This window comes from Micromonospora sp. DT15 (genome assembly GCF_049841475.1).
In the GTDB taxonomy this organism is placed as follows: domain Bacteria; phylum Actinomycetota; class Actinomycetes; order Mycobacteriales; family Micromonosporaceae; genus Micromonospora.
The window spans coordinates 1-55,683 of the sequence record NZ_JBNCKJ010000010.1 but is presented as its reverse complement, the minus strand read 5'-3'; the positions used below and the strand labels follow the sequence as shown (position 1 = coordinate 55,683).

Below are 55,683 nucleotides of genomic sequence, written 5' to 3'. Positions count from 1 at the left end.
GAGCTTCAGCGGATCCTGGACGGCGCGCTCGGCGCGCACCGGATCGCCCTGCTCGGGCTGGACGACATCGAGCAGTACGCGGAGCTGCCGGAGACCGGCCTGACCTTCGGCGAGAACGCGCTGATCAAGGCGCGGGAGGGCTGCCGGCAGAGTGGCCTGCCGACCATCGCCGACGACTCCGGGCTCGCTGTCGACGCGCTCAACGGGATGCCGGGTGTGTTCAGCGCCCGCTGGTCCGGCAAGCACGGCGACGACCGGGCCAACCTTCAGCTGGTGCTGGACCAGATCGGCGACGTGCCCGACGAGCAGCGGGCCGCCTCGTTCGTCTGCACCGTCGCGTTGGTGTTGCCGGGCGGCAAGGAGCATCTCGTCGACGGCCGGCAGTCCGGTCGGGTGTTGCGCGCGCCGCGCGGTGACGGTGGGTTCGGCTACGACCCGATCTTCCTGGGCGACGGGCAGGACCGGACCAACGCCGAGCTGACCCCGGCGGAGAAGGACGCGATCAGTCACCGGGGCAAGGCGTTGCGCGAGCTGGCCAAGCTGGTCGCCAAGGTGCTGCCGCCCGCCGCCTGACCCGCGGCGGACGACAGCGACCCGCCGGAGATCAGCCCAGCGGGCCGACCTCCCGTTCGATGGCGGCGCGCAACTCCGGCCCGGCGACGACGGCACGGGCCGCCTCCATCACCGGGGCGAGGAACACGTCCGGGCCGGGCTGGCCGGCTGCCGTACCGAGCGCGGCGACGGCCGCCCGGCCGGCCGGGGACGGCTCCAGTGGGGCGCGCAGTTGGAGGCCGCGTACGCCGGCCAGCAGCTCCACCGCGAGCAGGCTGGTCAGGTTGTCCAGGACGGTGCGCAGCTTCTTCGCGGCGGCCCAGCCCATCGAGACGTGGTCCTCCTGCATTCCGCTGGTGGGCAGCGAGTCCACCGAGGCGGGGGCGGCCAGTCGACGGTTCTCGGCGACGATCCCCGCCGCCGTGTACTGGGCGATCATCAGCCCGGAGTTGACCCCGGCGTCGGGGGAGAGGAACGCCGGCAGTTCCCGGGAGCGGGTCACGTCGAGCAGCCGGTCGACCCGCCGCTCGGCGATCGCGCCCACCTCGGCGGCGGCGATGGCGAGGAAGTCCGCGGCGAAGCCGAGCGGTGCGCCGTGGAAGTTCCCGGTCGACTCGACCCGGCCGTCCGGCAGCACCACCGGGTTGTCCACAACGGACACCAGCTCCCGGCCGGCGACGGTGCGGACGAAGTCCAGGGTGTCGCGGGCCGCGCCGGCCACCTGCGGCGCGCAGCGCATCGAGTACGCGTCCTGCACCGCGTGCGCCAGGTCGTCGCGGTGCGAGTCCATCACCCGGGAGTCCTGCAACAGGCGGTGGATGTTCGCCGCCGACGTCGCCTGACCGGGGTGTGGGCGGATCGCGTGCAGCTCGGGCAGGAACGGCCGCTCCGAGCCGAGCATCGCCTCGATGGCCAGCGCGGCCGTCACGTCGGCCATGGCGAACAGGTGCTCCGCGTCGTGGATGGCCAGCAGCAGCATGCCGAGCATGCCGTCGGTGCCGTTGATCAGCGCCAGCCCCTCCTTGGCGGCCAGCTCGATCGGCTTGAGCCCGGCGGCGGTCAACGCGTCGGCGGCGTCCTGCCGTTCACCGGCCGGGCCGAGCACCCAGCCCTCGCCGAGCAGTACCAGCGCGCAGTGCGCCAGCGGCGCCAGGTCACCGGAGGCGCCCAGCGAGCCGTGCTCCGGGACCCACGGGGTGATGTCGTGGTTGAGCAGGTCCACCAGGGCTTCCGCGACCAGCGGCCGGACCCCGGAGCGGCCCAGGGCGAGGGACCGGACGCGCAGCAGCATCATGGCCCGAACCACCTCGCGCGGCATGGGGGCGCCCACCCCGGCGGCGTGCGAGCGGATCAGCGCGTGTTGCAGCTCGGCCCGCCGCTCCGGCGCGACGAAGGTGTTAGCCAACGCGCCGAACCCGGTGGAGACCCCGTAGACGGGACGGCCCGACGACTCGATGCCGTCCACGATGGCCCGGCTGGTCGCCATCGCGTCGATGGTGGCCGGGGCGAGGACGACGGTGGCGGTGCCGCGGGCCACCGCGAGCACGTCGTCGGCCGAGACTCCCGTGGGCTGGATGGTCACGTGCGTCATTGCGGAACTCCGTTGCGTATTACCTGGCGGATCAGGGGGACACCGGGCCGGTAGGCCAGGTGCAGGTGTGACGGCGCGTCGAGGACGACGAGGTCGGCCCGCGCGCCGGGGGTGAGGACACCGATGTCGTCGCGGCGCAGCGCCCGTGCGCCACCGGCGGTGGCGGCCCAGACCGCCTCCGCCGGGGTCATCCGCATCTCGCGGACCGCGAGGGCCACGCAGAACGGCATCGACGAGGTGTACGACGAGCCGGGGTTGCAGTCCGTCGCCAGCGCCACCGTGACACCGGCGTCGAGCAGCCGGCGGGCATCCGGGTAGGGCGAGCGGGTGGAGAACTCCGCGCCGGGCAGCAGGGTCGCCACGGTGCGGGTGCCCGACCCGTCGCTGTGGGCCGTGTCAGCCAGCGCGGCCACGTCGGCGTCGCTCAGGTGGGTGCAGTGGTCGACGCTGGCCGCGTCCAGCTCCACACCCAGTTGCACCCCGGGGCCGGGGCCGAGCTGGTTGGCGTGCAGCCGTACGCCCAGGCCGGCGGCCTGACCGCAGGCCAGGATGGCGCGGGCGTGGTCCACGTCGAAGGCACCCCGCTCGCAGAACACGTCGATCCACTTCGCGTACGGAGCGGCGGCGGCCAGCATCGGCCCGCAGACCAACCCCACGTAGTCGTCGGGGCGGTCGGCGTACTCGGCGGGCACCACGTGCGCGCCCAGGAAGGTGGTCTCGGTGCTGGTCTCGGCGGCGATCCGCAGCGAGCGGGCCTCGTCGACGACGGTCAGGCCGTACCCACTCTTGATCTCCATGGTCGTGGTGCCCTGGCGCAGCGCCTCCCCGCGCAGCCGGCGCACCGTGGCACGCAGTTCCTCGTCGGTGGCGGCCCGGGTGGCACCGACTGTGGTCCGGATGCCGCCGCCGGTGTAGGGCTGACCGGCCATCCGGGCGGCGAACTCGGGGGCCCGGTCCCCGGCGAAGACCAGGTGGGCGTGGCTGTCCACGAAACCGGGCAGCACGGCGGCACCACCGGCGTCGACGTGATGGTCGGCGGCCGGCGCGTATGCGGACGGCCCGACCCAGACCACCCGACCCGCCTCGACCAGCACGGCGGCGTCGCGGCGGATGCCGAGCGGGCCCTCGCCGGCGCCGTTGGTGACCAGTTCCCCGATGTTGTCGACGAGCAGGCTGCCGCTCATGCGGGCGTCACCGCCTCGATCGCGGACGACAGTTCGGCCGGCACGTCGACGGTCAGGTGCCGGCCCTCGGCCACCACCACCCGGCCGTCCACCACCACCTGCTCGACCTCCGCCGCGCCGGCGGCGAAGAACGCGCCCACCGGTGGCACCCCGGCGGTGCGGGCGCTGTCCAGGCGTACCGTCACCAGGTCGGCGCGGGTGCCCACCGCGATCCTTCCGGCGTCGGCCCAGCCCAGCGCGGCGTGCCCGGCGAGGCTGGCCGCGTTCAGCAGGTCGAGCGGCGCGAAGTGGCCGCGCCGGCGGGTCCGCAGCCGCTCGTCCAGCTCGACCGCCCGAGCCTCCTCGAACAGGTCGATCACGGCGTGACTGTCGCTGCCGAGGCTCAACCGGATGCCGGCGTCGGCCATCAGCCGGGCCGGGCCGATGCCGTCGGCGAGGTCCCGCTCGGTGGTCGGGCAGAGGCACACCCCGGTCAGGCTGTCGGCGAGCAGGGACAGGTCCGCGCTGGTGGGGTGGGTGGCGTGGACGGCGGTGGTGTGCGGCCCGAGCACCCCGTGCTCGGCGAGCAGCGCGGTGGGCGAGTGCCCGTGCACGGCCCGGCACTCGTCGTTCTCGGCGGGCTGTTCGGAGAGGTGCACGTGCAGCGGCGCCTGCCGCTCCCGGGCCCAGTCGGCGACAGTGCGCAACTGATCGGCCGGGACGGCCCGCACCGAGTGCACGGCCGCGCCGACCCGGACGTGCGGGTCCGTCGGTTGGAACGCCGCGGCCCGCTCGGCCCAGCGGCCCGCGTCACCGTCGCCGAAGCGACGTTGCGGCCCGGCGAGGGGCTGACCGTCCACGCTGGAGGTCAGGTAGCAGGCGTCCAGCAGTGTGAGCCGGATCCCGGCGTGCGCGGCGGCCTCCACCAGCGCCGCGCCCATCGCGTTCGGGTCGTCGTAGGCGCCGCCGTCCGGTCGGTGGTGCAGGTAGTGGAACTCGCCCACGCAGGTGATCCCGGCGAGCGCCATCTCGGCGTAGACGGCCCTTGCCAGCGCGAGGTAGGTGTCCGGGTCCAGCCGGTCCGCGACGGCGTACATCTGGTCCCGCCAGGTCCAGAAGTCACCCCGGCCGCCGTGGGTACGCCCGCGTAGCGCCCGGTGGAAGGCGTGCGAGTGCACGTTGGACAGGCCCGGCAGGGTGAGGCCGGGCAGTGGCACCGCGTCGGCGTGCACCTCGACCCCGGCCTCCGGTCCGTGTGCTCCCAGCAGCGGCGTCACCGCGGTGATCCGGCCGTCCTCGACCTCGATCAGCACGTCGGGGGTGGGTTCGGCGTGCTCGGGCAGCCAGGCGTACTCGGCGAGCCAGCGGTTCGGTGTCACCGGCATGTCAGCTCCTCCAGCACCCGGGCCAGCGCCCGTACCCCGGCGGCGCAGTCGTCGTCGGTGGCGGCCTCGGCGGGGGAGTGCGAGACACCGGTCGGGTTGCGTACGAAGAGCATCGCGGTGGGCAGGTACGCGGCGAGCACCCCGGCGTCGTGCCCCGCCCCGGTGGGCAGCACCGGCGCGTCGAGCAGCGTGGCGAGGCGTTTGGCAAGCCCGCCGTCGAAGGCGACCACCGCTGTGGCCGACTCCTCGGTGACGGTCACCGTCGTACCGTCACGGCGGGCCCTCTCGGCGAGCTTGCCGCGTACCGCGTCGACCAGCCCGGCGAGCGTTTCCGGGTCGGCGGCCCGGGCGTCCAGCCAGCCGGTCACCTTCGACGGGATCGCGTTTGTGGCGTTGGGTTCGACGGCGACCCGGCCCACAGTGGCGTGCGCGCCGCGCAGCCGGGCCTCCTTGTTGGCCGCCAGCACCGTGAACGCGTAGGTCAGCATCGGGTCGCGGCGGTCGGCCATCCGGGTCGTACCCGCGTGGTTGCCCTCGCCGACGACGTCGAAGCGCCACCGGCCGTGCGGCCAGATCGCACTGGCCACCGCTACCGGCGCGTCAGTGTCGACGAGCGCGCGGCCCTGCTCGACGTGCAACTCGACGAACGCCCCGAACCGGCCCAGCAGCTCCGGGCGGGCGCCCGCCGGCCGGTCGCCGAGCGCCTCGGCGAAGCTCACCCCGGCCGCGTCGCGCAGGCCGGCCGCGCGCTCGGGCGCCAGCGCCCCGGTGAGCAGCCGAGACCCCAGACACGGTACGCCGAAACGCGCCCCCTCCTCCTCGACGAAGGCACCCAGCACCAGCGGCCGGTCCGGGGTGACCCCGGCGGCGCGTAGCTCGTCCACGGCGAGGAACGCGCTCACGATGCCGAGTGGCCCGTCGTACGCCCCGCCGTGCGGCACCGAGTCGAAGTGGCTGCCGGTGAGCACCGCGTCGGACGCCTCCGGGTCACCCCAGTGGGCGAAGAGGTTGCCGTTGCCGTCCTCGGTGACCGGCATGGCACGGTGCTCGGCCTGCGCCCGGAACCAGGCGCGCAGCTCCCGCTCCGGCTCGGTCAGCGCGTACCGCAGATAGCCGCCGCTGTCGGAGTCCCGCCCGACCGGCGCGATCTCGTCCCACAGCGCCCGGAACCGGGCGGAAAGGTCGTCGCTCACGCGGGGTCGCCCTCCGTCATCGGCACCCGGACCCCGGTGCGGTCGGCTACCTCGCGGGCGCTCTCGTAGCCGGCGTCGACGTGCCGGATGACGCCCATCGCCGGGTCGTTAGTGAGCACCCGCTCGATCTTCTGACCGGCGAGGGCGGTGCCGTCGGCCACGCACACCTGCCCGGCGTGGATCGACCGGCCGATACCCACCCCGCCGCCGTGGTGGATGGACACCCAGGACGCCCCGCTTGCCGTGTTGACCAGGGCGTTGAGCAGCGGCCAGTCGGCGATGGCGTCGGAGCCGTCGGCCATCCCCTCGGTCTCCCGGTACGGGCTCGCGACGCTGCCGGTGTCCAGGTGGTCCCGGCCGATCACGACCGGGGCGGAGAGTTCGCCGGAGGCGACCATGTCGTTGAACCGCACGCCCGCCCGGTCCCGTTCGCCCTGACCGAGCCAGCAGATCCGGGCCGGCAGGCCCTGGAAGGCGACCCGCTCGCCGGCCAGCTTGATCCACCGGGCCAGCGACTCGTTCTCCGGGAACAGGTCGAGGATGGCGCGGTCGGTGGCAGCGATGTCGGCCGGGTCGCCGGAGAGCGCCGCCCACCGGAACGGACCCCTGCCCTCGCAGAACAACGGCCGGATGTACGCGGGCACGAAGCCCGGGAAGTCGAAGGCGCGCTGATAGCCGCCGAGCTGCGCCTCACCCCGGATCGAGTTGCCGTAGTCGAACACCTCGGCGCCCGCGTCGAGGAAACCGACCATCGCCTCGACGTGCCGGGCCATCGACGCGCGTGCCCGGTCGGTGAACTCGGCCGGCTTCGCGGCGGCGTAGTCCCGGGCCTCGGCCAGCTCCACCCCCACCGGCAGGTACGCCAGTGGGTCGTGCGCGCTGGTCTGGTCGGTCACGATGTCGATCTCGACGCCGCGGTTCAGCAGGTCCGGGAAGACCTCGGCGGCGTTGCCGACCACGCCCACGCTCAGGGCCCGGCGCTCCCGCTTCGCGGCGCGGACCCGAGCGATCGCGTCGTCCAGGGAGTCGGCGACCTCATCCAGGTAGCGGTCGTGCACCCGACGGTCGAGCCGGGTGCGGTCCACGTCCACGATCAGGCAGACGCCGCCGTTCATGGTGACCGCGAGCGGCTGCGCGCCACCCATCCCGCCGCAGCCGGCGGTCAGCGTCAGCGTGCCGGCGAGGGTGCTGTCGAACCTTTTGGCAGCCACCGCCGCGAACGTCTCGTAGGTGCCCTGGAGGATGCCCTGGGTGCCGATGTAGATCCACGAACCGGCCGTCATCTGCCCGTACATGGTCAGGCCGAGCTGTTCGAGGCGGCGGAACTCCGGCCAGGTCGCCCAGTCGCCGACCAGGTTCGAGTTGGCCAGCAGCACCCGCGGCGCCCACTCGTGGGTGCGCATCACCCCGACCGGACGGCCCGACTGCACCAGCATCGTCTCGTCCTCGCGCAGGTCGGTCAGCGTGCGGACCAACGCGTGGTACGACGGCCAGTCCCGCGCCGCCTTGCCGGTGCCGCCGTAGACCACCAGGTCGTCGGGGCGTTCGGCCACCTCGGGGTCGAGGTTGTTCATCAACATCCGCAGGGCGCCCTCCTGCTGCCACCCGCGGGTGGTCAGCTGGCTGCCCCGTGCGGCACGAATGGGCTGGGTCATCTCTGGTTCTCCTCCGGTCAACCGAGGAACAACTGTCGGCGGGCCGCGGAGGCTTCGAATGCCTCCAGTCGGCGCTGGGTTTCGCCCGGTGTGGCGTCGCAGATCGCCTGCAACAGCACCATGGCCAGGGTCATCGGGGCGGTGTGCAGGTCGAAGACGAGCTGCGCGCCGACCGCGGCGGCGAGCACCACGTCGGCGTGTTCGGTGGCCGGGCTGACCGGCGAGTCGGTGATCGCCACCACCGTCAACCCGGCGTGGCGGGCGTCGCGCAGCGCGTCCAGGGTTTCCCGGGGGTAGCGGGGCAGCACGAAGGCCAGGACGGCGGACGCCCCAGCCTCGGCCGCCTGCTCCAGGCGGTCGGTGAGCAGGCTGCCGCCGTCGTCGAGGACCCGTACGTCCGGGTGCACCTTCGCCGCGAAGTAGGCGAAGTACGCGGCCAGCGGCGCGGCGGCGCGCAGGCCGAGCACCGGCAGTGGGCGGCTCTCGGCGAGCAACCGCCCGGTCTCGGCGATCCGGTCCCGGTCGGCGAGCTGACTGGCCAGCCGGTCCAGGTTGCCCATCTCCGCGCGTACCGCCTGCTGGAGCTCGTTGCCGGTGTCCGTCGATCCGCCCGGAGTCGAGCCGGTGAGGTCGCGCAGCCGGCGGCGCAGGGCCGGGTAGCCGTCGTGGCCGAGCGCGACGGCGAACCGGGTGACCGACGGCTGACTCACGCCGGCCAGCTCGGCGACCTCGGCGGCGGACAGGTACGCCACGCCGGGGGCGTGCTGCACCAGGCAGTGCGCGATGCGGCGCTGGGTGGGGGTGAGGCGCACCCCTTGGAACAGGTCGAGCACCCGGTCAGCGGGTGCCGCGACAGCTCCTTCATTCATGAGCTGACTCTATGCATAGAAACTTTCATAGACAACCACCTCGGGTCACCCCCGCCCCCCATTCAGCCGTCGCGGCTCGTAACATGCGGGCGTCCAGCGCGAGCAGGATCGCGCCAGCGAGAAGGAGCGTCGTGGTCGCAGTCGAGGACGCCCCACCCATTCAGGCCTCTCGTCCGGCGCCTTCTCCGCGCGTTCGGGGGGCGGTCGGTGAGGCGCTGCCGATCATCGCCCTTATCGGGGCCTTCTTCGTCGTCAACGACATCCGGTCGTGGCTGACAGCCCAGTACTGGGGCGACGAGGCGTGGGTCGCGCTCTCGGTCCGCTTTCCCCTCGCCGACCTGCCGGTGACGACCTCGTCGAGCCCGATCGGGTGGAGTTTCCTGCTCCGACTGGTCCCGGACATCGACCACCTCCGGGTCGTACCCCTGGGTTTCCAACTGCTGACCGTCGTCGCGGCCTACCTGCTGGGCCGCTCGCTGGCGTCCGAGCGCGCCCGGGGCATCCTCATCGGTGTGGTCAGCGGGCTCGCCGTCCTGCTCCTGCCGGTCCAGCAGACCCGCCACGACCTGAAGCAGTACACGGCTGACGCCGCGGTGGCGGTCTGCCTGCTCGCCCTGGCCACCTGGACCGGGCGCTCCTGGTCCCGGCGACGGCTCGCGGTGGTGGTGGCCGCTGTGGGTCTGGGCATGCTGCTGAGTCACACCACCGCCATCGTCGCGGTCTGTGTACTCGGCGGTCTGCTGCTCTCCGTCGCGGTGCGTCGGGAGTGGGCGAGGACGGTCGAGGCGACCGTCGCCGGCCTGGTCGCCGGCGTACTCGTCGCGGCCGTCTACTTCGGAGTGTCCGCCCGGGGCAACAGCGATGCCATGCGGGACTACTGGGACGACTTCCTGCCGAGCATCTCCGAACTGCCCGCACACCTCGTGCGGCAGATCAAGGCCCTGTCACCGATGCTCGGCGCACCCGTGCCGATCCTCGCCGTGCTGCTCGTGCTCGGCGTCGTCACGCTGTTCCGACGCGGACACGCCGCCCCGGCGATCGCCGTCCTTCTGCTGCCGGTGGCGGCCAGCGGGCTGGGTGTCGCGGGGATCTACCCGCTGCTCGACCCGCGCACGTCCCACTTCCTGATCGTGGTGACGGGCCTGGTTGCCGGCATCGGCATCGTCGGTCTGGCCGACCTGGTCGTCGCCCTGGTCCGCCGCGGGCTGCCCAGGCTGGCACCGGGCGTGGTGGCCGCCGTGACCTGCGCCGTCCTGCTCACCAGCTTCGCCGCAGTCAACCACCGCTGGTATCGCCTGGACGGCGACGAACCCGGGGTCTGGCTGGCGCACCAGGCCATCACCGACATCGGGTCGTCGACCCGGTACGTCGCGGCGCACAGGGGGCCGCACGACCTCGTCGTGGTCAGCGGGCCCGCCTGGTTCGGGTTCACGCTCTACTCCGACCAGGATCCACTGAAGCTCGTCGCGCCGGTCGGTGGCACCGTCGGTTGGACAGTCGCCATGCCCACCCGCGCCGACGTGATCCTCCCGAAAGCCGCCGACGCACCGTCCATCAAGGACGCCCTCGACGAGATTCTGGCCCGGGCCGCGAAACAGCCGCCCGGCACCCGGGTCTGGCTGGTCCGCACGTACACCCACCCGAGCGAGCCGGTGTGGCAGGCCGCGCTCGCCGACTATCGCGTGGAACGCGTCACGTCCGGACCGGAGCCGGTGGTCGTGATCAGCCAAAGGTGACGGCGACGACGAGTTGACGGGTGACCGCCAGGCGACTGACTGTGGCACCGGTCGGTACCATGCGCCTGGCGGTCGAGCGGAGGAGTTGGCATGCAGCCGGAAGGCCCCTACAGGTTCACCCACTTGCTGGGCGGTTCACCGGTGGGCAAGGCCTGGGCCGCCATCGACGAGCAGGGCCGGTTCGTGAGCGTCGCCGTGCTGGACGCGACGGTTGCCGCCGCCCCCGGTTGGCGGGAGGCGTTCGCCGAGGTCGCGAACGCGCTCGCCCAGACCCCCGACGGACCCCCGATCACGTACGCCGACTTCTCGGCCGCCGCGCCCTGGGTGGCGTACGCCGCCGAGGCCGGACCCGCCCCGGAGAAGCTGTTCCGCGCGCTCGGCGTGGAGTACCAACCGGTGCCCGCCGCCCCCCGACCCGTCTCCGCCCCTCCCCAGCCGGTGTCCGGTGTGCCGCAGCCGGTGTCGGGTGTGCCGCAACCCGTCTCTGGCGTGCCGCAGCCGATCTCCGGTGTGCCGCAACCCGTGTCGGGTGTGCCGCAGCCGGTCGTCGACATGCCGCATGCCCCGTGGGCGGTGCAGTCGGCCGCGATTCCGAACCAGTCGCCTGCCCACCCCGTCTCGGCCGCGCCGGCGTCGAGCGCACCCGCATCGCCCGCCGGGCCGACCGGCCACGACGTCGCGCCGACGCCGGCCACCGTGTCCGGCCCACCGGCCGACGTGCCCCCGTTCGACCCGTACGCCGCCCCCGTACGGCGGATCAAGCCCTCGGCGCCGCCCAAGCGGCGTACCGGCCTCTGGGCGGGTGTGGCCGCGCTGGCCCTGGTGGCAGTGGTCGGTGGCGGCGCCGGCATCTACGCCCTCAGCTCGGATGAGCCCGACGAACCGGACGCCCCGCCGACCGCCACCTCCAGCGGCTTCCCTGCCGCGACCCCGCTCGCCCCCGGCCTCAAGCCCTGGGCGCAGGCCGCCCTGCGCAGCCCCGAGGAGCGGGCACTGGCCGTTGCCGGGCCGTCCATGGTCTTCGTGGAGGTCGTGTTCACCGGGTACGTCCGCAACAAGGCCGGCGGTGCCCTGCTGGACAAGGCCCCGGTGACCTTCAGCCGGCGTTGTAGTGGCGTGGTCGTCCAACACGAGGGGTACGTCCTCAGCAACAGCCAGTGCGTGCAGCCCACCCCGGACGTCCTGGTCGGGGGTGCCCTGAACGCCGTGGCCAACCGGCTCGTCTCCGAGGGCAGCCTGCAGGCCAAGGACATCAGCACCTACACCCGCAGTCGGTTGAGCACCTCGGTCCTGACCGGCGCGAACGCCGGCGACCAGCCGGAGACCCGGCTGTACGGGCAGCTCAACATCGCCAAGGGCGAGGTGACGGACAGCCCGGCGATTGCCGGCACCGTCGTCCAGGCCCTCCCGATCGAGGCGGGGAACGTTGCCCTGATCAAGCTGGAGCAGAAGAACCTGCCCACGTCGGAGCTGAACACGTCGGCCAGCGTCAGCCCGGAGACGTCACTGCTCGTCCTGGGCTACGGCACCACCGACACCAGCTTCCGCGCCGCCACCTACACGGTGCTGTCGAAGACGGTGACCGTGACCGGGATCGACTCCTCGACTCCGCTGAACCCGTACCGGATCAATGAGGATCTCGGACTCTATTCGCGGGGCGGGATCGCCATCGACCCGAGCGGCCGCGTGGTGGGCATGCTGGACAACGACGTTCTGCGGCCTGACAAGGCGAACCGCCTCGTCGTGCCGGTCTCCGCCATGACCGCACTCCTCCAGGCTGCCGGCGTCACGAACACGCTCGGCAAGGGCGACAACCAGTACCGCAGTGGCCTCGACGCGTACTTCGCCGGGGACGAGTCGAAGGCCATCGCGCGGTTCGACGAGGCCGCGCGGACCTCCCCGACCAACCTGCTGGCCCAGTCGTACCGACAGGCGGCCGTCGACAGCCGGGGGCCCGGCGACGATTCAGGCGGGTCGAGCTGGGCCGTGCCGGTGATCGCCGCGGCCGGAGGCGCGCTCGCTGTCGCCATCGTGGTGGCGGTGGCGATGCTCCTGGCGCGGCGGCGCAACAGCCGTTTCTAGTGCGTCTGGGCGGCACCCGGCCGAGGCGCCACGCCGCTGGCGGCCCGCGCGGAACCGCCGATCCGGGTGCCGGTCAACCACGGGCCCAGCGGCGTGCTGATGACGATCCACGCGAACACCCAGGGGACCACGAGAGCGGCGACCAGGTCGAGCACCCCACCGGACCTGGGCGTCTTCAGCACCCACAGGATGCCCGCGTGACTGAGCACGACGGCGATGCCGCAGCCGGCCAGTCGACTGATCACCCGCGACGCCCGCACGCCGATGCGCAGGTCGAGTTCCTCCGCGAGCCGGATGAGACCGACGCTGATCAGGACCGCGGTCAGCACCCCCAGCACCGGGGAGCCGAAGTCGCCGGCCTTGAGGTCCAGGTCCCGGTTGAGGCCGAGCAGCACGAAGCCGACCCCGATCGAGAGTGACGCCGCACCGGCGCTGGCCGGAAGACGCGGGCGGAGCCGCCGCAGCAGCCGCCCGGCCAGCACGAAGACCAGGCACGCCGGGACCAGGAAGAGCCCGAGCGGGCCGGCGGTGACAACGCTGGGCGCGAGATAGGCCGTGACCAGGCCGACCACCGCGACCGTCCAGGAGACCGCGGCGGGGAACCGCTCCAGCCACCGGAACGCGACCGCCGCGATGAAGAGCACCGAGACGAACCAGAAGGCGGAGAACGGTCGGACCGCAGCCGTGCCGCCGTAGAGCGCGTCACCGATGGTGCCCGGTGCGACCTGGCCGGTCGCGGCGTCGGCGGCGAGCAGTGCCGCGACCAGGATGAGGAACCACACCACGTAGGGCACGCCCAGGGTCGTCCACCGCTTGCGCAGTTCCCCACCGAGCGGTCGGCCGGGCGACCAGAAGTAGCCGGTCAGGACGAAGAACACGGGAACGTGCCAGGTGTAGATGGACGCGCGGGTCAGGCTGTCGCTCCAGACGTGGCCCGCGACAACCGCGGCGATTCCGACAATCCGGAGGAGGTCGACACCGGCGGAGCGGTTACCCGCTGCCGTTGTCGTGCTCGTTGCGGCCATGGCCGGCATCATTTCAGACAGCGGGACCTACCTACGCCCCGGATCAGCACCGGTTCGGCCGGAGGTCGTGCCGGCGTCGTCGGGTACGGCGCATCGCCTAATCTGGGGCACGACACGCTGCCCACACTGTGGAGGTTTCCCGGGTGTCTCGTCCCCACCCTCCGTGGGCCCGCCTCCGATCGGTGCCCCGACCGGCCTGGATCGGCTTCGGGGTGGTCGTCCTGCTCCTGGCGGCCGTCCCCGTGCTCGGCTGGTGGCCGACGAAGACCGGCGCACCGGACGCGGCCTGGTCGGCAGCCGACGTGGACACCCCGCCGCCCGTCGCGCCCATAGACGGCACCGCCTGTGCCGCCAACGCGCACGGTATGGCCGGCTTCACCCCGGTCAGCGCCCTCGATCTGCCCGAGCGGAACGACCCCAAGAGGCCGCTTGCCCTCCTGTTCGACCGGGCCGGGACGGTGGCCGGCGGGTTCGACCGGATCGGCTACTGCCTGGAGTTGACCGGCCCCACCGGTACGCAGTGGGTGTGGACCGCCATGTCGCCGTTCACGACCGACGCCCGACGCCTCGGCCTGCCGACCCGGGCCGGTCAGATCGTCCGCCAACGGATCGCCGATCTGGAGGTCGCCACCAACGCGCCGGGCCTGGCCACCGGCACCGGTCTCACGGGCTATCTGGAGATGTGGCCGAACAAGTACGGGCCGGTCAACTCCGGCCAGGTCCCGGGCGCCACCACCGACCGGTACGACGCCGACGACGACGTGTACTCGTCGATCGGGTACGGCTCCTTCCAGGTGCACACGATCGCTGCCACCCGCCCGGCAGCGGCACCCCCGCAGACGGTTCTCGCGGTCAACGGCTTCACCTCGGACGTCCAGCCGCTGTCGGTGGGCATCGGGACCGCCCCCACCGGTCAGCCCGACTGGACGGCCGCCGACAACGCCAGCACGTACACCCAACGTCGGCTGACGGTCTACGCCCGCGCCTCGGTCCTCGCCGTCGGTCAGCACCCTCGGGACCGGCAGCTGTACCCCCGGGACGCGGCCGGCGGCGCTGTCGTGCCGGTGGCGGGAAAGGCTACCGACCCGCGGGTCCGCGCCGTACGCCTCAAGGTCGTCAGCGGGGCCGACGGCTGGGACGAGACGGTGCCCATCGGTCCCGGCGGTGAGTTCGCGTTCCGGCAACGGATCACCGCCGCGCTTCGGGAGTACCGATTCGAGTTGCACGTGCTCGGCGACGGCGTCGCCCGACGGGCGGCCCTCTGGGAGGGCGTGGTGTCCGGCGACGTGTACGTCATCCAGGGCCAGTCCAACGCGGTGGCGGCCAGTCACCGGGGCTCGTCGATCGGCGAGGAGTCCCCGTACGTCCGCAGTTTCGGCTCGACCAGCGGAGACCGGGTCCTCTCCGGCGCGGACCGTACCTGGAACTACGCCGTCTCGGGTACGGTCCGGCAGCCCGGCTCGGTCGGCCAGTGGGGGATCCGCGCGGCCCACCGACTCATGGACACCTACCAGGTGCCGGTAGCCGTGATCAACGGCGCGGAGAGCAGCAAGGTCGTGTCGTTCTTCCAACGCAACGACGGCAACCCCGGTGACCTGCGCACCAACTACGGCCGCTTGCGGCAACGACTCAGCGCCGCGAACGTCATCGGCGAGGTCCGGGCGGTGTTCTGGTATCAGGGCGAGGCCGACAACAACGACGCCGCCGGGCACGTCGCCGGGTTCACCGCGCTGTTGACCGACTGGCGTCGGGAGGTGGGTTTCCGGACCGCCGGCGGCACCCGGTACTACGTCGTCCAGGTCGGCAGCTCACCGTGCGGGAACACCTCCGGCGGCCCGCTGCGTGAGGCCCAGCGACGGATGGTCGACACCCTGAAGGTGACGGTGCTGTCGACAACGGCCCTGTCGGGCCGGGAGGATTGCCACTTCGCCTGGGAACAGGGCTACCGCGAGTTGGGCGATCAGGCGTTCGCCGTGTTGGCCCGAGACATCCACCGCGGCCCCGGCGAGGGCGTGTCTGCCCCGAACCCTCGGTCGGCCGCCTTCACCGACGCTCGGCGTACCCAGGTGGTGGTTCAGCTCCGTAGCGGCGACCCGCTGACGGTCCGGGCGGGCGCGGGCACCGACTTCACGATCGACGGCAGCACCGCCACCGTCACCGCCGTGGAGTACCGCGAGGGAGGGCGGCTCGTGCTGAGCCTGTCCGGCCCGGCCGACGGCGCGACCGGGCTGAGTTACCGGGGCGACGCCGGGCCCTGGTGCGTCAACGCCACCGGGGTCGGCCTGCTGGCGTTCAAGGGCCTGCCGATCGGTGCTGCCTAGTCACTCCGACCGGCGCGGCGTCCTGGGTCCCTACCGCGCGGCGACGGCGTCGTGCCGACCCGTCAACCGCTTGAGGGCGGCGAACCGACCTGGGCGGTCCACCAGGTCCACCGGCCCCGGTGCCGGGTCGCGGGCCGGGGCGGCGGACGCCGACGCGGTGAGGGCCAGCAGCACGATGATCCAGGTCAGCCCGTCCACCGACAGCGGGTTCCAGACGACCTCGGTGAACGAGTAGACGACGAGGAGCACCACCGGTGCCTTGGCGGTGAAGGCCCGCCCGTCCTCGACGTTGCGGTGCAGCAGAGTGGCCATCCACAGACCGAACAGGGTCAGCGCGACCAGCCCGCCGGAGAAGATGACCAGGACGTACCCGGAGTGGAAGAAGTGGGTCGGTGCCTTCTCGATGTCCTGTAGGTAGTACCACTTCGAGACGCCCACGCCGACGGCCTCCCGGCCGCTGAGGTACTCGCGGGCGGCGACCCAGATGTTGCCGCGGTTGCTCAGCGTGGTCTTCGACGCGCTCCACATCAGATACGTGGCGGCTGTCAGTGCGCCGACGACGAGCGCCACGCAGAGCGCGAAGGGGATCCGTGGGCTCGGTCGCAGACGCTGCACGAGCAGTGCGCCCAGCATCCAGACGGCTACCGCGCCGACGGCCAGATAGCTGGTGCGGGAGCCGGTGGCGACGATCACCAGCAGGCAGAACGAGGCCGTCGCCACCAGTTCGGCGCGGCGCATCGCGCAGAACGCGGCGACCAGGGTGAACGATGCCAGCATCGCCGCATAGTTCTCGGAGTTGTAGAAGCTCTTGAACAGCGCACCGGCCAGAGAGCACTTCTCCAGCTTCCCGCCGGTGCACGCCCGCCACGCCGCCTGCCCGGACAGAGCGGTCGGAATGGCCAGCAACGCCAGGACCGCCAGCCCGGTGTAGGCCATCGCCCGTACGCTGACCGTGGTGCGGGCGGCCATCATCCAGACGGCGATCAGCAGGAGCCCGGCCGCCCCGTACGCCGGCAACCGCGACCCGTAGATCCCCGTGCCGGTGACGACGTCGATGAGGGCGCACCAGACGAGTAGGCCGCCGGCCATGGCCAGCGAGATCCGGAGCCACAGATCGGACGGGCCGCGGAGGAGACCACGGCCGGAGAGCACCAGCCAGGCCAGCAGGGCGACCACCAGCACGCCGATCAGCATCGAACTGCGGCTGCCGGCGAGCGCCGGGGCCGCGTTGGTGAGCAACGCGAAGCCGACCAGGGCGACCGCCGATGCGGGGTCGCCGAACGCGGTGGCGACGGACCGCCTCATCCGGATCAACCACAGAGCCACCGCTACGCCACCGACGGTCAGTAGGACACCGAAGATGGTGGTCACGTCAGACCCTTTCTCGGTCAGGTGCCGCTGCCGGTGCGACGACGGCATCGCGGTGCGGGTGTCGCCGCAGGGCGATGACGAGGCATCCCCACAGCAGAATGCCGAGCAGAGCGTCGCACAGGAGGCTCGACACGACCGCGCCCTGCCATCCGTAGGCGGGGATGAGCCACACGTTGAGCCCCGCGTTGACGACGCCCACCGCGATCTGGCACACCGTACGACGGCCCTGGAGTCGGCTTCCAGAGAGGGCGTCGGCGGCCAGGTAGTGGATCGACTTCAGGACCAGGATCGCGCTGAGGCCCTGTAGTGCCAGGGTCGCGTCCTCGTACTCCGGTCCGAAGATCAGCGGCATGGTCCAGGCCATGCCGACCAGCAGCAGGCTGCTCGGCACGCTGAACATCAGGAAGCGAGGCAGAAGGCGACGGGCGAGCCCGAGCGCCGCCCGGGGTCCCTCGCGGCCCACCTCGAAGAAGCGGGGGTAGGCGACCGCGGACATCGACCGGGCCGGCGTGTACGCGAAGTCCACCACCCGGTAGGCCGCAGCGTAGATCGCCGCCGCCTCGGTGGTGCCGATCCGGGACAGCATGACCTTGTCGATGTCGTTGTAGACCGTCTGGGCGGAGAGGCCCACGGCGAACAGCAGTCCGCTGCGGGCCTGGCGGAGTGCCGGCCCGACGGACCAGGAACCACCCCCTCCGCCGCGCAATCCGTACCAGGTGGCCAGCACGCAGACCACGACGGAGACCGCCAGCGCGGTGAGAGCCCAGTTCCGAAGGGAGATCGGCTCGTCCGCCGTCGCGAGGACCAGCGCGCCGACCAGCCGGAACACGTGCAGCAGAGCGGGGATGACCGAGGCGACGAAGACCTTGCCCCGGGCCTGCACCGACGCGGCCACGGCCTCAATGAGCCGCCAGGCCACCAGGTCGGCGGCAGCGAGGCAGAGCATGTCGACGGCCCTGACCTCGCTACCCCAGATCGCCACCCCGGCCGCGCTCACCAACACTGTCGCGCCCACACCGAAGACGACGGTCAGGACCAGGCCCCGCGTGAGGTGTCGGGCCCACTCGCTGGGGGCCTCGGCGTAGCTCTGGAAGATCAGACTCGGTGCGCCGGCGGACGCGAACGGGGAGACCACAGCGACGAGGGCGGTGACACCGACGAAGAGCCCGTAGGTGTCGATCGACATCTCCCGGGCCAGCAGGACGAAGAGCACGCCCTGCGCGAGGGTCCGTAGCAGTGTGCCCGTGAAGAACTTCCCGGACCGCTTCAGGAAGGTGTCGCGTCCGCTCGGGGGACGCCGGTGCGACCGTGGCCGCGGTGCGGTCGGCTCGACGGAGCCGACCGCACCGGAGGGCATACTCACCTGTTCAACGCCTCCACCCACTGGCGGCCGACCTCGGCGGGATCCAGTGCCGCGCACCGGGCGTGCCAGGACTTCTCGAAGTCGGCCAGTGTCGGCCGCTGGGCACCGGTCAGCCGGAGCACCGCGTCCGCGAGGGCGGCCGGCGACGTGTCCGCCGCCAACGCTCCAGGCACGAAGGTCGGGATCATCTCGTCCAGCGCGGGCACCGGGAGGGCCGCCACCGGCAGGCCCGCCTCGGCGGCCTCGACCAGGCTGAACCCGAAGGTCTCGGCGCGGGACGGGTGGACCAGGAGGTCCGCTTCGGCGAGTAGCTGGGCGACGCCCGGCACCCGTCCGAGGAACGTGGTCCGGTGTTGCACACCCAGTTCCTGGGCCTTCGCGTGCAGCAGATCCCGTTCCTCGCCGTCGCCGGCGAGCGTGAGGTGGTACGCCTCCGGCAGCAGGGCCAGCGCGGCGATGGCGCAGGAGTGGTTCTTGTACGGGCGGAAGGCGGCAGTGGTGAGGAGGTTGATCCGTCGGTGGTCCACCACCTCGCGCGGTGCCACGAAGGGCCGCTGTGGCATCGGGTTGGTGATGGTGACCACCGGCTGCCCCGGCGCCAGCTGCGCAACCGTGCGGGCGACACCGTTGGAGACGGCGACGACGAGCCGTGGACGCAGCCCCTTGAGCCGCGAGAACCGGGCCAGCGTGCGCACCCGGCGGTCGATCCGCAGACGTTCCGGAAGCAGGGAGTGCTCCCAGGCGACGTAGCTGCGGCCGGAACCGGCGAGGGCGGCACCAACCGGCACGCTGCCCCACAGCCCGCTGGCCACGATCTGGACGTCCGGTGCCAGGTTCTGCAGGCGCCGGCGCAGCGGCGGAACAGACTCCATCAACCGGGTGATCCGGGAACCGAGGCCCAGGGTGTCGACTTCCAGGTCGGCCAGTTCGGCGGGGACCCCCCGGGACACGACGGTTGCCGAGACCTCGACCCCCTGGGCCTGGAGGCCGCGGATCAGCAGTGCCGCCGCCAGCTCCATGCCGTAGAGCGGTTCGAGCTGCGGCAGTACGAAGTGCAGACGCATCAGTGTGGCCGTTCGGTCTCAAGCGGTCGAGTGGGGCTGCTGGGGGCCTTCGACTTGCGCATGGCGACCCGTTCCAGGGTCGACCGGGGTACGAGCCCGAGCGCCGCCAGCACCGCGTTCCGGGCGGACGGAGGCGAGTTGCGGCGGATCGCCCGCACCATCTCCCGCACGCCCTCCCGGTCCCGGGCCTGGAGAGCGTAGCGGAGGGTCTGGGCCGCGATGAAGTCCGAGAAGGTCCCCGGTGCCCACACTCCCTCCCAGCGCTGGGCCCAGTGCCACGAGGTACGCCAGTCGGCGCCGGCCGAGATCGACCCGGGGCTGCCCACCGTGTAGACGGCCGTCGCCTCCTCCACCTGGACGATCTTCACCCGGGGAAGCCGGGCGACCCGGACCAGCCAGTCCCAGTCCTGGTGTCGGGGGAGCGTCTCGTCCCAGCGGCACTCGGTCGCCAACTCGTACGTCGTCAGGAGCGTCGACGTGGGCAGCGACTGCCGGCCGATGCCGAGGTGACGGCGGCGGAACAGGTAGTCCTCCGGCAGCATGCCGTCGGGGATCACCTCGGCGGGTGCCGGTGCCGGCAGCGGCTCCGCGCCGTCCTTGCGTTGCAGGATCCGGGACGACACGACGGGGCGGAACCCGGCCGCCGCGACCCGCTCGAGCGCGGGGACCTGTGCCGCCAGCTTGGTCGGCAGCCAGGTGTCGTCGTCGTCGAGGAACGCGACGTGGCTGCCCGGGATGGCGTGGGTGACTCCGAGGTTGCGGGCGTACGACCCGCGCCGGCCGCCGCCGGTGCAGACCACCCGGTCGATGTGCTGCCCCAGGTTCCGCACCGTCTGCGGCACCTCCGGGGTGTCACAGACGACCACGATGTGGACGGATGTGCCCTGCTGGGATCGGGCGGAGAGCACCGCGTCGGCGATGCTGGGGCGGCCGGTGGTGGGGATCACGACGGATACGTTCGGCATTGCGTTCTCCAGGCGTTGGGGGTACGACCTGCACACGGCCGCCGGGCACGGCCGTTGGCCGTACCCGGCGGTGTGCCGGTGCGTGGGCGGATCAGCGGCCGCCGGCGCGGAACACCTCGGTCACCGTACGGAGCACCACCTTGACGTCGAGCCAGAGGGACCAGTTCTCGATGTAGAAGTTGTCGAAGCGGGCCCGGTCGGAGATCGGGGTGTCGCCGCGCAACCCGCTGACCTGCGCCAGACCGGTGAGCCCGACCGGAACGCGGTGGCGCATCGCGTACTGGGGGTATTCGGCCGAGAACTTCTCGACGAAGTAGGGGCGCTCGGGTCGGGGGCCGACAACGCTCATGTCGCCACGGAGGATGTTCCAGAGCTGCGGCAGCTCGTCGAGGGAGGTCCTGCGCATGATCCGGCCGATCGGCCCCACCCGCCGGTCGTTGGCGATGGACCAGTTGGTCTGCGACTCGTGCTCGTCGACGGGGCGCATGGACCGGAACTTGATGATGTTGAAAGGCCGGCCGTGCCGACCGATGCGCTCCTGGTAGAAGAAGATGCCGGGGCCGCCGTCGATGAGCGTGGCGACAGCGCAGATGAGGAGCACCGGGCTCAGCAGGAGCAGCGCCACCGAGGCGAACGCGATGTCCGACGCGCGCTTGAGCGCGGACTGCGGGCCGGAGAGGGTGATGTCGCCGATGCTGACGACCGGGACCGCGCCGATGTGGTCGCCGTGCGAACGGGACCCCCAGAGGGGGGTGGCCGCCCACAGGTCGCACTCCGCCGTCCGTGGCCGGGCCAGGATCTCCATGAGTGAGGTCTCGGAGCAGTTCGCGTCCGCGACGATCACCACGTCGCACTCGCGCAGACGTACGAGGCTGTCGAGGTCGTCGAGGGACCCGATCAGCGGCAGCGCCGACGGGCCGTCCGGGGTGTCGACACAACCCACGAAGCGGAGGCCGTACTGGGGGTAGCGGCGCAGGAGCCGGGCGAGTTCCACGGCGGTGGGGCCACTGCCGACGATGATGGTGTTGTGCTCGACCCACCGGCGCTTGCGGGCGACGATGGCGAATTCTCGGGTGAAGGCCCGCCCGAGGATGACCAGCCCCGCCGACGCGGCGACACCGCGGGTGAAGCCGAAGACGTACTCGGCGGATTCGTGACGCATCGCCGCGACGATGGCGACCGCGGACGCCGCGGCCAGCAGACGCCCGCAGAGGCTCGGCACCTCGTCGAGGAAGCTCACGTGCCGTCGTGCCCGGTAGAGGCCGCCGCTGGCAAAGACGATCACGGTCAGGACCGTCATGGCCAGGGTGCCGCGCCAGTACTGCTGAGTGACGAGCAGCGGCGTCAGCAGTGCCAGGACGTCGACCGGCGCGGTCATCATCCAGGCCCGCAGCCACCGGGTCCGGGTCGAGGCGCGCGAGCCGGCGTACGGCAGGACGGCGGTCGTGTCCAGCCCGGCGCGAGGCTCGTGCTCTTCAGGGGCGGGGGCGGGGGCGGCTGCGGGTGCCGGGGCCGGCGAGGTCGAGCGCCGGTCGGCGGGGGCCGGGAAGGCCGGGGTCTGGTGGCCGGAAGTCTGATGGCCGGCAGGCTGGTAACCGGGAGGTTGGTAGCCGGCAGGCTGGTAACCGGGGAACTGGTAGGCGGGAGGGCGACTCCCGCCGCGGCTCCCCTCGTCGTCCCCCTCACCGTCGCCCTGGGCGTCGGTGGCGTTCCCGGCCCGGTCCTCGGCCGGCACCGGTCGATGCCACATAGCGGGCTGATTGGACATTGTGGACCTCCCCGTGAGGGCCGGCTGACCTGGCCGGTCCGTAATTCGAGACAAGGCGGCGGACGGCAACGGCCACCGGCCCAGGGGTTACTTGGCGCTGGCGAGAATCTCGTCGACGGAGTCCCGGCGCACGGCATCATAGAAGGTCTTTGCCTTCTCGGTGTTCGCGAAGACGACGCTCTCGCTGCCCACTCGACCGGTGCCCTTCGTCGGGCTGGTAACGAAGGTGAGGTTACGACCACGGAGGCTCCGCAGGTCTGTCGCCATGCTGACGAGCGACATCTTCTCGTCCACCGCCACGGCGCTCGAGGTCGCCTTGACGAAGGAGTTGAGCCGCCCGGGGTTGGTGACGATGCCGCCGGACACGGCCTTGTCGAGGATGGCCTTGATGACCTGCTGCTGGTGACGGATGCGGGCGAAGTCGCCGTCAGCGAACTGTTTGCGCTGGCGGGAGTAGTCCAGGGCCGTCTCGCCGTCCATCCGCTGCATTCCCTGCTCGAACTTGCGGAACGGCGGGTGGATCGACGTGAACGACTTCTCCGCGTTGATGTCGACGCCGTCCAGGGCGTCGATGATTTCCTTGAAGCCAGCGAAGTCGACAATCATGACGTGGTCGATTCGCACCGTCGTGAACGATTCGACTGTTTGCACCATCAGCGGAACGCCACCCCAGGCGTACGCTGCGTTGATCTTCGCATCGCGGCCGCCGTGCCCCCCGTTCTTGGCCTTCGGCACGTTCACCCAGGTGTCCCGAGGGATCGAGACGAGTTGCGCGCTGGCCCGGTCCTTCGGGATGTGCGCGACGATGATGGTGTCCGTGCGCGAGCCGCCAGTGCTCTCCGGGTCGCGGGAATCGCTGCCCAGGATCAGGATGTTCATCGCGCCGCCGGCCACCGCCTGCGGACGCCCCTCCTCGGGAACGTCGGCGAAGGCATCCACCCGGTCGATGTCCTTCTCGACCGAGCGGAGATAGAGGGCGCCACCGATCATGCTGCCGCCGCCCAGGATCGCTGCGACTACCAGGCAGATGACGAGGACGCGACGCCAGCGAGGGCCACGACGTCGCCGCTTGCCCCCGGCCGGGACATCCTCGTGCGGATCGACTGCGTGTGGATCGACGAACTGGGTGTCGGCATCGGTGTACCGCTGAGCACCAGACATGTGGGCGATGCTACTGATTGAGTGCGCCTGTCGTGCACCCTCGTCCTTTCGGCTATCGCATGCCTGCCGACCGGGGCGGCGAACCCGACCCTGCGTTCGGACGGACTGCCGGTAACGCCGGCCCGGGAACGGTTTTTCAGGCCCTATTCTGCTGCCCCTGCGGTTGGGTGAAAGCAATGTGAACATCGGGTTTCGCGAGGACGCTCCCGCTGCCGCCCGAACCCTGCTACAACGGCAGCCGTGGATCGAATCAAGCTCCGACGGGCCGTCGCGCGTACTCCACTCGCCCCGATCGCCGCCTTTCCCAAGAGGCTTCGCACTGTCGCGCGGCACGACGCGAAGATGCTGCGCCGCTCGGCGCGCTGGCTGCTGACCTCCCGCGAGCACCACAACTACACGTACGACCTCACCTCGTTGAGCCGCAACCACCTCGCCTGGTTCGTCAGCGTGGTCTGCGACATCCCAGTCAAACAGGTACGGGCGTACCTCAGCGAGATCGAGTCGGACGACGACCTGCGCCAACACCTCCTGGCGGCGATCGCCGCCTCCGACCGGCGCGGCCTCGCCGACAAGGAGATCCGCTACGCCCGGCGGATCGGCTGGTACGCCATCGTCCGTGCCACCCGCCCCACCCACGTCGTCGAGACCGGCGTCGACAAGGGACTCGGCAGCGTCGTCCTGGCGTCCGCCCTGCTGCGCAACGCGCAGGAGGGGCACCCGGGCCGCGTCACCTCCCTGGACATCAACCCCGAGGCCGGCTACCTCGCCCGGGTCGCGCCGTGGTCGGAGGTCGTCGACCTGGTGATCGGCGACTCGATCGCCTCGATCGGCGCGCTGGACCGCCCGGTCGACCTGTTCCTGCACGACAGCGACCACAGCCGAGCCCACGAGAAACGTGAGTTCGACGCCGTGGAACCCAAGCTCGCACCCGGCGCGATCCTGCTCACCGACAACGTCACCAGCACCAACGTGCTCGCTGAGCACGCCGAACGCACCGGCCGGCGGTTCCTCGCCTACCGGGAGACCCCGGCCAACCACTGGTACCCGGGCGACGGGATCGGCGTGGCATGGTAGCCGGGTGCGGCTGACCTCGATTCACACGTACCCCGTCAAGGGTTGTCACCGGCTCGACCACGACGGCGCGTTCGTGCACCGGTGGGGTCTGGCCGGCGACCGGCGTTGGATGGTCGTGGACGCCGACGGGGTCGGCGTCACGCAGCGGGACACGACCCGACTCGTCGGCCTGCGCGCCTCCGTGCACCCCGGGGGTCTGTCACTGCGCGCCGACGGGCAACCCGACCTCGACGTGCCCGAGCCGGCCGGCGGCGAACCGGTCGCGGTCCGTACCTTCCGCAGCCGCACCTTCCCGGTCCCCGCGCTGCCGGCCGGCCACGCGGCCGACGACTGGCTCGGAGCCCTGCTCGGCCGACCGGTCCGACTGGTCTGGCTGGCCCAGCCGACCCGCCACCTGGCCGCCGGGACCCGCGAACACGACACCGGTGACCAGGTCAGCTTCGCCGACGCCTACCCGGTGCTGCTGGCCAACGCCACCTCCCTCGACGCACTCAACGACTGGCTGGCCGAGGCGGGGGAGGAACCGGTACCGATGACCCGCTTCCGACCCAACCTGGTCGTCAGCGGTGCGCCGGCCTGGGCCGAGGACGACTGGGTGGGTCGGCGGCTGCGCATCGGCGACCGGACGTTCCAGGCCGCCGGGCCGTGCGACCGCTGCGTGGTGACCACCACCGACCAGGAGACCGGGGTACGCACCAGGGAGCCGCTGCGCACCCTCGGGCGGCACCGCAACGTCAAGCAGAAACTCCTCTTCGGACTGAACCTGGTGCCGCTCGACAGCGGACCGCTGGCGGTGGACGCCCCGGTGGTCCTCGCGTCCTGACCGGTCGCCGACCAGCAACCGGCACCCCACGGTCACCGTCCGTCGATGCTGTCTTAGCTTTGGCTTAGCCCGCTTGTCCGTACCCGACCGGGTCCGGCAGCATCGCCGTCGTGACGGACGGAAGCGCTGTCGACATCAACATCGACCTGGACCATCCTCCAGAGGACCGGCCCGCGCCGTCGTCCGGCGCGAAACCCTGGCTGGTAGCCACCGGCGTCACAGTCCTCGCGGCGACGCTCGGGCTCACCCTCACCCTGCGATCCGGCTCCACCCCGGCCTGCGCCGCCGGCCGGACGCTGGCCGCCGCGCCACCCACCGGCAACGCCACGCACACCGGCAAGGCCACCTTCTACGACTCCAAGGGCGCCGGCGGCAACTGCTCGAACCCGGCTGCCCCCGCCAACCGGCTCTACGTCGCGCTCGGTCCGACGGAATACTCCGCCGGTGCCGCCTGCGGCGGATTCCTCGACGTCGTCGGCCCCAAGGGCACCGTCCGGGTGCTCATCATGGACCAGTGCCCGGAGTGCGAGCCCGGCCACCTCGACCTGTCCCGCGAGGCGTTCGCCCGGATCGCCGACCCCGTCCAGGGCCTCGTTCCGGTGACCTACCGCGCGGTGGTCAACCCGCCGCTGCCCGGACCACTCAGCTTCCGGATCAAGGAGGGTGCGTCGCAGTGGTGGTTCGCCGTCCGCGTCGGCAACCACGGCAACCCGCTGCGGTCCGTCGAGGTCCGGCAGCGCGACAGCGACCCCTGGCAGTCGGCCGCCCGGCAGGACTACAACTACTGGCTGATCGCCTCCGGCGCCGGGCCGGGCCCGTTCACCGTCCGGGTCACCGACGTGTACGGCAACCGGGTCACAGCCGGCGGCATCAGAATGGCACCGGGCCAGGTGCAGAACAGCACGATCCGGATGTACGCACCCGGTGCCGGTGCCGCCACCCGCCGTCCGTCCGCGTCGACCCGTCCGCCGAGCAGCCGACCCGCCGTCACGCCGACGCCGACCCGTCGCTCGGTCGAGGTGGCGAGGACGAGCGCCCCGGCCACCGACGCGCCGACCAGCAGTTCGGCCCGGGCCAACGCCCGGTGGTGCGAGGGCTGACCGCTCAGCCGGCCACCGTCAGATCGAGCCACATCAGGATCTCGTCCCGGTCGTCATCGGGGGCCACCCGCAACGCACCCGGAAGTCGGCCGACCTCCCGGTACCCGAGGCGACCGTAGAACTTGTCCAACCCCAGCCCGTCGCGCACCGTGACGTGCAGTGCCTCGTGGCCCAACGCCCTGCCCAGTCGCTCGGCCTCCATCATCAGCGCCGAGCCGTAGCCGGCGCCCTGGGTGTCCGGGTGGACCATCACCCGCTTCACGGTGCACCAGTGTGCCGTGAGCGGAAAACGGTTGTCACTGAAGATCAGCATCGCCGCCAGCCGGTCCCCGGAGTAGCCGACCAACAGCCGGTCCGGTCCGTCGGCGATGCCGGCGAAGGTCGGATCGGCGGTGACGTGCACGTCGGCGGCGGTGACCGGTGGTACGAAGCCGACCGCCCCGCCCGCGTTGCTGACGTCCACCCAGAGGTCGACGATCTCGGCGCGTAGCTGCGGGGTCAGCGCAGGATCAAGGACGAAGCGCAGACTCACGCTCGCCATCCTGGCTCAACGACCAGGGCCACGACCCGCGGCAGTGACGTGCCCGACAACCGTGCGCGGGTACGTGATCGGTGTTGCCTGTGCGGGAGAGGGGATTCGAACCCCCACATCCTTCCGGATACAGGTTCCTAAGACCTGCGCGTCTGCCGTTCCGCCACTCCCGCCAACCCGCTGAGTCTAGAACGTCTGGCTGTGACGGTGTTGAGCCCGGCCTCCTTGAGAATGGTCGAGATCGTGCCGTGACCAACTCTGCATCCCCCACGGGGCAGATCGCGAAGGATGCCGGACAGCCGCTTCGGTCCGACATTCGGGTGCTCCAGCGCCTGTTCTATTACCGCCTCACGATGAGCCCTTGAACGCCAACCACGGTTCGGACGTGGTCTCAACACCCCGTCCTGCTCCAGTCTTCGCCGAATCTTGTGCAGATACGCCGGGGTCCAGCCCAACTGCCGTGCCGCCTCCGTGGCCGTCACCTGCTGGGCATCGACCCGGCCGAACACGTCGACAATTTCTTGGCGAGTGGCCGGTCGGCGTTCAGAGCTGGACGCGCGTTCCTCTCCATCGGTCTGCGTCGCGACGATGGGAAGTTCAGAAGAACGGTTCCGGCGGCCGGCGTAGGTGTCGGTCTGGCTGTGGCAGTTCGGGCAGAGAATCCGCAGGTTCGGTGGCCGGTTGTCGAGGAAATCCCCGTTGATGTGGTCGACGTGCAGGATGAGCGACGCGGCCCGCCACACCGGCCCTATCCCGCACCCCTCGCACTCCTCCAGCACGCCGATCGTGCCCAGCGCCCACTTCAACCGCACGCCTGGCGTCCGCCGGGACCCGTCGGGCAGCACGATCAGAAGCTGCGAGGAGGTGATGCGCCGTTCGCCACGTCGCCCCTTGTTGTGTGCCTGCCTCGTGAAGTGCGACGTGTCGATGCCGAACCGCTTGAGCTGTCGGCTGATGTGCGCGTGTGAGCCGCCGCTGACCCGAACGCCGAGCAACCGCATCACCTCGGTGATGTTGCGGGCGACGGCGGCAGCGGCGGCCAGTGCTTCCGGCGTGTACTTGTATCGGACCACTGACGGACCGTAGCGCCCCGGTACGACAGTCAGTCCAGGCCGAGGTCACGGCGGAGCTTGGCGACGTGCCCGGTGGCCTTGACGTTGTAGAGCGCCCGCTCGACCTTGCCGTCAGCGTCGATCACGAACGTCGAGCGGATCACGCCGGTGACGGTCTTGCCGTAGAGCTGCTTCTCGCCGTACGCGCCGTAGGCGGTCAGCACCGACTTGTCCGGGTCGGACACCAGCGGGAAGGTGATGGCGTCGCGCTCGCGGAACTTCGCAAGTTTCTCCGGCTTGTCCGGGGAGATGCCGACGACCTCGTAGCCGGCGGCCTGGAGTGAGGCGAGTGAGTCGCGGAAGTCGCAGGCCTGCTTGGTGCAGCCGGGAGTCATCGCGGCCGGGTAGGCGTACAGGACCACCTTGCGACCTCGCAGGTCGGCGAGGGAGAGCTGGTCGCCGGTGTCGGTGGCGAGGGTGAACTCGGGCGCTGGGTCACCGGGGGAGAGTCGGTCGGGCGAGGTCATGGCCCCGACCCTACCGCCGTGCCGGCCAGCGCCATCACCGACGACGCGGGCCGTCGCTACGAGCGCGCGCCTGTCGTCTGTCGGCTGAGATGCGGGGGTGATCATCAGGGGGTCGGCTGGTGGAAACCCGCCGTTCACGCGCCTGACCAGGTAGAGGTGATCAAGGCCATGCCCTGTTGCCAGGCTCTGGCAACAACTAGTCCTGGGAAATAGGCTGTCCCACGCCGGCCCGGTCGGGCCCGCTGACGCGTAGGAGGTCGCGTGGAGACACTGGCGATGCACATCTCGAACGGGATCATCGACGGTTTCGTGGCAGCGATCTTCGCTGCGCTCGCTCTTGCCGCGCTCACCTTCTGCGTTCTGCGCGGCCGGCGCGACCTGGACGACCGGCTGGCCCCGATGGCCGGCCTGGTGGCGGCGTTCATCTTCGCCGTCCAGATGCTCAACTTCCCGATCTTCACGGCCGGTGTCAGCGGCCACCTGCTCGGTGGGGCGCTCGCCGCGATGCTTGTCGGTCCGTGGGTCGGCGCGCTCTGCGTCTCCGTGGTGCTGGTCGTACAGGCGCTGGTCTTCGGGGACGGCGGCGTGGCGATGCTCGGCCTCAACATCACCAACATGGCGCTGCTCGGCACCGCCGCGGCGTACGCGCTGATCGCGCTGCTGCTGCGGGTGCTGCCCCGGACGCGGGCTGGTCTGGCGGTGACCGCGTTCGTCGCGGCGATGCTCAGCGTGGTGGTCGCGTCCCAGGGCTTCGTCCTGCAGTACTGGCTGGGCGGCACCACCGACCTGGGCGGCAACCTGGCCGGCCTGGCCGGCACGATGGCCGGAACCCACCTGCTGATCGGCATCGGCGAGGGCCTGATCACCGCGACCACAGTGCTCACCGTCGCGAAGGTGCGCCCCGACCTGGTGTACGCGCTGCGCTCCCTGCGCACCCCCACCACCCCCGCTGTCCCGGTCTCCGGAGGTGTCCGATGAAGAATCGTTCCTGGGCCTTCCTAGCCGGCGGCCTGCTGGTTGCCCTGCTGCTCGCCGGCGTGGTCAGCAACTACGCCTCGTCCCACCCGGACGGGTTGGACTCGTCGCTGCTCAAGGGCTGCACCGTCGACGCCGACGACAACATCGTCGGCGGCAGCTGCCCGGCCCAGCAGGCGAAGGACCACGAGTTGGCCGACAGCCCGCTCGCCGACTACGGCGTACGGGGCGTGCGGAACAGCTTCGTCTCGACCGGCCTGTCCGGGGTGCTCGGGGTGCTGGTCACCTTCGCGGTCGGGGCCGGCGGGTTCTGGCTGCTGCGCCGCCGGGGCGGCACGCCGACCGACGCTGACGCGGCCACGCCCACCGGGGACGCCACGCCCGCCGAGGATGACGCGGCGACGTCGCGCGCCGCCACGACAAGCTGAACAGGGGTACGCGGATGGGAGCCGGTCACGGGCACGTGCGGTACCGCGAGTCGGACTCGCCGGTGCACCGGCTCCCGCCCGAGGTCAAGATCGTGGCGATGGTGGTCTTCACCCTCGCCGTGGTGGCCACCCCACGGGAGGCGTTCTGGGCCTTCGGCGCGTACGCCGTGCTGGTGGCGGCGGTGGCGGCGCTGGCCCGGGTGGGCCCATGGTGGTTGCTCAGCCGCGCGCTGATCGAGCTGCCGTTCGTGTTGTTCGCGGTCGCCCTGCCGTTTCTCGGCAGCGGCGACCGGGTCGAGGTGCTGGGCCTGCGCCTGTCCGAGGACGGGCTGCACGGCGCGTGGAACATCATGGCCAAGGGCACCCTGGGGGTGCTCGCCTCGCTGCTGCTCGCCGCGACCACCACCACCCGCGACCTGATCGTGGGGCTGGACCGGCTGCACTGCCCGCAGGTGCTCACCCAGATCGCCTCGTTCATGCTGCGCTACCTCGACGTGCTGGTCGGCGAGGCACGGCGGATGCGGGTGGCCCGGATCTCCCGGGGAGACGACCCACGGTTCCTGTGGCAGCTGCGGGGCTTCGCGGCCGGGATCGGTGCGTTGTTCCTGCGCGCCTTCGAGCGCGGGGAGCGGGTCTATCTGGCGATGCTGTCCCGCGGCTACACCGGGAGGATGCCCGCCGTGTGGCAGGGCGAGGGTGCGGCGAGCGCCGGTCAGTGGCTGGTCGCGGCGACCGTACCGGTGTTGGCGGCCTCCATCGCCGCGACCGCCGTCGTGCTGTCATGATCGGTGTCGTGCAGACCGCTGTCTCGCTGGACGTTCGGGGTGTTCGTTACGCGTACCCGGACGGGCACGTCGCCCTTCAGGGGGTCGACCTGAACGTGCCGCGGGGGGACCGGGTGGCGCTGCTCGGGCCCAACGGCGCCGGCAAGACCACGCTGGTGCTGCACCTCAACGGCATTCTCACGCCGACCGAGGGCAGCGTGAGCGTCGGCGGGTTGACCGTCACCCCGGATCGGGCCACCCTGGCCGAGGTCCGCCGCCGGGTGGGCATCGTCTTCCAGGACCCGGACGACCAGTTGTTCCTGCCCACGGTGGCGGAGGACGTGGCGTTCGGGCCGGCGAACCTGGGTCTGCGCGGGGCCGAGTTGGCCGCCCGGGTGGACGAGGCGCTCGCCGCGGTGGGGATGAGTGAGCACCGGGGCCGGGCCCCGCAGCACCTGTCGTTCGGGCAGCGTCGCCGGGTGGCGGTGGCCACCGTGCTCGCCATGCACCCGGAGATCCTGGTGCTCGACGAGCCGTCGTCGAACCTGGACCCGGCGGCCCGTCGGGAGCTCGCCGAGATCCTGCGCGGCCTGCCGGTGACCCTGCTGATGGTCACGCACGACCTGCCGTACGCGGCGGAGCTGTGCGAGCGTTCGGTGATCCTCGACGACGGCCGGATCGTCGCGGACGCCCCCACCACCACCCTGCTCAACAACGCGCCCCTGCTGGCCAGACACCGTCTGGAACTGCCCTACGGCTTCACCCCCCAGCCGTAAACCCGCTCTCGGCGGTCTCCACCCGAGGTACCGCCGAGGTGGTGCGGGAGGTGGCGTGCAGGCGCAGGATGCCGGCGGCTGTCGCGCCGGCCCCGGTGATCAGGAAGAGCGCCACCATCACCCGGGCGGCCGCGGGCGACCAGGGCACCGGGGCGATGGCGCGGGCGAACACGGCGGCGTTCGACGCGCCGGCGAAGAGCGCCAGGCAGGCCCCGGCCAGTGCGACCACGAAGTCGGCGGCCGGGCGGCGGCTCAGCGCGTACCAGCCGGCGGCGATCGCGCCGAGGCCGGTGACCAGGGGCCAGATCTGCCCGGAGAGCAGCCCGACGAGCACTCCGCCCACGCCCTGGGCACCCGCGTCCAACTCCCGTCCCACCGGGTACCCGACGGCCAGCGCGCCGCCGACGATCAGCAGCACGCCGAGCGCGGACATCGCGCGGGCGCCGGCCGGGGCGGTGGCGGCGAACAGGCCGAGCGCGCCCACCGCGAGCAGCCCCACGATGGTCACGGCCCACCAGGTGTACGCGTCCGGCGGCGGCACCCAGTCCAGCGTGCCGCCGATCACCATCGCGTCGGTGCCGTCACGCAGCGGGATGGTCCAGTCCCGGACCCGGTGCTCGCGGTCCGGTGCGGCGCGTACCGCGGCCGGTGGTGCCGACTCCTGCCACAGCGCGCGTTGGTCGTGCCAGCGTGCTGTGGTGCCGTCGTCGACCCGTTGCCAGGAGGGTGCGGCGGCCGGGTCGGCCTCGGCCGGGAGTTCGGTGTCCCCGTCGATGGTGCGGTTCAGGTACGTGGCGGGGGAGTGGCTGTTCTCGAAGACGCCGTCCGGGCCGACGCGCAGGTACGGCTCGCCGGAGTAGCCGATGACCTCGATGGTGCGGCCGGTGCGGTTGGTCAGTTCCAGTCGGGCGCCGGCCTCGATGACGCGTACCTCAAGCCCTGGCCGTGCCGGTGTGACGCCGGTGGTCCGGGTGCGGTAGTCGGTGCCGTCCGGTGCGTCCGCGCCGTGGGCGGCGGCGGGCGCCGCGCTGATCATTGTGGCCAGGCCGGCTGTGGCGGCGACCAGGCCGGCGCGGCCCAGCAGGGTACGGATCACTTGCCGGCCGCCGCCACGGCTGCGGTGAGAGCGTCCGGGGTGGGGTTCTCGACCGGTTGACCGTTGACCTTGACGGTCGGCGTGCCGGTGACGTTGCTCCGGCTGGCGTCGTCGGTCACGTGTTCGGTCCAACCCTTGTACGTCCCGTCCTTCACGCAGCTGCCGAAGGAGCCCCGGTCGAGGCCCACGCTGGTGCCGATGTCGATGAGCGTGTCGTCGGTGAGCCCGGCGCTGCCCTCCGGCGGCTGCTGGGCGAAGAGCGCCTTGGCGTACTCGTGGTACTTGCCGCCCGCCGCGGCGCAGCCGGAGGCGGCCGAGGAGCGGGTGGAGTACTGGGTGGTGGAGAAGCGGTTGAGGTACGCGACCGGGTGGTAGACCACTTTCGCCTTGTTGTCGGCCACCAACTGTTCGAGGGTGGACCCGCTGGTCTGCTCGAACTGCTTGCAGGCCGGGCAGAGGAAGTCCTCGTAGACGTCGACGGTGACCGGCCCGCCGCCGGTGACGATGCCGGTGCCCTCCGCGTTGGCGCCGGGTGGGGTGGTGAAGTCGTCGGAGCGCTGGCTGGACCAGACGGCCCAGCCGATGCCGGCGGCGATGACCAGGACGACGACCGCGGCGGCGGAGACCCAGATCGTGCGGCGGCGGCGCCGCTCGCGGGCCAACTGCTCGCGGACCACCCGGGCGGCGTCCCGCTGCCCCTTGCGACTACTCATCCTCGTCCTCCACAACGGATTCGCCGGACAACCACCCGTCCACCGATACCGGCGTACGTGGCCAGATCAGCAGAAATCCGGCCAAGACCAAGAATCCCAGGTCCCGGAGGATCTCCGGGAGGTAACTGGGTGCCTGCCCCGCCGCCAGTTGCCCGCCGCTGCCGAAGCAGCCGCAGTCGATGGCCAGCCCCCGCGCCCAGGCCGAGGCGATCCCCGCGATGAAGACCACCAGCAGCGCGGCGGACACCCCGGCGACGAGCCGGGTGGCCAGCCCGAGCAGCAGCAGCACGCCCAACGCCAGCTCGACGAAGGGCAGCGCCGCGCCGATCACTGTCGCCACGTCGTACGGCATCACCTGGTACGCGTTGACCGCCCGCCCGGAGGCGGCGAGGTCGCTGACCTTCGACGCGCCGGCGACCAGCCAGACGGCGGCCAGGCCGAGTCGGGCCGCGATGCCGAGCCACGGGCGGACCAGTGGCCATCGGCCCCACCGGGTGGAAGGTGCTGTCACGCTCATTTGTCGTCCCGTCCGCGCCGGAAGTTCCGCGTTCAGCCGGCCAGGGCGTCGCCGACCGCCTCGACCAGGTCGTCCCGGGCCCGGGCGACCCGGGACCGGATGGTGCCCACCGGCACCCCTTCGACGGCGGCGGCCTCGGCGTACGACAGGCCGAGCAGTTGGGTGAGCACGAACGCGGAGCGCCGCTCGGGGCCGAGGCGACGGACGAGGTCGGCGGCGCCGAACTGGCCGGCCGGGTCGGGGTGCGGTCGGTCGGTGTACGCGTTCGCCGCCAGGCGCTCGTCGAGCCGCCGACGCCTGATGACAGTGCGCAGGTGGTCGGCGCAGGCCCGGCGGGCGATGCCGAGCAGCCAGGTGCGGGCGCTGGAGCGACCCTCGAAGGCGGGAAGTGCCCGGAACGCCCGCAGGTAGGTCTCCTGGGTCAGGTCGTCGGCGCTGTCCGGGTCGACCAGGGCGGCGGCGAACCGCCAGACCTCGGCCTGGGTCAGCCGGACGAACGCCGCCTGGGCGGTCGGGTCGCCGTCGCGGGCGGTCAGCGCCCACTCGGTTGCCGGGTCCCGGGCGACCTCGTCGGCCGGCTCTGCCGGACTGACGACACCGGAGTCACGCGGGACAGGGATCACGACTCACCAGGTTACGCGGCAGCCGGCGGCGCGTCAGGGTCGTTCGACCCTTGGATGGTCTGCGCCACGTCGGGAACTTTTCTCCGTTCCGGGCCGACTACCAGTTCATGACGTGCGACCACCGACGCCCCCACCCCCCTCGGGTCGCCGAAAGGCACACCTATCGGCGACCATGTCCGGCATGACTGTCGCCCCCCGCCGCTGGGCCGCCAGGCTGGCGGCAGCCGCCGGCCTGCTCGTCACCGTCGTCGCCCTGTTGATCGCGCCAGCCACCTCCGCCAGCGCCCACGCGGTGCTGGAGAGCAGCAGCCCGGCCGCCTCCTCCATCGTGCCGAGCGGGCCGTCCGAGGTGGTCCTCACGTTCAGTGAGTCGGTCCGCAAGGTGCCCGGCAAGATCCGGATCATCGCACCGGACGGTTCCCGGGCCGACCGGGGCGAACCGTCGTTCGGTGACGCTGTCGTGACCATCCCGGTGGACCCGGCCGGCTCGCGCGGCACCTACCTGGTCAGTTTCCGGGTGATCTCCGCCGACAGCCACCCGGTTTCCGGCGCGTTCACCTACTCGGTCGGCGCGCCCTCGACCCCACCCGTCGACTCCGGCACTGACAGCCGCGCCAACCCGGTGGTGGAGACGGCGGTGAAGGTCGCCCGCTTCCTCGGCTACGCCGGTCTGGTGCTGCTGGTCGGGCCGGCGCTGGTGCTCGCCGCCCTGTGGCCGCGCCGGCTCTCCCGCCGGGGGCCGACCCGGCTGGCCTGGATCGGCCTCGGTCTGGTGGCCTTCGCCACCCTCGCCGACCTGTGGTTGCAGGTGCCCTACACGGCCGGTGGTGGTCTCTTCGACGTCACCGGCGAGGGGTTCGGCAGCACCTTCGGCAGCACCTTCGGCGCCGCCCACCTGGTCCGACTCGGCCTGCTGGCGGCGTCCATCTTCCTGCTCCGCCCGCTGCTGGCCCGGCCCGCCGGCCGCGCGGACGCGATCATCCTGGCCGTGCTCGGCGGCGCCGCCCTGCTGACCTGGCCGCTGGCCGGGCACGCGGCGGCCTCCCCGGCGCCGGCGGTCTCGGTGGTGGTCGACGCGGTCCACCTGGGCAGCATGGCGGTCTGGCTGGGTGGTCTGCTCATGCTCGCCGTCTTCCTGCTGCGCCAGGCCGACGAGCGGGAGCTGGGCGCGATCCTGCCGATCTGGTCGCGGTGGGCGGCGCTCGCCGTCTCGGCGCTGCTGTTGGCCGGCACCGTCCAGGCGCTGATCGAGGTGGCCACCCCGCAGGCGCTCTTCGACACCACGTACGGGCGCCTGCTGCTCGCCAAGATCGGGCTGTTCGCGATCGTCATCGCCGTGGCCGCGTACTCCCGGAAGTTGGTGCGCAGCCGCGTCGCGGCGCAACGCCCGGTACCGGTGCGCCGGGCGGTCCTGGTGGAGCTGGCCGTCACCGTCGTGGTGCTGGCCGTGTCCGCCACGCTCGTGCAGACCACGCCCGCGCGCACCGCAGCGGCCGGGCCGTCCGCCGGGGCCGAGTCCGGCCTCTTCAGCACCAGGCTCTCCAGCCCGCTCCTGTCCGTCGAGGTCGAGGTGAGCCCGGCCGGGCGGGGCAACAACACGGTGCACCTGTACGCGTACGACAAGGCCAACCAGCCACTGCTTGTCGCGGAGTGGAAGGCGACAGCCGCGCTGCCCTCGGCCGGGATCGAGCCGATCGAGGTGCCGTTGCTGCGGTTGACGGACAGTCACGCCTACGGCGACGTCAGCATGCCGACGTCCGGCGATTGGCAGCTGAAGATCACCGCCCGAACGACCGACATCGACCAGGCCACGGTGACCGCCACCGTGCCCATCCGTTAGAGAGGTTCGCGAAACCCATGACCCGATTCCGGCGTACCGCAACCGCCGCTGCCGCCCTGGCGTTCACCGCCGCCGCCACCGCTGTGCTCGGCTTCGCCGGACCGGCGTCCGCGCACGTCACGGTGAACCCGAAGGAGGCAACCCAGGGTGGCTACGCCCGGGTGGCGTTCCGGGTGCCCAACGAGAGCGACACCGCGTCGACCACCAAGCTGGAGGTCGTGCTGCCGGAGAACGCCCCGGTCGGCTCGGTGTCGACGATGCCGGTGCCCGGTTGGACGGTCGCCACGGAGAAGCGCAAGGTGGACCCGCCGATCGAGGTGCACGGCAGTCAGCTCACCGAGGCCGTCTCCAAGATCACCTGGACGGCCTCCGCCGACGCCGGGGTGAAGCCGGGTCAGTTCCAGGAGTTCCCCGTCTCGATGGGCCCGCTGCCGCAGGTCGACTCGATGGTCTTCAAGGTCCTGCAGACCTACTCGGACGGCAACATCTCGCGGTGGATCGACGAGCCGGCGCCGGGTGCCGAGGAGCCGGAGAACCCCGCTCCGGTGCTCACCCTGGCCGCCGCGGCGGCGCCGGCGGGTTCGGCCTCGCCCAGCGCGGCCGTGGCCTCGCCCGACGACGATGACGACGACGACGGCAACGGGCTCGCGGTCGGCCTCGGTGTGGCCGGTCTCGTCGCCGGCCTGGCCGGTCTGGTGCTGGGCGGGCTGGCGTTCACGCGTACCCGCCGGGAACCGGTCGCGAAGGTCTGACCCTGTTTCACCCGCTGGCCCGCCGGATCTTCTGGCGGGCCAGCGTGCTTTCCGGAGCCGATGTCGACCGTGCCGTGGATATCCCCTGATCAGACGGTGTACGTCGGTAAGGTCGGCCGGGTATTTGGCTACGGAGGGGGACGGTGCGGATGCGGTTCGTGCGGATGATCGCCGGAGTGCTGCTGATGGTGGTGGGGATTCCGGCGCTGTTCGCCGGTGGCGGGCTGTGGCTGGTGACCCGACACGCCGACCCCGGCGGGTCCTTCGCCGCCCGCTTCGAAACGGTCCGCACGCCCGGTCACGCGATCGTCGTCACCGACCTCGACCGGTTGCTGCGGCAGGAGGCGTCCTTCGCGCGTACCGCCCAGACCCGGCTGCGCCTGGACGCCCGCACCACGGGCGGGCCGGCCTTCATCGGCTTGGCGCCCGCCGCCGAGGTGCGTGGGTGGCTGGAGGCGGTGCCGCACGCCACGGTCCGCCGGATGGCGCTGGCCCGAGGCCCGCTGCCGGTCCGGCTCGATCCGGCCGGACCGGCCGCCGACACCCCGGGTGTCGCGCCGGCCGCCGGGTCCGTCACGCCGCTGGGCCAACCCTTCTGGGTACGCGAGGGGATCGGCTCGCTGGACTGGAGCGCGGACGACCTCGCCGGCGAACCCATGAGCCTGGTGGTGATGCGCCCCGATGGGGAGGACGACCTCGCTCTGGACCTGCATGCCGAGTTGCGGGTCGGGTGGACCGGCCCGGCCACCTGGGGTCTGTTGACGGTCGGCGTGCTGCTGGTGGTGTGCGCGGCGCTGCTTCTGCTGCGGCCACTTCGGCCGCGCGAAGTGATCTTCGTGGTCGAGCCGGATCAGGTGCCGGTGCTCGCCGGCCGGCTCGGGGTCACCTCGCTGAGTGGCCTGGGCCCCCGGCAACCCGAGCCGACCCCGCGGTTGCCGCTCCGACAACTCGCCCCGGTCGGCTCCGGCGCCCCGGAACCCGCCCGGTCGGCGATCGGCGCGGCCCGCGCGGCCACCCTCGCCGACCTGGACGAACCGGTTCGGCTGCCCCGCCCGCCGGAGGTGACGTTGAGTCTCGCCTGGCCGCCGGCCGACGTGGACGAGCCCACGGCCCGGCCGGTGGCGGCCGCGCCGGGCGACGGCCCGGCCGGTGGCGGCCCGGCCGGTGGTGGTGGGTGAGACGGCGAGTGGCCCGCCGCGCTGCCGACGCGGAGGGCCACCCTCACCGGGGGAGCGGTGCTACCCGAGCGACGCTTGAGGTAGATGAGGACAGATTAGCGACGAACATGGCCACTCGGGAGGTCTGTCCATTTGGTGCGATTTTCCGCATCGAGCCCCGAGCGCACCGGCAACGCCGCCAGCAGTAGCAGGCTGAGCAGCACGTAGGTGTTCTGCACGACGAAGTCCACCGGATCGTGGGTGTGGACCGGTCCCGCGCCCCAGGCCTGGAACGTCACCACGCCGTAGATCGTCACGGCGGTGATGCCCAGCGCGAGCCCGGCCAGCCACCGACGCCGGCGTGCCTCGTCCGGGCGGTCCGCGCTCAACGCCGCGTCGGCGAGCAGCACCACCGCCGGCACGAACCAGTAGATGTGGTGGGTCCAGGTGATCGGGCTGGCCAGGGAACCGACCAACCCGGTCAACGTCAGGCCGGTCAACGCGTCACCGGCCCGCGCCGCGCGGGCGGCCCGCCACAGCCCGTAGCCGGCGACCGCGGCCACCAGCAGCAACCAGAGCAGCCGGTCCGGCTTCTCCGGCTCGGTGAACCGGCTGAGCAGGCCGAACAGCGACTGGTTGCCGACGATGTCGGTGCGTCCCACCCGCTCGGTGGTCCACAGCTCGTGCGTCCAGAACCGCCACGAGTCACGAGGGGCGATCGCCGCCGCGAGTAGGGTCGCCGCCGCCGCGGTCGCGCTCGCCACCGCCGCGGCCCGCCACCGCCGCGTGGCCAGCAGGTAGACGATGAAGATGCCGGGAAAGAGCTTGAGGGCCGTCGCCAGCCCCACGCCCACCCCGGCCCAGCGTCGCGCCTGCGGCACCGCGAACAGCAGATCGGCCAGGATCAGCACGATCAGCAGCATGTTGATCTGGCCGAAGGTGATCGTCTCGCGGATGCTCTCCACCGCCAGCACCAGCAGGACGGCGGCGACCAGGGTGAACGTGCGGGGCAGGGCGTGTCGGGCGATCAACGGCGTCACCAGCCACCGGGTGGTCAGCACCACGGCCAGCACTGTGAGCGCCGTGAAGATCGCCACGGTGGCGCCGAGCCGTAACAGACCGAACGGCCACAGCAGCAGCGCGCTGAAGGGCGGGTAGGTGAAGTACAACTCGCCCTGCACCCGGTCGGGCTGGACGTAGTCGTAGAGCGGGTGGCCGACGCGCCACCAGTCCATCGCGGACATGTAAATCTTGAGATCGAAGAAGTTGTGCACGAGGCCGGGCAGGTACAGCGCTGGCAGCACAGCGCCGAGGGCCACCACCGCGACCAGGCGACGGACCGTACGGCCGCCGGGATCGTCTTCGGTGACGGCGGGCGGTGCGACGGGTTCTGCTGGCACCCCGAAACCCTAGCGGTCCGGTCCGCCGAGAGCGCGCAGCCGCGGGGCGTGGGCTGCGCGTAGGCTGTCCCGGTGGCTGATCTCCTCGTCTGGATCGACTGTGAGATGACTGGGTTGGACCTCGGCAGGGACAAACTGATCGAGGTTGCGGCACTGGTCACCGATCCCGACCTCAACGTGCTGGGTGACGGTGTCGACGTGGTCATCCACGCCGACGAAGCGGCGCTGGAGGGGATGCCGGAGATCGTGCAGACGATGCACGCCAAGTCCGGCCTCACCGAGGAGGTCCGTCGTTCGGCGGTCACCCTCGCCGAGGCCGAGGACCTGGTGCTGGAGTACGTCCGCACCTTCGTCAAGGATCCGCGTACGGCTCCGCTCTGCGGCAACTCGATCGCCACCGACCGGGGCTTCATCGCCCGGGACATGCCCCGCCTCGACGCCCACCTGCACTACCGGATGATCGACGTGTCGTCGATCAAGGAACTCTGCCGCCGCTGGTACCCCCGCGTGTACTTCGGTCAGCCGCAGAAGGGTCTCGCGCACCGGGCGCTGGCCGACATCCGGGAGAGCATCCGGGAGTTGGAGTACTACCGGCGCACCGTCTTCGTTCCGCTGCCCGGCCCGGACGTCGAGACCGCCAAGGCCATCGCCGCCGAACTCTGACCGCGGCCGCGCTGACCGGCAACCCGCTGGACGTGCCTGGCTGTGGTGTGGCTATTATTGGTCCGCACCCCGCCCGGAGCGATCAACCGGGCGACGGCGGCATGGTGGCTGTAGCTCAGTTGGCAGAGCACCGGGTTGTGGTCCCGGTTGTCGGGGGTTCAATTCCCCTCAGTCACCCCACTGGTTTCACTGCTCAGGCCCCCTCCTCGGAGGGGGCCTGAGTCGTTGTGGGGCCGAGACAGGGGCGACGCGAAAGCCCCCTCCGAGGAGGGGGCTTTCGTCGGCTGGCTCAGGCGGTCGGTGTGGGGGACGGGGTGACCGCCCCGTCCGGGGCCGGGGTGGTGGCGTCCGGGTCGGCCGGAGGCTCGTACGGGAGGGCGCTGCCCTTGACGTATTCGTCCCAGCTCATGTTCCAGTCGGTCCAGCCGTTGCCGTTCTGGAGCTTGCGCTCGGTGCCCTTGACGGTGATCGGGTCGCCGATCTGGGTGTTCTTGAAGAGCCAGTCGCCGTTGGCCATCGACACGTTGACGCAGCCGTGCGACACGTTCGTGGTGCCCTGCTGCCCCTCGGACCAGGGTGCCGCGTGGATGAACTCCCCGCCCCAGGTGAGACGCTGCGCAAAGTCGATCTTGGTGCGGTAGCCCTCGTCCGGGCCCAGCTCCTCGAACGTGTCGAAGACCGTCTTGCGCAACTTCTCGATGACGACCATGGTGCCGCTGGACGACGGGGTGCTCTTCTTGCCCAGGCTGACCGGAATGGTCTTGATCACAGAGCCGTTGCGGGTCACCGTCATCCGCTTGGTCTTGTTGTCGACGGTCATGACCACCGCAGCGCCGATCTTGACGTCCACCGAGAGGTCGGCGCGGCCGTACCAACCCGCACCCATCGGCAGGCCGCCGGCCTGCACCCGGTAGGAAACCTTGCTGTTGGGCTTCCAGAACTCCTTCGGCCGGTACCGGATCTCGGTGGGGCTGACCCAGTGCCAGATCCCCTCCTGCGCCGGGGTCGAGGTGACGGTCATCCGGCGCTGCACGTCGTCGCGGTAGTCCTCCGGGATGTCCCGGCTGAACTTCACGATCAGCGGCATGCCCACCCCGACCACCTGGTTGTCACCGAGGAAGCTGCTCACCCGCACCTGGTTGCCGGGCTTGGCCATGGTGGTGAAGGTGCTCGTCGCGGTGGCCGGAAGCCCGTCGTCGCCCTTGGCGGTCACGGTGGCCGTGTAGCTCGTGCCGTAGGCCAGCGCGCCAGCCGGAAGCCACGACTTGCCGTCCTTGGCGAGGGCGCCCTCGACCGCCTTACCGGCGGCATCCTTCAGCTCGACCGCGGTTTCCACGGCGTCCTTCGTGGTGAAGGTGATGCCGGTGGAGGCCGCCACGTCCTTGGCGTCGGCCGCCGGCTCACTGATCGTCGCTGCGGCCTTCGGCGCCGGGTTCTCGCCGCCCCCGTGCCACGAGGACGACTTGCCGCCGTCGCCGTTGGTGCAGGCCGAGGTGAAGGCCAGCGCCACGGCGAGGAGCCCTGCCGCGAACACGCGGCGTCGCCCAGCGGGCCTGATCAGCTGGTCCTGGCTAGCTCGCATGAAGTCCCTCACAGTTGTGGTCGCTGCCCCATCGTCTCTTACTGACGCGCCAGAGCCGGCCCCGGTTGCCGAGGGTGAACCGAAACACGCCGTCAATAGTGCCCGAATCCTGCTACTATCCGGCGTTTCGTGAGCCTGGTTCGTCTCCGTGCCGGGAGTGCGGGGGTCGCCGCGTCGTCATCGACCGGCGGGAGTGCAAGAGTACGCCGGCCCGGCCAACGGCCGAGCCGGCGCAACGAGGCCGACGACTCAGACCGCCGGGCCGGCCCCGCCACTGGGCACCGGCAACGCGCTGCCCTTGATGAACTCCGACCAGCTCAGGCTCCACGCCGTCCAACCGTTGCCGGCGGTGATCCTGCGCTCGGTGCCCTTGATCGTGATCGGGTCACCGATCCGGGTCTTGTCGAACAACCACCTGGCGTTCGCCATCGACACGTTCACGCAGCCGTGCGAGACGTTCTGCCGCCCCTGCACGTGCTCCGACCAGGGCGCGGCGTGGATGTACTCGCCGCCCCAGGTGAGCCGCTGGGCGAACTGGATGTCGGTCACGTAGCGGTTGGCCGGATCCGGGTCGTCGCGGGTGTCGAAGACAGTGGCTTCCTTCTTCTCCATCACCACCATCGTGCCGCTCGACGACGGGGTGCTCTTCTTGCCCAGGCTCACCGGAATGGTGCGTACCGGCGTGCCGTTCTCGAACACCGTCATCTTCTTGTTGGCGTTGTCGACCTTCATCTCGAACGAGCGGCCGATCTTGGCGGTGGCCTTGCGGTCGATGTCGCCGTACTTGCCGTTGCTCAAGGGCATCCCCGCCAGGGCGATCCGCACGGTGATGGTGGTGCCCGGCTTCCAGTACTCCGGAGCTCGGTAGTAGGCCTGCGTGCCGTTGCTGACCCAGTGCCACGCGCCCGGCTGCGGCGGGTCCGTCCTGACGAACATCCGCTTCTGCACCGCCGCCCGGTCCTTCTTCGGGATACCCGGGTGGAACTCGGTGACCACCGGCATGGCCACCCCGTAACTCTTGTCGTCGAAGAGGTACAGGCCCGACCCGATCGTCGACTTCGGCTTGGCCATCGTGGTGAAGCTGCTGGTGCCCTGGCTGCTCGTACCGTCCGACGCGCTGGCCGTCACCGTGGCGGTGTAGCGGGTGCCCCACTTCAGCGGAGCGGACGGCACCCAGGACGAACCATCGCTCCGCAGCTTGCCCTCGATCGAGCCGCCGCCGTCCGCCGTCAGCGTGACAGCCGACACCTTCCCGCCGTCCGGGAGCTTCGCGCTGATCTCCGTGCTCACCGGCCTGTTCTTCGTGCCGTTCGCCGGGCTCAGCGTGAGCGCCGGCCCACTCGGTGTGCTCGGTGTCGAAGGTGCGGCTGAGCCGGGGGTGGCGCTCACGTCCGGGGACGCCCCGCCAACGAATTCCGGCTTCTTTCCGTCGCCGCCGCATCCGGTCAGTGCCAGCGCCGCCGCCAGAGTCAGGGCGCCCACCACCGCCCCGGCTCGCGTGAACCGTGCCATGCCCACCTCTGTTCTCGCGTACCTGGCGGACATCGTGCCGCATCGACGCCGCAACCCACGTCCCGATCTTGACGGTGGTGCCCGGTTCGGGGCTTTTGCCGGCAAAGCTCGACCGAAGGGGGGACCCGGGGAACCGAATTGGAGGCCGCTCGGGAGGGGTGCTAATGTTCTCTCCGTTGCCGAACGAGCGCCGCTAGCTCAACTGGCAGAGCAGCGGACTCTTAATCCGCGGGTTCGGGGTTCGAGTCCCTGGCGGCGCACCAACGATGAAGGTCCTGACCTGGCAGATCTCTGCCGGTCAGGGCCTTTTTCGCGTACGCCGATAGTGGGCGTCGCTCGGTGGGTGCTCGGGAGCCGTTGGACGTGGCCGGGGTCGGTGGGACGCGGTGCGATGCCGGCGGACAGGCCCATGGATCAAGTGAGGCGCGCTGCCGCCGGTGCATCCCCCGGGCGCGGATGGGAGTTAGTTGTGCGTCGGATCATGCGTAGGTCGGTGCGGGCGTTGCGGTCCAGCACTTCTTTGCCTGTCGGCTACTTCAGCTCAACGAGGACGCCCGTACGGGGCAGGAGTTCGCTGACCCGTCGCGTGGTGGCTACCAGCTTGACCGGTTGAGGATCGACGACTTCCTGCGGTGGATCTCAAGCCGGACGCGCTGAAGGAGTTCATCACCTCCAACGAGGAGGCGCTGCTCTCGATGTAGGGCAGTACTGGCCAGACCATTGCTGGGTCGATTCTGAACTGATATCGGCTACGGCCGGGTACGGGTTTGGCCGCCGCGTCGGGCGGGCCAGCCGACCGGCGGCGGGGAACTGGGGCGCGCTGGTCCAGGCACCGCCCCGCCCCGGGGGTCGGCCATGACGGTGTACGTGTCGCGGTACGCCGTGGCCGGCGAGCTGGCGACAGACCGCGCAGCGGTGGTCCCGGCGGCGGTGGGACCGGGCTCGGCCGAACGGCCGCTGTTGACGCACGTCTGGCGGGTCCTGTTCGAGCAACAGGCACGGAAGCCGCCGCCGATGAGTACGGACGGAACCGGTGCTGACGAGCAGCACCGGCCCGTGCCGGCGGAGCATCTGCCGTTGCGTCCGCTCTGGCTGTGTCGCCGCTGAGCACCGGCGGCGATGTCAAAGGCCTGTTCGACCGGTTCCTCGGCTGGCCCGCCCGACACCACGGTGGGGCTGAATCGCCGCGCTGACCGCGATCTCCCGCCGTCTCACGCTCTCTCCTTCTACCGCCTTCTCGCCCGCGACCACTGATCACTTACTCCTCCGTGACGTCTGGTGACGTCGGTGCCGTGCCGGTAGGTTCGACCTCCTGAGCTCTCGTCGTCAGGTGGAGGAATCCGGCAGCGTGTCGCATGTCGAGAAGATCACTACGGAGCTACGTGCGCTGGCGGCCGGGGTCGAACGTGCACAGGATCTGGCTGCCGCTGCTGATCAGCAGGCGCAGGAGATCGCGCTGCGCGCGGCGGGTGCCGGGTTCGCTGCGGTCGCTGCCGGTATGGCGCGGGTGCGCGGAGCCATCGCCACCATCCGGGGTGGACTGGGAGGTCTGACCGGGGCTGTCGGTGATGCCACGAAGGTGGCCGCTGGTGTCCCGAGGCAGGCCAGTCCGGGGGAGACCATCAGCGGGCTGACGCCGGTGCAGAGTGCGGTCGACGGCATCCGTGACCAGACGGCCGCCACGATCACCCAAGTCGGTGAGGCGCAGCAGCTTGTCGTTGGAGTTCTGCAGGGTGGGCAGCCAGGAGGGCTGCTGCAGGCTCTGGAGAGCGTCAAGCAGGTGCTTGTCGTGCTGGTCCAGTGCACCGCTACCACCCGCCAGGCGGTAGACGCGGCGATCGCCGAGGCACGACAGTTGGGAAACTGAGCGGGGCTGGCGGTGCCGTACCGACCAGCCCTGCCTCGGTTAACACACCATCCCCCGGCAGGGGCGTGACGACGCCATGGACACGCAAGCCGACCGGAGAGCGCGGCGGTTCGCCTACCGGCCGGCGTACCCAGATTCCTCCGAGAGAAGACGCGCGCGTGCGGCGCTCCCTGGAACTGGAGAACCAGTGCGCCGATACCGTCGCTGCGGAGGGATACCGACTCCACCAGAACCCGAGCCGGCAGGAGATCGCTGACGCCCGGCTCGGTACCGGTGATTCCGGGAAACCGGGCAAGGATCCCGACTACCTGATCGAGGGACACGTCTTCGACTGTTACTCCCCGATGCCAGCGAAGAGCGTGCGAGGCGTGTGGAGCGGGGTATCCGACAAGATCACCAGCGAGCAGACCCAACGGGTGGTGGTCAACCTCCACGACTGGAGTGGCGATCTCCCGGCGTTGCAGAGACAGTTCGACGACTGGCCGATAGCAGGGTTGAAGGAACTGGTGGCGGTGACGCGCAGCGGGGCGATAATCCAGATCCTGCGACGAGACTGAAGGGCTATCCATGGCGACCGAGTACCGCTTGACGCTGGCCGGCGACATTCCTCTCGATGTGCTGGCCGGTGTCGTTGCTCCGCAAGGTGTTGAGGAGTCGGCGGTAGATGGCGGGCCCCGGGTCTTGAGTGCGGACCTCAGCGATCGGTGTGGTTACACGGTGAGCATCCACGGCGGCTCCCACGGCTACTTCGAGGCCGAAGATGGTGACGGCTCGATGTGGGAGTGGGAACCGGAGCGGTACGTCACCATCGGCTTCCGGCTGGTTAAGAGCGAATCCTCCGACCGGGCGACGCGGGAGATGCTGGCGAGTGTGGCCCGGGTGCTGGACGAGCGACCGGAGGACGCCGCGCTGATCCTCGACGCCGACTGGCTGCTGCTGACCCGCTTCTCGGGAACGCTGTGCCGGCACGCACCGAGCTGGTGGGGCGTTCACGGCGAGGACGATCTTCTCAGCCGGTAAGAGGCTCGGCGGCCAGCCTATTCCGCGACTGGCAAGGGCCTCGGCCCTGACGCGCCCGCAGACGCGAGGACTTCTTCGGCCGGCTGCGGGCGGCATGGACCGTGCGCTGGCCATCCTGGACGATCAATCTCTTTAATCCGCGGGTTCGGGGTTCGAGTCCTGGCAGCGCACTAACGATGAAGGTCCTGACCTGGCAGATCTCTGCGGGTCAGGGCCTTTTTCGCGTACGCCCCTGCGACGAGGTGCGGTGCCAGCGGCTAGCGGCGGACTGCGGCTCGTACCAGATCAGCGACGGCTCGGGAACGGCTGTGCGGGGGCCAGGCGATGACCGTGGTGACTTCCGGTGCGTCCACGATCGGCACGGCAACGAGATCATCGTTCAACTGGGATCGGGCGGAGTCAGGCACGACCAGCAAGGTCCGGCCAAGGGCGATCAGCTGGAAAAGTTGTGAGTGGCTCTGTGCCTCAGGACCTGGGCCGTCGGGATAGGTGCCGTCATTCCCGGGCCAGCGCGGTAGGGGCAGGTCGGGCAGCTTGGTCACCTCGCTCAGCTGCAAACTCCTGCGAGTGGTGAGGGGATGGCCGGCCGGGAGGATGGCGACCTGGCCCTCGGTGTGCAGTTCCTCGGTGTCGAACCCTGTCAGGTCGTCGAACGGGTGGTGAAGGATCGCGACATCGGCACGGCCGGTCCGCAACAGCCGTTCTTGTTCGCCGGGGCCACACAGCACCACGTCGACGTCGACCGATCCCGGTTCGGTGGCGTAGGCGTGCAGCAGCTTCGCGAGCAACTCGCTGGTCGCTCCAGCCTTGGTCGCCAGGACGACGCTGGCGCGACCAGTGACGGCGAGAGCTGCGCGGCGGGTGCGATGTTCGGCAGCTTCCACAGCGTCCAGCGCTGCTCGTCCTTCGTGCAGCAGGACCGCACCGGCCTCGGTCAGCGTCACCGACCGGCTGTCACGCTTCAGCAAGGTGACGCCCAGACGGCGTTCGAGCTGACTGATCGCCCGCGACAGTGGCGGCTGGGCTATGCCCAGGCGTTGCGCCGCTCGGCCGAAGTGCAGCTCCTCGGCCACGGCGACGAAGTACCGCAGCTCTCGTGTCTCCACGTGTCGAGCCTAGCCGGGAACGGAGGTGCGACGATACCTTCAGGGTATCGCCCATGACTCAGGTGGTCTTGGACGGCTTGCGGGCCGTGACTCACAGTCGAAGACATGAGTGAAACGAAGATCGCCCTGGTCACCGGGGCCAACAAAGGCATCGGGTACGAGATCGCGGCAGGCCTTGGCGCGCTGGGCTGGAGCGTGGGTGTCGGGGCCCGCGAGCAGAGCCGGCGGGACGCGGCGGTGGCACGGCTGCGGGACGCCGGCGTCGACGCCTTCGGTGTCCCGTTGGATGTCACCGACGACAGCAGTGCCGCCGCCGCAGCCGATCTGATCGCCGAACGCGCCGGACGCCTCGATGCCCTGGTCAACAACGCCGGAATCACCGGCGGCGGGCCGCAGCAGCCGAGCAGCGTCGACGCTGCCGTCATCCGCACTGTGGTGGAGACCAACGTCATCGGCGTCATCCGGGTGACGAACGCCATGCTGCCGTTGCTTCGCCGCTCGCCCTCGCCGCGCATTGTGAACATGTCCAGCAGCGTCGGCTCTCTGGCCCGGCAGTCCGGCCCCGGTGGTGAGACCTCCACAGGTCCGGTCGCTGTGGCCTACGCGCCCTCCAAGACGTTCCTGAACGCGGTGACCCTTCAGTACGTCCGGGAACTGGCAGACACGAACATCCTCATCAACTGCGCCTGCCCGGGCTTCGTCGCCACCGACCTCAACGGCTTCCGTGGCGTGCGTACTCCCCAGGAGGGTGCAGCGACCGCCATCCGCCTGGCCACACTGCCCGACGGGGGCCCCACCGGCGGGTTTTTCGAGGACGCCGGTGTGGTGCCCTGGTGACGGCTCGCGGCTCTCGCGCCGGCCCCACGAGAGCGGCCCGGTGCCCATCGGCGCCGGGCCGCTCGCGCCATCGGCGCTTCACCACTCCTGAATGCACAAGCCTCAGTAGTCGATATTGATGGCCGCGATCTGGCGGGTGCCGTTGGAGGCGATGGCAGGGCCGGCGAAGCGCGAGCTGGAGTAGGTCAGTGCCGTCTTGTGACCGGGACTGTTGAACCAGGCCTCGATCATCTGCTCGGGTGTGGCAGTGCCCGAGGACGCGAAGAGGACCTCATGGCCGCAGTGCTCGAACGTGCCCGCATCAAGGTTCTGCTTCACGCAGGCTTCCCCGGCGCGTTGTTCCGTGGCGCGCAGTGCGACCTCCGACAGCCCGAGCGCGCGGCGTCGCTCGTTGAGCAGCACCAGCAGACGTTGTTCGGCGGCGGAGACACCGGATGCCGCATTGGCAGCCTTGGGTGCCGACCTGGTCGGTGACGTGGTCGGCGCCGGCGACCTGGTCGGCTTCGCTGACCTGGTGGGCGTGGAGGTCGCTCGCGCGGTAGACGGCGATGCCTTGAGCGCCGTCGGGGAGGGCGACGCGAACGCGGGTTCGGTGGTTTCGTAGCCGGGTTCGATGATCGCGGTTGAGGGCTGGGCGCCGGTCGCGCTCGCCGGCCGTTGTGTCGGCCTGTCCGCGTAACTGGCGATGAGGGTCCCGCCGCCTCCGATCAGGGCGACGGCCGCGAAGGCGCCGACCAGGGTCTTGGGCAGAGACAGTGCCGTGACGCCGGCCTGATGCGACACCCCGCCGGTCGGCGCCACGTCGCGCAACGCCCCGGCGCTCTTCACGGGGGCGCCGGCCGGCGCGACTCCCTGCGACGTGCCGGAGACGGTGTACGCCTTGTGCGTGACGTCCGACGCGAGGCCGTCCGGGAGCGGTGTGAGCGCCAGGCCGGCCAGCAGCCGTTCGGCCGGAACCAGATCCGACGTGGCGTTCGGGCACTGCGCGCAGGTGCGAATGTGCCGCGCCAGTCGCTTGCGCCACACCTGCGCGGGCTGGCCGTCCCAATCGGACGCCGTGTCGATCAGGCCTGCGCAGCCGGGCCGGGCGGAGAGTGCTCTTACCACCAGCCGAGCGGTGTCCAACTGTGCCTTCATCCGTGCCACCCGGACGGTCACGTGGTGCGGGTCCAGCTGTAGGGCATCGACCAGGTCGGCGCGGGAAAGGTGACCGGCCTCGGCCAACCACCACAGGGACAGCAGGTGGCGGTGGTCATCGTCCAGCCAGCGAGTGGCCAGGACCACCTCCCGGCGCTCATTGGACAGGCGAAGCTTGGTCAGCGTCAGGTCCTCGAAGTCGGAGCCCGGGACGACCAGATTGTCGATGTCCTCCGGCGGCGCCGGCGTGGTGTGCTGGTACTGCCGGTAGGCACGGATCTCGTTCATGGTGACGGCCACCAGCCACGACCGGAAAAGCCGCGGATCGCGTACGCCCGCCAGTCCGCGCACGACGCTCAACATCGTGTTCTGCACCACGTCGTCGACATCCGCCGACCGATTCAGTGCCCGGCCCACGATGTTGTACACCAGTGGCAGGTAATGCGAGACCAACGCGTCCATCGCCGCCTGGTCGCCGCGGCGTGCCGCGTCCACCGCCGCCGACATGTCGGTCCTGTTCGGGTACGCGTGCTCGGTCACGCTCACAACCTCGCCTTCACGGGACATCTTCGTACACCGTGGAGATCGGTTGGCACCCGTCCAGGTCACACAAACCTGACATTGTCATCGTCCACCGCCGGCGACGACGTCACCAACAGGCTCACCTGTTGCTGTTGAGGCGGACGATGGTCCCGTTGAGGGCGGTGGCGAAGAGCGTCCACGCGACGTACGGGGCCAGTGCGACGGCCGCGACGCCGTCGGCCTGTGAGGCTCGGCGGAGCAGCACGAGGTTGGAGACGTTGAGCGCGGCGATTTCGGCCAGCGCGATGGTGGGTCTGCGGGCCTTGAAGAACAGCGCGCTCCAACCGAAGTTGAGGGCCAGGTTGAGCCCGTAGGCACGGGTGAACGCGGCGCGGTCGGTTTCGCTGGTGCGGTCCAGCACGCGGGCGCCGGCCACCGCGATCAGGGCGTACAGCGGCGTCCATACCAGCGGGAACGCCACGGGCGGGGGTTGCCAGGTCGGCTTGCGTAGCCGTTGGTACCAGCGTGAGGACGCGTCGGTGACCGTCGCCCCGGCGGCGGCTGTCACGGTGACCGCTGCCGCGGTCCTAGCCAGGGTTGGTAGTCGCATGCTGTTCAGCTACCCGGCCTGCGACGGATCAATCGCGCCCCGTTCACCGGCTGGCCGGCGGTGAAACGAGAGCGAAACGCTGTCGGAGTGTTCAGTTAGCCTCTGCGCCATGCCGATGATCACCATCACCGATGAAGTGACCGGAGCGCCGAGTGGTCCTGAGTGGACCATGGACGTCTTCGAGGAAGAGGTACGCCTCGGCGAGTTGATTCGGCGGCGGGTCTTTCTGGAGGTGGCGGAGTCCGGCGGGCACGTCGATCCGGAGGAGCGGACCCGGGCGACGCTCGAGGCGTTCGGCCGCAACGGCTTCGTGGTGCTGGTCGACGACCGGCAGGTGACGGCCCTGGACGACAAGGTTCGCCTGCACGCGGGATCCCGGATCACGTTCCTCAAGCTCGTCCCGCTGGTGGGTGGCTGATGAGCGACTCCGATCCGGAGCTGGCGCTACGCGAGCTGATCGCCACCGGCACCGGGTGGTGCGAGCAAGCCGTCGGGTCTGACTCGCGGTACGACCGTCGGGAGTACGCCAGGCAGGTGGCGGCGCTGTGCGCGTTAGCGCCGGCCGGCAGGGGCCCGGTGCTGCTCGCCGCGCTCAACGACCCGGACGGCCCGTACGATCTCGTACCCGCCCAGCGGGAGCTGCTGCCGGAGACCACCGAACATGTCCAGGTGCTCGGCGCCGCCCTGGCAGACCTTGATGATGCCGACGCGGATCCGGATCGGTGGGTCGCCGCGGCGCTGACGCTGATCAAGTACCGGCCGCAACGGCCCTACATGGGCGAACCGTGGGACGGTGCCCGTCGGAAAACGTGGGCCCGGGCGGAGAAGTTCCTGGCCGGGCGGCCGGTGCGGGTGCGGCAGGCGGTGTTCGACGGGTTGACGGTGCCCGGGGAGGACAGCGACGGGCGGCTCAAGCTGATCAAGATTGTGCTCTCGGGCGGCGGGCTGGACAGTGCCGGATGGCTCGACCGGCTGAGCGGTCAGGCGTGGCTGGGATTCAACAGGTGGAGCTGGGGGCTCACCGACCTCACCTGGGAGTCCATCCAGGCCCAGGCGCGGGCCGGACGTACCCACCCGGCGGCACTGGCGACCTGGCGTCGGACGCGGATCGAGCGCGGCTCGTACCACCTGAGCGACGAAGGCGATCGGATGTGGCCGATCCCCAACGTCGGCGAGCGGTGGGCGGATCGCGCCGTCGCCGACATCGAGGCGATGCCGGAGGAGTGTGCGGCCGCCTGGCACGCGCTGTTGGTCCACTGTCCGCTCGGCGCGGACAAGGCCAAGCCGACGACCGCCTGGCGCAAGACCGGCCGGTCCCTGCTCGACGCGGTCGGCGGCGACGAGTTCACCGCGCGTCTCGACGACTGGCTCCCGCTGGTGGGTCAGGCGCGCACCCTGCCGCTGCGCATGACGACGTGTTGCCCAGGCCACCTGGCGGATGCCTCACCAAGGACGATCGACCGCTACAACGTGGGGCTGCTGTGGGGGCTGATCTGGATGCGGGCGATGCTTCCGCCCTCGGAGGAGACCCTGCGCAGCCTCGCCCACATCGCGGAACGGGCCGCCCGCAAGATTCCCGGGCACGGCCCGGCGAGCCCGAAGCTGGCGAACCTCGCCGTTGCGGTGCTCGTCGACACCGATCACCCCGCCGCCCTCGCGCAACTGGCCCGGCTGGCCTCGCGGTTGACCTACAAGAGCACGCTCCGCATCGTCGAGAAGGGCCTGACCAAGCACGCCGAGGCACGCGGCGTCGGCCGCGAGGACGTCGAGGAGATGGCGCTGCCCGGCTTCGGGCTGCCGCTCGCGGACAAGCTGGGTGACAGCTCGTACGAGGTCGAGGTGCGCGGCATCGATGCCACAGTGGTGTGGCGCAACTCCGACGGCAAGGTTGTCAAAGCTCCGCCGGCTCAGGTGCGCAAGGACCACGGCGAGGAGTTGAAGGAGCTGAAGGCCACAGTCGCGGACATCGGCGCGACGCTGATCGGGACCCGCGACCGCCTGGAGGGGCTGCTGCGGCGCGACCGCGGGTGGACCGTCGAGCAGTGGCGGGAGCGGTTCCTGGACCACCCGCTGGCCCGGACCCTGGCCCGCCGGCTGATCTGGACCGTCGACGGCGTCGCCTGCTGCTGGGGCGGCGACGCCCTGCGGACCGTGGACGGCACGGTGTTCGAGCCCACCGGCGACGCCACGGTACGGCTGTGGCACCCGGTCGACGATCCGGCGGCGGTCCCGGCCTGGCGGGACTTCCTGGCCCGGCACACGATCACCCAGCCGTTCAAGCAGGCGCACCGCGAGCAGTACCTGCTGACCGACGCCGAGCGCGCCACCGGCACGTACTCCAACCGGTTCGCCGCACACATCGTGCGCCAGCACCGCCTCATCGCGCTGCTGTCCCGGCGCGGCTGGTCGCACGTTCGACACCGCAACGACGGCGCCAGCTACCAGGACCCCTGGCTTGCCCTTCCGGACTGGAAGATGCGCGCGGTGCTGCACATCGCCGGGATCGAGGATCAGGGCGATGACCTGATGTTCGACACGATGGGGACCGACCAACTGGTGTTCCTCCGGGGAGAACGCACGCCGGTGCCGCTGGAGGAGGTCCCGCCGGTCGTGCTCAGCGAGGTGATGCGCGACGTCGACCTGTTCGTTGCCGCGGCCGGGGTGGGCAACGACCCGAACTGGTTCGATGGTGGTCCGGACGGCCGGTACCGCGACTACTGGTCGCAGAACAGCTTCGGTGACCTCACCCCGACGGCACAGACTCGCCGGGAGGTGCTGGCCGAGCTGATTCCCCGGCTGGCGATTGCCAACCGGTGCACGTTCACCGACCGGTTCCTCGAAGTGCGGGGTGACCTGCACACGTACCGCATCCACTGCGGCTCGGGCAACATCCTGATCGCCCCGGACGACCGGTACCTGTGCATCATTCCCGACTCGGCGAAGGCGAAGGAGCCGGAGATGTACCTGCCCTTCGAGGGCGACAGCCGGCTCGGCGAGATCATCAGCAAGGCGTTGCTGCTGGCCGCCGACAAGAAGATCAAGGACCCGGTGATCCTGCGGCAACTGTGAGGCGGCGGGTGACGGCGCCGGGCTGAGGCCACGGCGCCGTCACCCGGCAGGTCAGCTGGAGGTTCGCCTCGGGAGCAGCAGCTCCTCGTGATCGAGTTCACGTTCCAGGACGCGGAGTTCCTCGTCCGGCAGGCGGCCGGAGTCGCGCCAGCGCACCAGCTCCTCGCGTTGCGCGTCGATGGCTGTCCGTCGGACACGAAGCGCCCTCTCGTACTCCGGGGAGGTGGGCAGCTCGGATGAGTCGCTCTGCTCCAGAAGGTCCAGCCGCCCGCGGTAGCGCGCCAGTCGAGCCAGCAGCTGCGTACGGGTGGTGTTGACGGCCACCGAGCTGTCCGGCTCCGCGGCGGCAACCTCGTCGAGGCGGGCCAGGGCGGCCTCGACCGCAGCCGAGCGGGCCTCGTTGCGTACGCGGGCCTGGTCGGTTTCGTTGGCGCGCAGGCCCAGCATCCGCACGAGCGGCGCGAACGTCAGGCCCTGCCCGACGAGTGTCACCAGGACGACCACGAAGGTGCAGAACAGCAGGAGGTCACGGTCGGGAAAGGGTGCGCCGCTGTTGGTGGTCAGCGGCAGGGTGAAGATCGCGGCCAGGCTGATCACACCACGGGTGCCGGACCAGCTCAGCGCCACCACCTCACGGGAGGTGAGTCGGCGGGCGTTGCGGTCGGCGCGCTCGATCTGCCGCGCGCTCCCGGGTTCGTCGGGGTCGTCCTGCTCGGAGATGCCCCCCAGCCGGGTGTGCAACGACCGGGGGAGGGATTGGGTCATCACCAGCCACGCGGGGCGCAGCAGGAGCACCACGCCGACCGATATGGCGACAGCGATGACGATTGTCGACGTGTCGTACTGACGCAGACCCTTCACGACCTCGGGAAGCTGCTGGCCGATGAGCAGGAAGACGAAGCCTTCGAGGAGGAAGTCGACCAGCCGCCACACCGCGCTGGTCTGCAGCCGGGCGGCCCCCGAGGTGAGCTGCGGTGTCTTGTGACCGACGATCAGCCCGGCGATCACCACGGCGAGCACCCCGGAGACGTGCAGTTCCTCGCCCAACAAATAGGCCACGAACGGTGTCGCGAGCGAGATGGCATTCGACAACAGTGGGTCCGCCGTGAACGGTCGGGCCAGACGTACCAGCCAGGCCACTGCCGCTCCCACGGCGACCCCGCCGACCGCCGCCAGGACGAACTGGGCAACGGCGGACGGGAACGAGAACTCACCACCCACAGCGGCGGCCACCGCGACGCTGAGCATCGTCAGCGCTGTGGCGTCGTTGAGCAGCCCCTCGCCCTGAATGATCGTGACCATCTTCGGTGGCAGGTTCACCCGGCGGCCCACCGCCAGGGCGGCCACCGGGTCGGGTGGCGCGATGGCGGCGCCGACCGCGATCCCGGCAGCGAGCGTCGCCCCGGCGACGAACAGGTGGAACCCGATGCCGACCAGTACCCCGGTGAGGAGCACCAGCAGCACGGACAGGCTGACCACGATGCGGAGGTTCCGGCGGATGTCCAACAGCGAGGAGTCCAGTGCGGCGCTGTAGAGCAACGGCGGCAGCACGATCATGAGCACAAGGTCGGGGTCAAGGCCGATGTTGGGGCCGGGGAGCAGCGCGTACACGATGCCGATGAGCGGCAGAAGCGCCGCGGCCGGCAGCCCGGTGCGAGCCGCCACCCACCGCACGACGACGATGACCGCGACAGCAGCGAGCACGAACAACAACATCGAATGGGTGCTCACCTGGCTACTTCCCCCTGGAGCGGCGCGAGGTTCTTCGGATCCACTGCGGGCTCGCGGCCGAGCCGGCCATTCGGCTCCGTTGGCGCGGCATGCAGCGGTAACGAGCGTACCCGCTTGATCAACCGGACCTGGTCGACTGCTGGCCCGGCCAGCACCGGCGACGACCACCGGTACGTCAATGTCACGGACGGGACCGGTCCCCAGACCCGGCCGGCCTGCTGCCGTGCCGGCCGGACAAGCGGTCTCCCCTGGTGCGGATCATGCCGACCTCCGTCGACCCGCACCGCGACGGCGTGTCCCGGGACCGTGCTAGCGTCTCGTCCCGTTGCCGACGAGCGCCGCTAGCTCAACTGGCAGAGCAGCGGACTCTTAATCCGCGGGTTCGGGGTTCGAGTCCCTGGCGGCGCACCAACGAGATAGGGCCTGACCTGGTGGTTCACACCAGGTCGGGGCCCTTGCGTGTATGCGGGCGGTGGGTGATTTGCCGCTCGCCGCTGACGGTCGAGGATCCGAGCGAGCTGCCTGGTAACGATGGATTGCCGCTGCCGCTGCCGCTGCCGCTGCCGCTGCCGCTGCCGCTGCCGCTGCCGCTGCCGCTGCCGCTGCCGCTGCCG

The 55,683-nt window shown here is 71.0% G+C and carries 49 protein-coding genes, 4 tRNA genes and 1 pseudogene (1 of these 54 only partly in view); 26 read left to right on the top strand and 28 right to left on the bottom strand.

Going from position 1 to position 55,683, the window contains the following annotated elements; all coding sequences use genetic code 11:
- Window positions 1–573: the 3' portion of an RdgB/HAM1 family non-canonical purine NTP pyrophosphatase gene (gene rdgB, locus ACLQ3F_RS22055; protein WP_357262924.1), read on the top strand. The gene continues 45 nt to the left of window position 1, outside the view; 573 of the gene's 618 nt are visible here — the last part of the coding sequence; its start codon lies beyond the left edge, outside the window; its stop codon occupies window positions 571–573.
- A 31-nt stretch (window positions 574–604) separates the two neighbouring features.
- On the opposite strand, the gene hutH is transcribed toward rdgB, so the two are convergent.
- Genes hutH through ACLQ3F_RS22025 form a run of 6 tightly spaced genes read right to left on the bottom strand, consistent with a single transcriptional unit; the run spans window position 605 to window position 8,408 of the window.
- The gene (hutH, locus tag ACLQ3F_RS22050) at window positions 605–2,143 is read right to left on the bottom strand and encodes a histidine ammonia-lyase (protein ID WP_425851117.1); all 1,539 of its coding nucleotides are present in this window, start codon (window positions 2,141–2,143) and stop codon (window positions 605–607) included.
- Window positions 2,140–3,327 (bottom strand): imidazolonepropionase, encoded by a 1,188-nt coding sequence (gene hutI, locus ACLQ3F_RS22045; RefSeq protein ID WP_425851115.1) that lies wholly within the window; start codon window positions 3,325–3,327, stop codon window positions 2,140–2,142. The genes hutH and hutI overlap by 4 nt, the downstream gene beginning before the upstream one ends.
- Complete coding sequence (locus ACLQ3F_RS22040; protein ID WP_425851114.1) at window positions 3,324–4,691, bottom strand: formimidoylglutamate deiminase; 1,368 nt, start codon at window positions 4,689–4,691, stop codon at window positions 3,324–3,326. The genes hutI and ACLQ3F_RS22040 overlap by 4 nt, the downstream gene beginning before the upstream one ends.
- A complete protein-coding gene (locus ACLQ3F_RS22035; RefSeq protein ID WP_425851112.1) occupies window positions 4,682–5,884 on the bottom strand; it encodes an allantoate amidohydrolase in 1,203 nt (400 codons plus the stop codon). The genes ACLQ3F_RS22040 and ACLQ3F_RS22035 overlap by 10 nt, the downstream gene beginning before the upstream one ends.
- Window positions 5,881–7,539, bottom strand: a complete 1,659-nt coding sequence (hutU, locus tag ACLQ3F_RS22030; RefSeq protein WP_425851110.1) for a urocanate hydratase — start codon at window positions 7,537–7,539, stop codon at window positions 5,881–5,883. Before hutU ends, ACLQ3F_RS22035 begins: the two co-directional genes overlap by 4 nt.
- Window positions 7,540–7,556: 17 nt before the next feature.
- Window positions 7,557–8,408, bottom strand: coding sequence for a MurR/RpiR family transcriptional regulator (locus tag ACLQ3F_RS22025; RefSeq protein WP_425851108.1), 852 nt, complete (start codon window positions 8,406–8,408; stop codon window positions 7,557–7,559).
- A gap of 131 nt (window positions 8,409–8,539) precedes the next feature.
- Between ACLQ3F_RS22025 and ACLQ3F_RS22020 the strand changes: the two genes are divergently transcribed.
- Together ACLQ3F_RS22020 and ACLQ3F_RS22015 are read left to right on the top strand one after the other, a co-directional pair.
- Window positions 8,540–10,144: a DUF6541 family protein gene (locus ACLQ3F_RS22020; protein WP_425851106.1), complete on the top strand. Its 1,605-nt coding sequence runs from the start codon at window positions 8,540–8,542 to the stop codon at window positions 10,142–10,144.
- A gap of 90 nt (window positions 10,145–10,234) precedes the next feature.
- Window positions 10,235–12,226, top strand: coding sequence for a trypsin-like peptidase domain-containing protein (locus tag ACLQ3F_RS22015; protein ID WP_425851105.1), 1,992 nt, complete (start codon window positions 10,235–10,237; stop codon window positions 12,224–12,226).
- Here ACLQ3F_RS22015 and ACLQ3F_RS22010 read toward each other — a convergent pair.
- The gene (locus tag ACLQ3F_RS22010) at window positions 12,223–13,251 is read right to left on the bottom strand and encodes an acyltransferase family protein (RefSeq protein ID WP_425851104.1); all 1,029 of its coding nucleotides are present in this window, start codon (window positions 13,249–13,251) and stop codon (window positions 12,223–12,225) included. The two genes, ACLQ3F_RS22015 and ACLQ3F_RS22010, sit on opposite strands and share 4 nt — an antisense overlap.
- Window positions 13,252–13,433: 182 nt before the next feature.
- Here ACLQ3F_RS22010 and ACLQ3F_RS22005 point away from each other — a divergent pair, with 182 nt between their 5' ends.
- A complete protein-coding gene (locus tag ACLQ3F_RS22005; RefSeq protein WP_425851103.1) occupies window positions 13,434–15,572 on the top strand; it encodes a sialate O-acetylesterase in 2,139 nt (712 codons plus the stop codon).
- A 30-nt stretch (window positions 15,573–15,602) separates the two neighbouring features.
- Here ACLQ3F_RS22005 and ACLQ3F_RS22000 read toward each other — a convergent pair whose 3' ends face one another.
- From ACLQ3F_RS22000 to ACLQ3F_RS21975, 6 genes are all read right to left on the bottom strand, one after another.
- On the bottom strand, window positions 15,603–16,943 hold the full coding sequence (locus ACLQ3F_RS22000; RefSeq protein ID WP_425851102.1) for an O-antigen ligase family protein: 1,341 nt from the start codon (window positions 16,941–16,943) through the stop codon (window positions 15,603–15,605).
- Between the two features lies 1 nt (window position 16,944).
- Entirely contained in the window at window positions 16,945–18,300 is a 1,356-nt protein-coding gene (locus ACLQ3F_RS21995; RefSeq protein WP_425851354.1) for a lipopolysaccharide biosynthesis protein, read from the bottom strand.
- A gap of 2 nt (window positions 18,301–18,302) precedes the next feature.
- On the bottom strand, window positions 18,303–19,370 hold the full coding sequence (locus ACLQ3F_RS21990) for a glycosyltransferase (RefSeq protein WP_425851101.1): 1,068 nt from the start codon (window positions 19,368–19,370) through the stop codon (window positions 18,303–18,305).
- A complete protein-coding gene (locus ACLQ3F_RS21985; protein WP_357200629.1) occupies window positions 19,370–20,335 on the bottom strand; it encodes a glycosyltransferase family 2 protein in 966 nt (321 codons plus the stop codon). Before ACLQ3F_RS21985 ends, ACLQ3F_RS21990 begins: the two co-directional genes overlap by 1 nt.
- 91 nt (window positions 20,336–20,426) lie before the next feature.
- The gene (locus ACLQ3F_RS21980) at window positions 20,427–22,103 is read right to left on the bottom strand and encodes a sugar transferase (RefSeq protein WP_357200626.1); all 1,677 of its coding nucleotides are present in this window, start codon (window positions 22,101–22,103) and stop codon (window positions 20,427–20,429) included.
- 87 nt (window positions 22,104–22,190) lie between these two features.
- On the bottom strand, window positions 22,191–23,093 hold the full coding sequence (locus ACLQ3F_RS21975) for an LCP family protein (protein WP_425851100.1): 903 nt from the start codon (window positions 23,091–23,093) through the stop codon (window positions 22,191–22,193).
- Window positions 23,094–23,504: 411 nt separating this feature from the next.
- On the opposite strand from ACLQ3F_RS21975, the gene ACLQ3F_RS21970 reads away from it, so the two are divergent.
- The 3 genes from ACLQ3F_RS21970 to ACLQ3F_RS21960 all read left to right on the top strand — a co-directional run bounded on the left by ACLQ3F_RS21970 (window position 23,505) and on the right by ACLQ3F_RS21960 (window position 26,261).
- Window positions 23,505–24,338, top strand: a complete 834-nt coding sequence (locus ACLQ3F_RS21970; RefSeq protein WP_425851098.1) for an O-methyltransferase — start codon at window positions 23,505–23,507, stop codon at window positions 24,336–24,338.
- Window positions 24,339–24,342: 4 nt separating this feature from the next.
- Window positions 24,343–25,161 carry an MOSC domain-containing protein gene (locus ACLQ3F_RS21965; RefSeq protein WP_425851097.1) on the top strand — a complete coding sequence of 273 codons (819 nt, stop codon included), beginning with the start codon at window positions 24,343–24,345 and terminating at the stop codon, window positions 25,159–25,161.
- Between the two features lie 110 nt (window positions 25,162–25,271).
- Window positions 25,272–26,261 carry an expansin EXLX1 family cellulose-binding protein gene (locus ACLQ3F_RS21960; RefSeq protein WP_425851095.1) on the top strand — a complete coding sequence of 330 codons (990 nt, stop codon included), beginning with the start codon at window positions 25,272–25,274 and terminating at the stop codon, window positions 26,259–26,261.
- A 4-nt stretch (window positions 26,262–26,265) separates the two neighbouring features.
- Here ACLQ3F_RS21960 and ACLQ3F_RS21955 read toward each other — a convergent pair whose 3' ends face one another.
- From ACLQ3F_RS21955 to bcp, 4 genes are all read right to left on the bottom strand, one after another.
- Complete coding sequence (locus ACLQ3F_RS21955) at window positions 26,266–26,793, bottom strand: GNAT family N-acetyltransferase (protein ID WP_425851094.1); 528 nt, start codon at window positions 26,791–26,793, stop codon at window positions 26,266–26,268.
- A 90-nt stretch (window positions 26,794–26,883) separates the two neighbouring features.
- A tRNA-Leu gene (locus ACLQ3F_RS21950) sits at window positions 26,884–26,966 on the bottom strand.
- Window positions 26,931–27,866: a hypothetical protein gene (locus ACLQ3F_RS21945; RefSeq protein WP_425851092.1), complete on the bottom strand. Its 936-nt coding sequence runs from the start codon at window positions 27,864–27,866 to the stop codon at window positions 26,931–26,933. The genes ACLQ3F_RS21950 and ACLQ3F_RS21945 overlap by 36 nt, the downstream gene beginning before the upstream one ends.
- A 29-nt stretch (window positions 27,867–27,895) precedes the next feature.
- Window positions 27,896–28,372 carry a thioredoxin-dependent thiol peroxidase gene (gene bcp, locus ACLQ3F_RS21940; RefSeq protein WP_091393498.1) on the bottom strand — a complete coding sequence of 159 codons (477 nt, stop codon included), beginning with the start codon at window positions 28,370–28,372 and terminating at the stop codon, window positions 27,896–27,898.
- A 261-nt stretch (window positions 28,373–28,633) separates the two neighbouring features.
- Here bcp and ACLQ3F_RS21935 point away from each other — a divergent pair, with 261 nt between their 5' ends.
- From ACLQ3F_RS21935 to ACLQ3F_RS21920, 4 genes are read left to right on the top strand one after another with little or no spacing between them, the layout of a single operon-like run.
- Entirely contained in the window at window positions 28,634–29,350 is a 717-nt protein-coding gene (locus tag ACLQ3F_RS21935; protein ID WP_425851090.1) for an energy-coupling factor ABC transporter permease, read from the top strand.
- Complete coding sequence (locus ACLQ3F_RS21930) at window positions 29,347–29,775, top strand: PDGLE domain-containing protein (protein WP_357222807.1); 429 nt, start codon at window positions 29,347–29,349, stop codon at window positions 29,773–29,775. Before ACLQ3F_RS21935 ends, ACLQ3F_RS21930 begins: the two co-directional genes overlap by 4 nt.
- 14 nt (window positions 29,776–29,789) lie before the next feature.
- On the top strand, window positions 29,790–30,560 hold the full coding sequence (gene cbiQ, locus ACLQ3F_RS21925; RefSeq protein WP_425851089.1) for a cobalt ECF transporter T component CbiQ: 771 nt from the start codon (window positions 29,790–29,792) through the stop codon (window positions 30,558–30,560).
- Window positions 30,557–31,315, top strand: a complete 759-nt coding sequence (locus tag ACLQ3F_RS21920) for an energy-coupling factor ABC transporter ATP-binding protein (RefSeq protein ID WP_355005415.1) — start codon at window positions 30,557–30,559, stop codon at window positions 31,313–31,315. Before cbiQ ends, ACLQ3F_RS21920 begins: the two co-directional genes overlap by 4 nt.
- Here the strand turns inward: ACLQ3F_RS21920 and ACLQ3F_RS21915 are convergent.
- Genes ACLQ3F_RS21915 through ACLQ3F_RS21900 form a run of 4 tightly spaced genes read right to left on the bottom strand, consistent with a single transcriptional unit; the run spans window position 31,299 to window position 34,264 of the window.
- Window positions 31,299–32,411, bottom strand: a complete 1,113-nt coding sequence (locus ACLQ3F_RS21915) for a hypothetical protein (protein ID WP_425851087.1) — start codon at window positions 32,409–32,411, stop codon at window positions 31,299–31,301. The genes ACLQ3F_RS21920 and ACLQ3F_RS21915 overlap by 17 nt on opposite strands.
- The gene (locus ACLQ3F_RS21910) at window positions 32,408–33,124 is read right to left on the bottom strand and encodes a DsbA family protein (protein ID WP_355005413.1); all 717 of its coding nucleotides are present in this window, start codon (window positions 33,122–33,124) and stop codon (window positions 32,408–32,410) included. The genes ACLQ3F_RS21915 and ACLQ3F_RS21910 overlap by 4 nt, the downstream gene beginning before the upstream one ends.
- Window positions 33,117–33,641, bottom strand: a complete 525-nt coding sequence (locus ACLQ3F_RS21905; RefSeq protein ID WP_425851085.1) for a MauE/DoxX family redox-associated membrane protein — start codon at window positions 33,639–33,641, stop codon at window positions 33,117–33,119. Before ACLQ3F_RS21905 ends, ACLQ3F_RS21910 begins: the two co-directional genes overlap by 8 nt.
- A gap of 32 nt (window positions 33,642–33,673) precedes the next feature.
- On the bottom strand, window positions 33,674–34,264 hold the full coding sequence (locus tag ACLQ3F_RS21900; protein ID WP_357200590.1) for a sigma-70 family RNA polymerase sigma factor: 591 nt from the start codon (window positions 34,262–34,264) through the stop codon (window positions 33,674–33,676).
- Between the two features lie 172 nt (window positions 34,265–34,436).
- On the opposite strand from ACLQ3F_RS21900, the gene ACLQ3F_RS21895 reads away from it, so the two are divergent.
- From ACLQ3F_RS21895 to ACLQ3F_RS21885, 3 genes are all read left to right on the top strand, one after another.
- Window positions 34,437–36,104 carry a copper resistance CopC/CopD family protein gene (locus tag ACLQ3F_RS21895; protein ID WP_425851083.1) on the top strand — a complete coding sequence of 556 codons (1,668 nt, stop codon included), beginning with the start codon at window positions 34,437–34,439 and terminating at the stop codon, window positions 36,102–36,104.
- 17 nt (window positions 36,105–36,121) lie between these two features.
- On the top strand, window positions 36,122–36,856 hold the full coding sequence (locus tag ACLQ3F_RS21890; RefSeq protein WP_355005409.1) for a YcnI family protein: 735 nt from the start codon (window positions 36,122–36,124) through the stop codon (window positions 36,854–36,856).
- A gap of 149 nt (window positions 36,857–37,005) precedes the next feature.
- Window positions 37,006–38,034, top strand: coding sequence for a hypothetical protein (locus tag ACLQ3F_RS21885; protein ID WP_425851352.1), 1,029 nt, complete (start codon window positions 37,006–37,008; stop codon window positions 38,032–38,034).
- 95 nt (window positions 38,035–38,129) lie between these two features.
- Here the strand turns inward: ACLQ3F_RS21885 and ACLQ3F_RS21880 are convergent, their stop codons facing one another.
- Window positions 38,130–39,413: a glycosyltransferase 87 family protein gene (locus ACLQ3F_RS21880; protein ID WP_425851082.1), complete on the bottom strand. Its 1,284-nt coding sequence runs from the start codon at window positions 39,411–39,413 to the stop codon at window positions 38,130–38,132.
- Between the two features lie 72 nt (window positions 39,414–39,485).
- On the opposite strand from ACLQ3F_RS21880, the gene orn reads away from it, so the two are divergent.
- Both orn and ACLQ3F_RS21870 read left to right on the top strand, forming a co-directional pair.
- Window positions 39,486–40,076 (top strand): oligoribonuclease, encoded by a 591-nt coding sequence (gene orn, locus ACLQ3F_RS21875; RefSeq protein ID WP_130407816.1) that lies wholly within the window; start codon window positions 39,486–39,488, stop codon window positions 40,074–40,076.
- A gap of 104 nt (window positions 40,077–40,180) precedes the next feature.
- Window positions 40,181–40,256, top strand: a tRNA-His gene (locus ACLQ3F_RS21870).
- A gap of 109 nt (window positions 40,257–40,365) precedes the next feature.
- Here ACLQ3F_RS21870 and ACLQ3F_RS21865 read toward each other — a convergent pair.
- Together ACLQ3F_RS21865 and ACLQ3F_RS21860 are read right to left on the bottom strand one after the other, a co-directional pair.
- The gene (locus ACLQ3F_RS21865) at window positions 40,366–41,658 is read right to left on the bottom strand and encodes an Ig-like domain-containing protein (protein ID WP_425851080.1); all 1,293 of its coding nucleotides are present in this window, start codon (window positions 41,656–41,658) and stop codon (window positions 40,366–40,368) included.
- Between the two features lie 249 nt (window positions 41,659–41,907).
- Window positions 41,908–43,170 carry an Ig-like domain-containing protein gene (locus ACLQ3F_RS21860; protein WP_425851078.1) on the bottom strand — a complete coding sequence of 421 codons (1,263 nt, stop codon included), beginning with the start codon at window positions 43,168–43,170 and terminating at the stop codon, window positions 41,908–41,910.
- Window positions 43,171–43,357: 187 nt separating this feature from the next.
- Here ACLQ3F_RS21860 and ACLQ3F_RS21855 point away from each other — a divergent pair.
- From ACLQ3F_RS21855 to ACLQ3F_RS21830, 6 genes and pseudogenes are all read left to right on the top strand, one after another.
- Window positions 43,358–43,433, top strand: a tRNA-Lys gene (locus ACLQ3F_RS21855).
- 226 nt (window positions 43,434–43,659) lie between these two features.
- A pseudogene (locus tag ACLQ3F_RS21850) lies at window positions 43,660–43,871 on the top strand (NUDIX hydrolase); the annotation flags it as partial.
- Between the two features lie 154 nt (window positions 43,872–44,025).
- Entirely contained in the window at window positions 44,026–44,277 is a 252-nt protein-coding gene (gene amcA / locus ACLQ3F_RS21845; RefSeq protein WP_425851076.1) for a multiple cyclophane-containing RiPP AmcA, read from the top strand.
- A gap of 241 nt (window positions 44,278–44,518) precedes the next feature.
- Complete coding sequence (locus ACLQ3F_RS21840) at window positions 44,519–45,037, top strand: DUF6244 family protein (protein WP_425851351.1); 519 nt, start codon at window positions 44,519–44,521, stop codon at window positions 45,035–45,037.
- 158 nt (window positions 45,038–45,195) lie between these two features.
- Window positions 45,196–45,594 carry a hypothetical protein gene (locus tag ACLQ3F_RS21835; RefSeq protein WP_357262971.1) on the top strand — a complete coding sequence of 133 codons (399 nt, stop codon included), beginning with the start codon at window positions 45,196–45,198 and terminating at the stop codon, window positions 45,592–45,594.
- Window positions 45,595–45,604: 10 nt separating this feature from the next.
- Window positions 45,605–46,057, top strand: coding sequence for a SitI3 family protein (locus tag ACLQ3F_RS21830; protein WP_425851074.1), 453 nt, complete (start codon window positions 45,605–45,607; stop codon window positions 46,055–46,057).
- A gap of 257 nt (window positions 46,058–46,314) precedes the next feature.
- On the opposite strand, the gene ACLQ3F_RS21825 is transcribed toward ACLQ3F_RS21830, so the two are convergent.
- Complete coding sequence (locus ACLQ3F_RS21825; RefSeq protein WP_425851072.1) at window positions 46,315–47,163, bottom strand: LysR family transcriptional regulator; 849 nt, start codon at window positions 47,161–47,163, stop codon at window positions 46,315–46,317.
- A 105-nt stretch (window positions 47,164–47,268) separates the two neighbouring features.
- Here ACLQ3F_RS21825 and ACLQ3F_RS21820 point away from each other — a divergent pair, with 105 nt between their 5' ends.
- On the top strand, window positions 47,269–48,000 hold the full coding sequence (locus ACLQ3F_RS21820; RefSeq protein ID WP_425851071.1) for an SDR family oxidoreductase: 732 nt from the start codon (window positions 47,269–47,271) through the stop codon (window positions 47,998–48,000).
- Between the two features lie 102 nt (window positions 48,001–48,102).
- Here the strand turns inward: ACLQ3F_RS21820 and ACLQ3F_RS21815 are convergent, their stop codons facing one another.
- Window positions 48,103–49,677 carry a sigma-70 family RNA polymerase sigma factor gene (locus tag ACLQ3F_RS21815; protein ID WP_425851070.1) on the bottom strand — a complete coding sequence of 525 codons (1,575 nt, stop codon included), beginning with the start codon at window positions 49,675–49,677 and terminating at the stop codon, window positions 48,103–48,105.
- Window positions 49,678–49,798: 121 nt separating this feature from the next.
- Window positions 49,799–50,269: a TspO/MBR family protein gene (locus tag ACLQ3F_RS21810; RefSeq protein ID WP_425851069.1), complete on the bottom strand. Its 471-nt coding sequence runs from the start codon at window positions 50,267–50,269 to the stop codon at window positions 49,799–49,801.
- Window positions 50,270–50,378: 109 nt separating this feature from the next.
- On the opposite strand from ACLQ3F_RS21810, the gene ACLQ3F_RS21805 reads away from it, so the two are divergent.
- The gene (locus tag ACLQ3F_RS21805) at window positions 50,379–50,687 is read left to right on the top strand and encodes a hypothetical protein (protein WP_357199367.1); all 309 of its coding nucleotides are present in this window, start codon (window positions 50,379–50,381) and stop codon (window positions 50,685–50,687) included.
- On the top strand, window positions 50,687–53,338 hold the full coding sequence (locus ACLQ3F_RS21800; protein WP_425851068.1) for a DUF4132 domain-containing protein: 2,652 nt from the start codon (window positions 50,687–50,689) through the stop codon (window positions 53,336–53,338). Before ACLQ3F_RS21805 ends, ACLQ3F_RS21800 begins: the two co-directional genes overlap by 1 nt.
- A 51-nt stretch (window positions 53,339–53,389) precedes the next feature.
- On the opposite strand, the gene ACLQ3F_RS21795 is transcribed toward ACLQ3F_RS21800, so the two are convergent.
- Window positions 53,390–55,054, bottom strand: a complete 1,665-nt coding sequence (locus tag ACLQ3F_RS21795) for a Na+/H+ antiporter (protein ID WP_357199434.1) — start codon at window positions 55,052–55,054, stop codon at window positions 53,390–53,392.
- A gap of 350 nt (window positions 55,055–55,404) precedes the next feature.
- Here ACLQ3F_RS21795 and ACLQ3F_RS21790 point away from each other — a divergent pair.
- Window positions 55,405–55,480 (top strand) — tRNA-Lys (locus tag ACLQ3F_RS21790).
- Window positions 55,481–55,683: the final 203 nt, after the last annotated feature.

Bases quoted from the DNA above. Each gene is read 5' to 3' on its own strand.
- ACLQ3F_RS21980 (WP_357200626.1), bottom strand. From the start codon at position 22,103: ATGTCCAATCAGCCCGCTATGTGGCATCGACCGGTGCCGGCCGAGGAC.
- ACLQ3F_RS22025 (WP_425851108.1), bottom strand. From the start codon at position 8,408: ATGAATGAAGGAGCTGTCGCGGCACCCGCTGACCGGGTGCTCGACCTG.
- hutU (WP_425851110.1), bottom strand. From the start codon at position 7,539: ATGACCCAGCCCATTCGTGCCGCACGGGGCAGCCAGCTGACCACCCGC.
- ACLQ3F_RS22010 (WP_425851104.1), bottom strand. From the start codon at position 13,251: ATGGCCGCAACGAGCACGACAACGGCAGCGGGTAACCGCTCCGCCGGT.
- ACLQ3F_RS21905 (WP_425851085.1), bottom strand. From the start codon at position 33,641: ATGAGCGTGACAGCACCTTCCACCCGGTGGGGCCGATGGCCACTGGTC.
- cbiQ (WP_425851089.1), top strand. From the start codon at position 29,790: ATGGGAGCCGGTCACGGGCACGTGCGGTACCGCGAGTCGGACTCGCCG.
- hutI (WP_425851115.1), bottom strand. From the start codon at position 3,327: ATGAGCGGCAGCCTGCTCGTCGACAACATCGGGGAACTGGTCACCAAC.
- ACLQ3F_RS21920 (WP_355005415.1), top strand. From the start codon at position 30,557: ATGATCGGTGTCGTGCAGACCGCTGTCTCGCTGGACGTTCGGGGTGTT.
- ACLQ3F_RS21860 (WP_425851078.1), bottom strand. From the start codon at position 43,170: ATGGCACGGTTCACGCGAGCCGGGGCGGTGGTGGGCGCCCTGACTCTG.
- ACLQ3F_RS22040 (WP_425851114.1), bottom strand. From the start codon at position 4,691: ATGCCGGTGACACCGAACCGCTGGCTCGCCGAGTACGCCTGGCTGCCC.
- ACLQ3F_RS21810 (WP_425851069.1), bottom strand. From the start codon at position 50,269: ATGCGACTACCAACCCTGGCTAGGACCGCGGCAGCGGTCACCGTGACA.
- ACLQ3F_RS21975 (WP_425851100.1), bottom strand. From the start codon at position 23,093: ATGATCGGTGGCGCCCTCTATCTCCGCTCGGTCGAGAAGGACATCGAC.
- ACLQ3F_RS21895 (WP_425851083.1), top strand. From the start codon at position 34,437: ATGTCCGGCATGACTGTCGCCCCCCGCCGCTGGGCCGCCAGGCTGGCG.
- ACLQ3F_RS21830 (WP_425851074.1), top strand. From the start codon at position 45,605: ATGGCGACCGAGTACCGCTTGACGCTGGCCGGCGACATTCCTCTCGAT.
- ACLQ3F_RS21995 (WP_425851354.1), bottom strand. From the start codon at position 18,300: ATGCCCTCCGGTGCGGTCGGCTCCGTCGAGCCGACCGCACCGCGGCCA.
- ACLQ3F_RS21990 (WP_425851101.1), bottom strand. From the start codon at position 19,370: ATGCGTCTGCACTTCGTACTGCCGCAGCTCGAACCGCTCTACGGCATG.
- ACLQ3F_RS21865 (WP_425851080.1), bottom strand. From the start codon at position 41,658: ATGCGAGCTAGCCAGGACCAGCTGATCAGGCCCGCTGGGCGACGCCGC.
- hutH (WP_425851117.1), bottom strand. From the start codon at position 2,143: ATGACGCACGTGACCATCCAGCCCACGGGAGTCTCGGCCGACGACGTG.
- ACLQ3F_RS21820 (WP_425851071.1), top strand. From the start codon at position 47,269: ATGAGTGAAACGAAGATCGCCCTGGTCACCGGGGCCAACAAAGGCATC.
- ACLQ3F_RS21910 (WP_355005413.1), bottom strand. From the start codon at position 33,124: ATGAGTAGTCGCAAGGGGCAGCGGGACGCCGCCCGGGTGGTCCGCGAG.
- ACLQ3F_RS21795 (WP_357199434.1), bottom strand. From the start codon at position 55,054: ATGTTGTTGTTCGTGCTCGCTGCTGTCGCGGTCATCGTCGTCGTGCGG.
- ACLQ3F_RS21805 (WP_357199367.1), top strand. From the start codon at position 50,379: ATGCCGATGATCACCATCACCGATGAAGTGACCGGAGCGCCGAGTGGT.
- ACLQ3F_RS22015 (WP_425851105.1), top strand. From the start codon at position 10,235: ATGCAGCCGGAAGGCCCCTACAGGTTCACCCACTTGCTGGGCGGTTCA.
- amcA (WP_425851076.1), top strand. From the start codon at position 44,026: ATGACGGTGTACGTGTCGCGGTACGCCGTGGCCGGCGAGCTGGCGACA.
- ACLQ3F_RS21800 (WP_425851068.1), top strand. From the start codon at position 50,687: ATGAGCGACTCCGATCCGGAGCTGGCGCTACGCGAGCTGATCGCCACC.
- ACLQ3F_RS21885 (WP_425851352.1), top strand. From the start codon at position 37,006: ATGCGGTTCGTGCGGATGATCGCCGGAGTGCTGCTGATGGTGGTGGGG.
- bcp (WP_091393498.1), bottom strand. From the start codon at position 28,372: ATGACCTCGCCCGACCGACTCTCCCCCGGTGACCCAGCGCCCGAGTTC.
- ACLQ3F_RS21930 (WP_357222807.1), top strand. From the start codon at position 29,347: ATGAAGAATCGTTCCTGGGCCTTCCTAGCCGGCGGCCTGCTGGTTGCC.
- ACLQ3F_RS21985 (WP_357200629.1), bottom strand. From the start codon at position 20,335: ATGCCGAACGTATCCGTCGTGATCCCCACCACCGGCCGCCCCAGCATC.
- ACLQ3F_RS21890 (WP_355005409.1), top strand. From the start codon at position 36,122: ATGACCCGATTCCGGCGTACCGCAACCGCCGCTGCCGCCCTGGCGTTC.